The sequence below is a fragment of the Marinobacter zhejiangensis genome, assembly GCF_900114775.1.
In the GTDB taxonomy this organism is placed as follows: Bacteria; Pseudomonadota; Gammaproteobacteria; order Pseudomonadales; family Oleiphilaceae; genus Marinobacter; species Marinobacter zhejiangensis.
Window position 1 is genome coordinate 113587 of the sequence record NZ_FOUE01000002.1, and the last position, 56680, is coordinate 170266.

Annotated in this window: 52 protein-coding genes (2 of these 52 running past the window's edge); 33 read left to right on the forward strand and 19 right to left on the reverse strand. The window is 58.3% G+C overall.

Annotation, left to right across the window (positions count from 1 at the left end; translation table 11 throughout):
- Positions 1 to 516, forward strand: the 3' portion of a protein-coding gene (gene mazG, locus BMZ67_RS06015; protein ID WP_092021054.1) for a nucleoside triphosphate pyrophosphohydrolase. 336 nt of this gene lie to the left of the window's left edge; only the last 516 of its 852 coding nucleotides appear in the window; the start codon falls outside the window, past its left edge; the stop codon is at positions 514 to 516.
- A 174-nt stretch (positions 517 to 690) separates the two neighbouring features.
- A complete protein-coding gene (locus BMZ67_RS06020) occupies positions 691 to 1035 on the forward strand; it encodes a pilin assembly protein (protein ID WP_092021055.1) in 345 nt (114 codons plus the stop codon).
- A 107-nt stretch (positions 1036 to 1142) separates the two neighbouring features.
- On the opposite strand, the gene BMZ67_RS06025 is transcribed toward BMZ67_RS06020, so the two are convergent.
- Entirely contained in the window at positions 1143 to 1376 is a 234-nt protein-coding gene (locus BMZ67_RS06025) for a hypothetical protein (RefSeq protein ID WP_092021056.1), read from the reverse strand.
- Positions 1377 to 1459: 83 nt separating this feature from the next.
- Here BMZ67_RS06025 and ppc point away from each other — a divergent pair, with 83 nt between their 5' ends.
- The 7 genes from ppc (at position 1460) to BMZ67_RS06060 (ending at position 9217) form a co-directional block, all read left to right on the forward strand.
- A complete protein-coding gene (gene ppc, locus BMZ67_RS06030; protein WP_092021057.1) occupies positions 1460 to 4105 on the forward strand; it encodes a phosphoenolpyruvate carboxylase in 2646 nt (881 codons plus the stop codon).
- Between the two features lie 81 nt (positions 4106 to 4186).
- Complete coding sequence (locus BMZ67_RS06035; protein ID WP_092021058.1) at positions 4187 to 5557, forward strand: aminoacyl-tRNA deacylase and HDOD domain-containing protein; 1371 nt, start codon at positions 4187 to 4189, stop codon at positions 5555 to 5557.
- 185 nt (positions 5558 to 5742) lie between these two features.
- The gene (gene adk / locus BMZ67_RS06040; protein ID WP_092021059.1) at positions 5743 to 6396 is read left to right on the forward strand and encodes an adenylate kinase; all 654 of its coding nucleotides are present in this window, start codon (positions 5743 to 5745) and stop codon (positions 6394 to 6396) included.
- A gap of 29 nt (positions 6397 to 6425) precedes the next feature.
- Complete coding sequence (tsaB, locus tag BMZ67_RS06045; RefSeq protein WP_092021060.1) at positions 6426 to 7121, forward strand: tRNA (adenosine(37)-N6)-threonylcarbamoyltransferase complex dimerization subunit type 1 TsaB; 696 nt, start codon at positions 6426 to 6428, stop codon at positions 7119 to 7121.
- A 32-nt stretch (positions 7122 to 7153) separates the two neighbouring features.
- A complete protein-coding gene (locus BMZ67_RS06050; RefSeq protein WP_092021061.1) occupies positions 7154 to 7951 on the forward strand; it encodes an undecaprenyl-diphosphate phosphatase in 798 nt (265 codons plus the stop codon).
- A gap of 76 nt (positions 7952 to 8027) precedes the next feature.
- Positions 8028 to 8390 (forward strand): hypothetical protein, encoded by a 363-nt coding sequence (locus tag BMZ67_RS06055; protein WP_092021062.1) that lies wholly within the window; start codon positions 8028 to 8030, stop codon positions 8388 to 8390.
- A gap of 23 nt (positions 8391 to 8413) precedes the next feature.
- On the forward strand, positions 8414 to 9217 hold the full coding sequence (locus BMZ67_RS06060) for a class I SAM-dependent methyltransferase (RefSeq protein ID WP_245749895.1): 804 nt from the start codon (positions 8414 to 8416) through the stop codon (positions 9215 to 9217).
- Between the two features lie 23 nt (positions 9218 to 9240).
- Here the strand turns inward: BMZ67_RS06060 and plsB are convergent, their stop codons facing one another.
- Entirely contained in the window at positions 9241 to 11706 is a 2466-nt protein-coding gene (gene plsB / locus BMZ67_RS06065) for a glycerol-3-phosphate 1-O-acyltransferase PlsB (protein WP_092021064.1), read from the reverse strand.
- Between the two features lie 133 nt (positions 11707 to 11839).
- Here plsB and nudC point away from each other — a divergent pair, with 133 nt between their 5' ends.
- Both nudC and murI read left to right on the forward strand, forming a co-directional pair.
- Positions 11840 to 12646, forward strand: a complete 807-nt coding sequence (gene nudC / locus BMZ67_RS06070) for an NAD(+) diphosphatase (RefSeq protein ID WP_092021065.1) — start codon at positions 11840 to 11842, stop codon at positions 12644 to 12646.
- The gene (gene murI / locus BMZ67_RS06075) at positions 12643 to 13485 is read left to right on the forward strand and encodes a glutamate racemase (protein ID WP_092021066.1); all 843 of its coding nucleotides are present in this window, start codon (positions 12643 to 12645) and stop codon (positions 13483 to 13485) included. Before nudC ends, murI begins: the two co-directional genes overlap by 4 nt.
- Here murI and BMZ67_RS06080 read toward each other — a convergent pair.
- Positions 13463 to 14470 carry a DUF2156 domain-containing protein gene (locus BMZ67_RS06080; RefSeq protein ID WP_092021067.1) on the reverse strand — a complete coding sequence of 336 codons (1008 nt, stop codon included), beginning with the start codon at positions 14468 to 14470 and terminating at the stop codon, positions 13463 to 13465. The genes murI and BMZ67_RS06080 overlap by 23 nt on opposite strands.
- Positions 14471 to 14519: 49 nt before the next feature.
- Positions 14520 to 15173 (reverse strand): class I SAM-dependent methyltransferase, encoded by a 654-nt coding sequence (locus BMZ67_RS06085; protein ID WP_092021068.1) that lies wholly within the window; start codon positions 15171 to 15173, stop codon positions 14520 to 14522.
- Positions 15174 to 15537: 364 nt separating this feature from the next.
- Between BMZ67_RS06085 and BMZ67_RS06090 the strand changes: the two genes are divergently transcribed.
- Positions 15538 to 16368: a substrate-binding periplasmic protein gene (locus tag BMZ67_RS06090; RefSeq protein WP_092021069.1), complete on the forward strand. Its 831-nt coding sequence runs from the start codon at positions 15538 to 15540 to the stop codon at positions 16366 to 16368.
- A gap of 15 nt (positions 16369 to 16383) precedes the next feature.
- On the opposite strand, the gene BMZ67_RS06095 is transcribed toward BMZ67_RS06090, so the two are convergent.
- Both BMZ67_RS06095 and BMZ67_RS06100 read right to left on the reverse strand, forming a co-directional pair.
- Entirely contained in the window at positions 16384 to 18558 is a 2175-nt protein-coding gene (locus BMZ67_RS06095; RefSeq protein WP_092021070.1) for a putative bifunctional diguanylate cyclase/phosphodiesterase, read from the reverse strand.
- A 22-nt stretch (positions 18559 to 18580) separates the two neighbouring features.
- Entirely contained in the window at positions 18581 to 20566 is a 1986-nt protein-coding gene (locus tag BMZ67_RS06100) for an HDOD domain-containing protein (RefSeq protein WP_092021071.1), read from the reverse strand.
- 355 nt (positions 20567 to 20921) lie between these two features.
- Here BMZ67_RS06100 and BMZ67_RS06105 point away from each other — a divergent pair, with 355 nt between their 5' ends.
- From BMZ67_RS06105 to BMZ67_RS06125, 5 genes are all read left to right on the forward strand, one after another.
- A complete protein-coding gene (locus tag BMZ67_RS06105) occupies positions 20922 to 22280 on the forward strand; it encodes a MinD/ParA family protein (RefSeq protein WP_092021072.1) in 1359 nt (452 codons plus the stop codon).
- 254 nt (positions 22281 to 22534) lie between these two features.
- The gene (locus BMZ67_RS06110; RefSeq protein ID WP_092021073.1) at positions 22535 to 24073 is read left to right on the forward strand and encodes a fatty acyl-CoA reductase; all 1539 of its coding nucleotides are present in this window, start codon (positions 22535 to 22537) and stop codon (positions 24071 to 24073) included.
- 307 nt (positions 24074 to 24380) lie between these two features.
- Entirely contained in the window at positions 24381 to 26327 is a 1947-nt protein-coding gene (gene acs / locus BMZ67_RS06115) for an acetate--CoA ligase (protein ID WP_092021074.1), read from the forward strand.
- Between the two features lie 39 nt (positions 26328 to 26366).
- Positions 26367 to 27032 carry a LuxR C-terminal-related transcriptional regulator gene (locus tag BMZ67_RS06120; RefSeq protein WP_092021075.1) on the forward strand — a complete coding sequence of 222 codons (666 nt, stop codon included), beginning with the start codon at positions 26367 to 26369 and terminating at the stop codon, positions 27030 to 27032.
- Between the two features lie 311 nt (positions 27033 to 27343).
- Positions 27344 to 28438 (forward strand): fatty acid desaturase family protein, encoded by a 1095-nt coding sequence (locus tag BMZ67_RS06125; RefSeq protein ID WP_092021076.1) that lies wholly within the window; start codon positions 27344 to 27346, stop codon positions 28436 to 28438.
- Positions 28439 to 28511: 73 nt separating this feature from the next.
- Here BMZ67_RS06125 and BMZ67_RS06130 read toward each other — a convergent pair whose 3' ends face one another.
- The 3 genes from BMZ67_RS06130 to BMZ67_RS06140 form a co-directional block, all read right to left on the reverse strand.
- Complete coding sequence (locus BMZ67_RS06130) at positions 28512 to 29066, reverse strand: YceB family lipoprotein (RefSeq protein WP_092021077.1); 555 nt, start codon at positions 29064 to 29066, stop codon at positions 28512 to 28514.
- Positions 29067 to 29220: 154 nt separating this feature from the next.
- Positions 29221 to 31929, reverse strand: a complete 2709-nt coding sequence (locus BMZ67_RS06135; protein ID WP_092021078.1) for an ImpA family metalloprotease — start codon at positions 31927 to 31929, stop codon at positions 29221 to 29223.
- A gap of 113 nt (positions 31930 to 32042) precedes the next feature.
- Positions 32043 to 32234, reverse strand: coding sequence for a CPXCG motif-containing cysteine-rich protein (locus BMZ67_RS06140; RefSeq protein ID WP_092021079.1), 192 nt, complete (start codon positions 32232 to 32234; stop codon positions 32043 to 32045).
- 185 nt (positions 32235 to 32419) lie between these two features.
- On the opposite strand from BMZ67_RS06140, the gene BMZ67_RS06145 reads away from it, so the two are divergent.
- On the forward strand, positions 32420 to 32776 hold the full coding sequence (locus tag BMZ67_RS06145) for a hypothetical protein (RefSeq protein WP_175481850.1): 357 nt from the start codon (positions 32420 to 32422) through the stop codon (positions 32774 to 32776).
- Between the two features lie 11 nt (positions 32777 to 32787).
- On the opposite strand, the gene BMZ67_RS06150 is transcribed toward BMZ67_RS06145, so the two are convergent.
- On the reverse strand, positions 32788 to 33681 hold the full coding sequence (locus BMZ67_RS06150; protein WP_092021080.1) for a LysR family transcriptional regulator: 894 nt from the start codon (positions 33679 to 33681) through the stop codon (positions 32788 to 32790).
- Between the two features lie 134 nt (positions 33682 to 33815).
- Between BMZ67_RS06150 and BMZ67_RS06155 the strand changes: the two genes are divergently transcribed.
- From BMZ67_RS06155 to BMZ67_RS06175, 5 genes are read left to right on the forward strand one after another with little or no spacing between them, the layout of a single operon-like run.
- The gene (locus tag BMZ67_RS06155) at positions 33816 to 35024 is read left to right on the forward strand and encodes an acyl-CoA dehydrogenase family protein (RefSeq protein ID WP_092021081.1); all 1209 of its coding nucleotides are present in this window, start codon (positions 33816 to 33818) and stop codon (positions 35022 to 35024) included.
- Positions 35025 to 35038: 14 nt separating this feature from the next.
- On the forward strand, positions 35039 to 35863 hold the full coding sequence (locus BMZ67_RS06160; protein WP_092021082.1) for an SDR family oxidoreductase: 825 nt from the start codon (positions 35039 to 35041) through the stop codon (positions 35861 to 35863).
- A gap of 28 nt (positions 35864 to 35891) precedes the next feature.
- A complete protein-coding gene (locus tag BMZ67_RS06165) occupies positions 35892 to 36956 on the forward strand; it encodes a phosphotransferase family protein (RefSeq protein WP_092021083.1) in 1065 nt (354 codons plus the stop codon).
- Entirely contained in the window at positions 36956 to 37645 is a 690-nt protein-coding gene (locus BMZ67_RS06170; RefSeq protein WP_092021084.1) for a histidine phosphatase family protein, read from the forward strand. Before BMZ67_RS06165 ends, BMZ67_RS06170 begins: the two co-directional genes overlap by 1 nt.
- Before the next feature lie 12 nt (positions 37646 to 37657).
- Positions 37658 to 38428, forward strand: a complete 771-nt coding sequence (locus tag BMZ67_RS06175; protein WP_092021085.1) for an SDR family oxidoreductase — start codon at positions 37658 to 37660, stop codon at positions 38426 to 38428.
- 105 nt (positions 38429 to 38533) lie between these two features.
- Here BMZ67_RS06175 and dacB read toward each other — a convergent pair whose 3' ends face one another.
- The gene (gene dacB / locus BMZ67_RS06180; RefSeq protein WP_245749926.1) at positions 38534 to 39982 is read right to left on the reverse strand and encodes a D-alanyl-D-alanine carboxypeptidase/D-alanyl-D-alanine endopeptidase; all 1449 of its coding nucleotides are present in this window, start codon (positions 39980 to 39982) and stop codon (positions 38534 to 38536) included.
- 371 nt (positions 39983 to 40353) lie between these two features.
- On the opposite strand from dacB, the gene BMZ67_RS06185 reads away from it, so the two are divergent.
- Positions 40354 to 41124: a glutathione S-transferase N-terminal domain-containing protein gene (locus BMZ67_RS06185; protein WP_092021087.1), complete on the forward strand. Its 771-nt coding sequence runs from the start codon at positions 40354 to 40356 to the stop codon at positions 41122 to 41124.
- A 22-nt stretch (positions 41125 to 41146) separates the two neighbouring features.
- On the opposite strand, the gene dkgB is transcribed toward BMZ67_RS06185, so the two are convergent.
- Positions 41147 to 41959, reverse strand: coding sequence for a 2,5-didehydrogluconate reductase DkgB (gene dkgB, locus BMZ67_RS06190; protein ID WP_092021088.1), 813 nt, complete (start codon positions 41957 to 41959; stop codon positions 41147 to 41149).
- 157 nt (positions 41960 to 42116) lie between these two features.
- Between dkgB and BMZ67_RS06195 the strand changes: the two genes are divergently transcribed.
- Positions 42117 to 42530: a GFA family protein gene (locus BMZ67_RS06195; protein ID WP_092021089.1), complete on the forward strand. Its 414-nt coding sequence runs from the start codon at positions 42117 to 42119 to the stop codon at positions 42528 to 42530.
- A 37-nt stretch (positions 42531 to 42567) separates the two neighbouring features.
- Here BMZ67_RS06195 and BMZ67_RS06200 read toward each other — a convergent pair whose 3' ends face one another.
- From BMZ67_RS06200 to BMZ67_RS06210, 3 genes are all read right to left on the reverse strand, one after another.
- A complete protein-coding gene (locus BMZ67_RS06200) occupies positions 42568 to 43689 on the reverse strand; it encodes a PQQ-dependent sugar dehydrogenase (RefSeq protein ID WP_092021090.1) in 1122 nt (373 codons plus the stop codon).
- A 93-nt stretch (positions 43690 to 43782) separates the two neighbouring features.
- Positions 43783 to 45591 carry an ABC transporter ATP-binding protein gene (locus BMZ67_RS06205; RefSeq protein ID WP_092021091.1) on the reverse strand — a complete coding sequence of 603 codons (1809 nt, stop codon included), beginning with the start codon at positions 45589 to 45591 and terminating at the stop codon, positions 43783 to 43785.
- 98 nt (positions 45592 to 45689) lie between these two features.
- Entirely contained in the window at positions 45690 to 46148 is a 459-nt protein-coding gene (locus tag BMZ67_RS06210) for a YaiI/YqxD family protein (RefSeq protein ID WP_092021092.1), read from the reverse strand.
- Between the two features lie 228 nt (positions 46149 to 46376).
- On the opposite strand from BMZ67_RS06210, the gene pdhA reads away from it, so the two are divergent.
- The 5 genes from pdhA (at position 46377) to BMZ67_RS06235 (ending at position 50627) form a co-directional block, all read left to right on the forward strand.
- Complete coding sequence (pdhA, locus tag BMZ67_RS06215) at positions 46377 to 47453, forward strand: pyruvate dehydrogenase (acetyl-transferring) E1 component subunit alpha (RefSeq protein ID WP_092021093.1); 1077 nt, start codon at positions 46377 to 46379, stop codon at positions 47451 to 47453.
- Positions 47450 to 48427, forward strand: coding sequence for an alpha-ketoacid dehydrogenase subunit beta (locus tag BMZ67_RS06220; RefSeq protein WP_092021094.1), 978 nt, complete (start codon positions 47450 to 47452; stop codon positions 48425 to 48427). The genes pdhA and BMZ67_RS06220 overlap by 4 nt, the downstream gene beginning before the upstream one ends.
- Positions 48424 to 49533: a dihydrolipoamide acetyltransferase family protein gene (locus tag BMZ67_RS06225; protein ID WP_092021095.1), complete on the forward strand. Its 1110-nt coding sequence runs from the start codon at positions 48424 to 48426 to the stop codon at positions 49531 to 49533. Before BMZ67_RS06220 ends, BMZ67_RS06225 begins: the two co-directional genes overlap by 4 nt.
- 39 nt (positions 49534 to 49572) lie before the next feature.
- Positions 49573 to 50226 (forward strand): class I SAM-dependent methyltransferase, encoded by a 654-nt coding sequence (locus tag BMZ67_RS06230; protein ID WP_092021096.1) that lies wholly within the window; start codon positions 49573 to 49575, stop codon positions 50224 to 50226.
- 68 nt (positions 50227 to 50294) lie between these two features.
- Positions 50295 to 50627 (forward strand): TfoX/Sxy family protein, encoded by a 333-nt coding sequence (locus BMZ67_RS06235; RefSeq protein ID WP_092021097.1) that lies wholly within the window; start codon positions 50295 to 50297, stop codon positions 50625 to 50627.
- On the opposite strand, the gene BMZ67_RS06240 is transcribed toward BMZ67_RS06235, so the two are convergent.
- From BMZ67_RS06240 to BMZ67_RS06250, 3 genes are read right to left on the reverse strand one after another with little or no spacing between them, the layout of a single operon-like run.
- On the reverse strand, positions 50614 to 51561 hold the full coding sequence (locus BMZ67_RS06240; RefSeq protein WP_092021098.1) for a patatin-like phospholipase family protein: 948 nt from the start codon (positions 51559 to 51561) through the stop codon (positions 50614 to 50616). The genes BMZ67_RS06235 and BMZ67_RS06240 overlap by 14 nt on opposite strands.
- Positions 51558 to 53054, reverse strand: coding sequence for a flavin-containing monooxygenase (locus BMZ67_RS06245; RefSeq protein ID WP_092021099.1), 1497 nt, complete (start codon positions 53052 to 53054; stop codon positions 51558 to 51560). Before BMZ67_RS06245 ends, BMZ67_RS06240 begins: the two co-directional genes overlap by 4 nt.
- Position 53055: 1 nt before the next feature.
- Positions 53056 to 53679 (reverse strand): TetR/AcrR family transcriptional regulator, encoded by a 624-nt coding sequence (locus BMZ67_RS06250; protein ID WP_092021100.1) that lies wholly within the window; start codon positions 53677 to 53679, stop codon positions 53056 to 53058.
- Positions 53680 to 53846: 167 nt separating this feature from the next.
- Between BMZ67_RS06250 and BMZ67_RS06255 the strand changes: the two genes are divergently transcribed.
- From BMZ67_RS06255 to BMZ67_RS06265, 3 genes are all read left to right on the forward strand, one after another.
- A complete protein-coding gene (locus tag BMZ67_RS06255; RefSeq protein ID WP_092021101.1) occupies positions 53847 to 54236 on the forward strand; it encodes a DUF2784 domain-containing protein in 390 nt (129 codons plus the stop codon).
- Between the two features lie 43 nt (positions 54237 to 54279).
- Positions 54280 to 55410, forward strand: a complete 1131-nt coding sequence (locus BMZ67_RS06260) for a patatin-like phospholipase family protein (protein ID WP_092021102.1) — start codon at positions 54280 to 54282, stop codon at positions 55408 to 55410.
- Positions 55411 to 55601: 191 nt separating this feature from the next.
- Entirely contained in the window at positions 55602 to 55943 is a 342-nt protein-coding gene (locus tag BMZ67_RS06265; protein WP_092021103.1) for a zinc ribbon domain-containing protein YjdM, read from the forward strand.
- A gap of 28 nt (positions 55944 to 55971) precedes the next feature.
- On the opposite strand, the gene BMZ67_RS18480 is transcribed toward BMZ67_RS06265, so the two are convergent.
- A protein-coding gene (locus BMZ67_RS18480) for a UTRA domain-containing protein (RefSeq protein ID WP_175481851.1) crosses the window boundary here: on the reverse strand, positions 55972 to 56680 show its 3' portion. The gene runs 5 nt beyond the window's last position; 709 of the gene's 714 nt are visible here — the last part of the coding sequence; its start codon lies off the right edge, out of view — the gene reads right to left on this strand; the stop codon is at positions 55972 to 55974.

Sequence of the window (56680 nt, forward strand, 5' to 3'; positions counted from 1 at the left end):
GACAATCGCCCCGGGGACGATGAGATTCGAGCCAGCTGGGACAGAATCAAGGCCGAGGAACGGGCGCTTGCGCCAAATAAAGGCAAGGAGGCTCTCTCAGCAAGCCGCCTTGATGGCATCGCCCGAACCCTGCCCGCCATGGCGCGGGCGGAAAAACTTCAGCGGCGGGCGGCGAACCATGGCTTCGATTGGCCGGATATCGAGCCGGTATTCGACAAGCTTCATGAGGAGATCGACGAGCTGAAAGAGGCCTGGCGCAACAGTTTGAGTGGCGAGGGCCCGGCGGACGCGGTTGAGGATGAGCTGGGGGATCTGCTGTTTGTTTGCGTCAACCTGGCACGGTTTATGAAAGTTGTACCAGAGAAGGCCCTTAACCGAACCAACCACAAGTTTGAGGCCCGTTTCCGTGCGATTGAGTCTCACCTGGAGCAGCAGGGGCGTGATATGGACTCGGAAACTTTGGAGGCGCTCGATCAGATCTGGCAGGCGGTAAAGGGTGTTGAGAAACGCCGCTAATTCGCACGTGGGTATGGGGCTGGGTAACATGGCGCAACACAACTCGCCCCGATAGGTACAATCCGTAATCATTTACCCGCGCTGTAAGTAACGGCTTCGTCTACACTTTGGCTATTGGGTGCACTGTTTCGGAGCAGGGCTCCCGAACCAAAAGGAAGCTGGAGTTACCGAATTATGAAAATAAAAGATCTGGTCAAATACTGGGACAAGCACGCTCGGGGACGATTGACCCGGGATGCTTATTTCCTGGGGCTTTCGGATCAACACCACAGACAACTGGAAAAACTCGCGACTCTGTATCCGATGAAGTCTCCTCAGGATCTGCTGCGGGATCTGATTTCTGCATCCCTGGATGAGCTTGAAACCAGTTTCCCCTACGTACAGGGGGCCAAGGTCGTGGCATTTGATGAAGACGGCTTTGAAATCTATGAAGACCAGGGACTGACACCGAAGTTTGTCAGCCTCAGTCAAAAGCACATTCAGCGCCTGAAGGCGCGGCAGCTCGAATCGGTGGCCTGAACTCCCAGGCGGCATATCAAGCCAGCTGACCGGACGGGACTGAGAGCCCGCCGGTTAGCGCCAGTCGGGAGCGTCGCTCCCGGCTCAGCATTATTCCCTTCTGTTTATCACTTATCCTTGTTGGCAAGCTTGTCCTTGAGTGGGGTCTGACGCACCAGGTCATCCAGTGCGGCAGAGATCATGTCGTTGAGGATGTCTGACTCGCTTCGATCCGGGTAGAGCTCTGCCAACGCTGCAACCCGTGCGGCGTCTTCCAGCGGCAGGCGAAGATTATAATCGTGCGCCCGCTCAACCGGCTCAGGCTTTGATTCCCAGTGTTTGGGCAGTTCAGTTACTTTCATGAATACTCCTTGCGACCACTGTCGTTAACCGTTATTAGTATCGGTACAACCAGAAGGCCCCGTCAATTTAAAAGGATGTCACTGTGACCGAGCTGCACCCGGACCTGAGAGAAAACGTCCGTCTATTGGGCGATTTGTTGGGCGAGAGTATTCGCCAGCACCCCGGCCAGGAAGTCTATGAACTGATTGAATCCATTCGCGCAGCCGCCAAGGCGGACCGGCGTCAGGAGAGTGGATCGGGCCAGCGGTTGATCCGCTTGCTCAGCGACCTGGACGACGATCAGCTCCTGCCGGTAACCCGAGCCTTTAACCAGTTTCTCAACCTTGCCAACCTGGCCGAGCAGTACCATGGCATCCGGCGGAATCGGGGCCATTATTCCGACCTGACGGTCGAGTCTCTGGGCGAGGTGTTTGAACGCCTCAAGCACCAGGGCGTCGCGCCGGAAGAGTTGCACCGGCGGGTGGCGGACCTTCGTATTGAATTTGTGCTGACTGCGCACCCCACCGAGGTTGCCCGACGCACCCTGATCATGAAGTACGACGAAATTTCAGACTGCCTCGGTCGGTTGGACCATACCGACCTGTTGCCCAGCGAACGTGATGACATTGTTGACCGTCTTCGCCAGCTGGTGGCGGAAGCATGGAACACCGATGAAATCCGGCATGATCGACCGACCGCAGTTGATGAGGCCAAATGGGGATTTGCTGTCATTGAAAACAGCCTGTGGGAAGCCCTGCCCAGATTCCTGCGCAACCTGGACCGTTCACTGGTTGCAGCCACAGGGCAGGGGCTGCCGTTGGATGCCAGCCCGGTTCGCATAGCCTCATGGATGGGCGGTGACCGCGACGGCAACCCGAATGTCACCCATCAGGTGACCGAACAGGTTTTCCTCCTGGGACGCTGGATGGCGGCAGACCTTTACCTGCGGGACATCAAGGCACTGCGGGCAGAGCTCTCCATGGGAGACGCCAGTGATGAGCTTCGGGCCCAGGTCGGCGATAGCCGGGAGCCTTACCGCCAGGTGCTCGCGGAGCTGCGTGACCGCCTCAAGAAAACCCGCGACTGGGCGGAAGCCCGGATCCATGGTCAGGCGGCCGACGCGGATGGCATCCTCTTCGAGAACGAAGACCTGTCCAACCCTCTGGAGCTTTGCTACCGGTCGTTGTTGGCCTGTGGCTTGGACACCATTGCCAATGGCCCGTTGCTGGACACCATCCGGCGTGCCCACACCCTGGGGCTGCCGCTGGTTCGTCTGGACATTCGCCAGGAGGCCGGTCGCCATGCCGAGGCTGTCGCGGAAATGGTGGACTACCTGGGGTTGGGTGACTATTTGACCTGGAGCGAGGAAGAGCGTCAGGCTTTCCTGGTGCGAGAGCTTCAGGGGCGTCGGCCGCTGGTGCCGCGGAACTGGCAGCCATCGGCGGCCGTTCGGGAAGTGCTGGATACCTGTGCCGTGGTCGCGCAACAGACACCGCAGGCTCTGGGGTCCTACGTCATTTCCATGGCGAGCACGCCATCCGATGTCTTGAGTGTCATCCTGCTGCTCCGCGAAGCCGGCATGGCCGACCCAATGCGGGTGGTGCCGTTGTTTGAGACCCTGGATGACCTCAGTGGCGCGCCCGCGAGTATGTCAGCGCTGTTCGCCATCGACTGGTACCGGGATTATTGTCAGGGCCGCCAGGAGGTAATGATTGGCTATTCCGACTCTGCCAAGGATGCCGGTCAGATGATGGCCGCCTGGGCTCAATACCAGGCGCAAGAGCGGCTGACTGAGGTGGCTGCCCAGCATGGCGTTCACCTGACCCTGTTCCACGGCCGTGGTGGTACGGTTGGCCGTGGTGGTGGTCCTGCCAACCGGGCAATCCTGTCCCAGCCGCCAGGCTCGGTGAATGGTAGCTTCCGGATAACCGAGCAGGGCGAAATGATCCGCTTCAAATTTGGTCTGCCGCGACTGGCCGAGCAAAGCCTGACCCTCTATACCACGGCAGTGGTAGAGGCGACTCTGGCACCGCCGCCAAAGGCGAAGCCCGAGTGGCGTGAAACGATGGACTGGCTGACCAGTCGCTCGTTGAAGGTTTACCGTAATGTGGTGCGCGAGAATCCCGATTTTGTCCCTTATTTTCGTCAGGCCACGCCGGAGCAGGCGTTGGGCAAGCTTGCGCTGGGGAGCCGGCCTGCACGGCGAAAAGCGTCGGGCGGCGTGGAAAGCCTGCGGGCGATCCCATGGATTTTTGCCTGGACCCAAATGCGCCTGATGCTACCGAGTTGGCTGGGTAGTGATGTGGCGCTGGCTGAAGCGGCCGAATCCGGCTACCTGCCTCGATTGCGGGAGATGATGGCGGACTGGCCGTTCTTCAAAACCTACATTGATATGCTGGAAATGGTGCTGGCCAAGGCCGACTTGCGGATTGCCACATACTACGAACAGACCCTGGTGGAGGAGCCGCTCAGGGTGCTGGGAGCAGACCTCCGCCAGCGACTGGAAACCTGCATTGAACAGGTCAAGGCGCTCAAGCAGGAAGACGAGCTGTTGGCCGGTGCGCCGGTGTTTGCGCAATCAATGAAAGTGCGCAACCCCTATACGGACCCTCTGCATTACCTGCAGGCCGAACTGTTGCGGCGCGATCGGGAAACCGAGGCACGCGGAGCCTCTGTTTCTGACACTGTGGAGCAGGCCCTGAAAGTCACCATGGCCGGGATTGCCGCCGGAATGAGAAACACTGGCTAGACAGGGGCTGCTGCACTGGTACCATCCGGTGATCAGCCCTCAGTTCAACGCCCCAGTGGTTTTATAGACAGGAGAACGCCCTTGGCACTGGCTCCAAGATTGCAGCAGTTTTTCAATCACAAGGGAATTGCCTATACGGAATTGCCCCTGGAACCGGTTTCCAGCTTTGACGCTGCCGTCACCGGTTGTGGCGAGCCTCAGGAGCTGGTGCTTCAGGCTACGTTGCTGATTGATGTGCAGGGGGCGTTGATGGCCGTGCACGCCTACAACACCACGCTGGATCTTGATGCAGTTAACCAATTGTTGGGGCGCCGGCTGCAACCGTTGACGGCTCGTCAGGCCGACCGCCTCTTTGGTGACTGTGATCCGGGGTTCCGTCCCGCGATCGGCGGTGCCTATGATGTATCGGTCCTTGCCGACAGTGCCCTGGACTCCATGGAACGCGCCCTTATTGCCGGCGGCTCCAACAATAGCCTTGTGGTTCTTGATGGCCGCAGCCTGCGGCTCGCGCTGGCGGGTTCCCGCAAAGGGCATATCGTGATCAGGGGGCCGGCGGTCGGTGACCGCTCGGCCTTGACTCTGGAGCACGTAGCCGAGCAGTTGCAGAAGCTGTACCGGTTGCCGCCAATGCCGGCATTGGCGTTGCGCATTCTGCGCCTCACCGCCAACCCGGACGCCACCGCCCGTGAACTGGCGGAACTGATCGAGTTTGACCCCAGCCTTACCGCACAAATCATGCGATACGCCCGATCCGCCCTGTTCAACTATCAGGGCCAGATCCAGTCGGTCCAGGAAGCGGTTACCCGCGTATTGGGGTTCGATCGGGTGGCTCACGTTGCACTGGGGATTGCCTCGGTTCGGGCATTTGAGGTGCCGCGGAAAGGCCCCCTCGGAATGGATGAATTCTGGCGGCACTCCCTGTACACCGCCTTCCTGTGTCAGAACCTGGCGGCCATGACGGGCGGCGACAAAGGGCTGGCGTACTTGTGCGGACTGCTCCATAACTTCGGCCTGTTGCTGATTGGCCACCTGTTTCCTGAGGAATTTGAAGAGCTGAATAACCTGAGGGACGCAAACCCGGAAGTCAGTATGCGTTCACTGGAACAGCAGGTGTTTGGCGGTGATCAGGGGCACGAGGTGCTGGCGGTAGGCCATGGCGCGATTGGTGGAATCCTGCACCGGCTTTGGCAGTTACCGGACGCCGTGGTGAAGTCTGCGGGTGTCCACCAACAGCTGGATTACCGAGGCGAGCACGAAAATTATGTGCTGATGGTTCAGTTGGCCAACGCCCTGCTGAAGGAAAAAGGCGTCGGCGATGAATTTAACCCCGATGACATCGATACCCTGGCGCAACGTCTGGGGCTGTCGGCTGATAAGGTGGAACAGCTGAAAGAGCAGATGGCGCGAGTGGCCAACGACATCGACGATCTCGCCCATTCGCTGTCGAATTAACGCGTTACCACCATACCACCCCATGCGCAAGACCGGCATGCTACGGACGTGTACTTTCTCTCGTCCCGCTGACTTCGTATAATGCCCGCTCGATTTTTGCGAGTGACCGCCAAGAGGCTGTCGCAAAGCGTCTTCGTTTTGCAACAGCTTTTTCAATATAATCATAGAAATGGGAGCACAACGTTATGCGAGTGATCATGTTAGGCGCACCCGGCGCCGGTAAGGGTACACAAGCCCAGTTCATTACCGAGCGCTTCGGAATTCCCCAGATTTCTACAGGCGACATGCTGCGTGCAGCGGTCAAGGCTGAAAGCGAGCTGGGTCTCCAGGTCAAGGAAATCATGGCGACTGGTGGTCTGGTCTCTGATGACATCATCATTGGCCTGATCGAAGAGCGTGTGAAGCAGGATGACTGCGAGAACGGCTTCCTGCTGGACGGCTTCCCCCGCACCATTCCTCAGGCAGAGGCCCTGAAAGATCAGGGCATCGGCATCGACTACGTTGTTGAAATTGCCGTTGATGATGAAGAAATCGTTGGCCGTCTGTCTGGACGTCGCGTTCACGAGGCCAGTGGCCGGACCTACCACGTCAAGTATGATCCACCCAAAGTTGAGGGTAAGGACGACGAAACTGGCGAACCGCTGATCCAGCGGGAAGACGACCAGGAAGCGACGATCCGTAACCGTCTTGATATCTACCATAAGCAGACTGCACCGCTGGTTGGCTATTATCAGGATTGGGCTGCCAAGGATGCTGAAGCCGCACCGCGCTACCTGCGGGTTGAGGGTGTTGGTTCCCTGGAAGACATCCGTAACCAGATTTTTGAACAGCTGAAGTAATCCTGGTGACTACCCCGGCGACCACTCCGGTGACACTGTTGGCGTTGGACACCTCCTCAGAGGGGTGTTCTGCCGCTTTGCTGGTCAACGGCCAGGTGTACGAGCGTTTCGAGCTTGCGCCCCGAGGCCATACCCGTCTGCTGATGCCCATGGTTCGGGAGTTGCTGGCGGAGCAGGGCTTGGCCCCCTCAGACCTGGATGCCCTGGCCTTTGCCTGTGGCCCTGGCTCGTTCACCGGGTTGCGCATAGCGACCGGTGTGGTTCAGGGACTGGCGTTTGGCCTGGAAGTACCTGTGGTACCGGTCTCGTCCCTGGCAGCTGTGGCGGCGGAGGTCTGTGACGCTCAGCATTGCAGTGAGGGTGACGGTGTCGCCGTCGCCTTTGATGCCCGCATGGGAGAGGTGTACTGGGGGTGCTTCAGGAATAACCACGGGCGCCCGGTTGCTCTTGCGGAAGAGCGCGTCTGTGCGCCGGAAATGGTCACCCTGGCGGAAGGTCCTGCTCGCTGGCATGGGGTAGGGTCTGGCTGGGGCTATCAGGAACAGATCCCTGGTGGCGTCACTGCCGCCGTTGAGGGTGTTGATACGGCCCTGGTACCTCGGGCCCGTTACGTTGCGCTTCTGGCCGCATCGGATTTCCTTGATGGCAAGGGTGTGCCAGCCGCCAAAGCCCAACCCGTCTACCTTCGTAATACGGTCGCCTGGCAAAAACTGCCGGGTCGCTGACAACTCTCCATCCAGCTGCGGAACCCGTCGCCATGGACTTGTGGCACATCATTGTCTTGTCGATCATTCAGGGGCTGACCGAGTTCCTGCCGATCAGTAGCTCTGCTCACCTGATTCTTCCTTCCCAATTGCTGGGCTGGCCCGACCAGGGGTTGGCGTTCGATGTGGCGGTTCATGTCGGAACCCTTGCCGCGGTGGTCTGGTATTTCCGGAAGGAAGTCTGGCAGCTGGGGTCGGCCTGGGTAGGGGATACAGCTCACTGCCGCCTCGGCCCTGACAGCCAGCTGGCCTGGGCGATTATCGCAGCCACCATACCTGCGGGTGTTGCAGGGTTGTTGCTCGATGACTTGATCGAGACCCACTTGCGTTCGGGATTGGTGATTGCGGCCTCCACCATCGGTTTTGGTCTGGTGTTGTGGTGGTCCGACGCTGTGGGGCGGCAACAGCGAGGGTTACCCGGCCTGACGATGAAGGACGCACTAGTGATTGGTATTGCCCAGGCGCTGGCGTTGATTCCGGGCACGTCCCGGTCCGGCATTACCATGACGGCGGCGCTATTTCTTGGCTTTGGCCGGGAAGCTGCGGCCCGCTTCTCGTTCCTGCTATCGATACCGCTTATTACCGCAGCGGGCATGCTGAAAACCCTGGACCTGATTGAGCAGGGTGAAGCGGCGGACTGGCGCTCGATCATTCTCGGGACGAGCCTTTCCTTTATCTGTGCATTGCTGTGTATTCATTTGTTCCTGAAGTTTCTGGAACGCATCGGCCTGATGCCCTACGTCATCTATCGCTTGCTCCTGGGGGGGCTGCTGGTGGTTATGTTGTGGTAATTGGGTAGCGTTTGGCCCTGAAACCGGTAGTATTCCAAGGGTATTTGCTCCTTGTGCAGCGATTGGGACGACGGTGATGATTAACGGTATTGGCTCCAACAGTTTCCCTTTGCAGGGGCGCACTCAGGTTGCCCGGGAACGTTCTGACACCGACCGAAACCCGGCCACAAGCCCTGAAAAAGCACCGGCAGATGCCTGGGATAGCCTGACCGAACGCCGGGTTTCTGGCTCCCCATCTCCTTCAGACACCCTTATTGAAGAACGGCTGGTGCAGCACCGGGTGGAGGCCCGACAAGCTGCGGCGGATGCTCGGCTGCAGCGCTTCGATGCCGATGAACTGCCGCTTGCCACGGTTCGTGCCCTATCCACTTTCTCGGCGATCGCCGCCAGCTCTGCTGATCAGGACGCAGGGCTTGCAGGCATCGATATTCATATCTGATGACATTATCCGGTTCCCCCACTATGCCAGGCGCTGTGCCGTCGCTGGCAGTTGCCAGCAGCGCACTCGGTGACCGTGCAGGTGCAGCAGCCTTGGCCGAACGGCTGGCGTTGCCATTCCTTGGGGTGGTCAAGCCTCGTCAGGTAAGTGAGTTTGACCTGCTGCTGTTTGCGGACGATCACGGCTTGGCTTTGCAGGCCACGGGTAAAGGCGCTCCAGGCCCGGTTCGTGTCGACTTTGCGGGTGGAAAGGCAGGCTATCGCCGTGAGCACGGCGGCGGAACCGGGCAACTGGTGGCACGGGCGGTTGGACTACAGAAAACCCGGGCAAGACTGCATGTTCTGGATGCGACGGCGGGGCTGGGCCAGGATGCCTTTGTACTGGCGGGGTTGGGTTGCCAAATGACGCTGTTCGAGCGTTCGCCCATTATTCATGCGCTACTGGCCGATGGCTTGGCGCGGGGGCTGCTGAACCCGACCACTTCGGACATTGTTGCCCGGATGACCTTGCATGAAGGGAGCAGTATCGACTGGTTGATGGCCGCTGGTGGGGAGGTAGCGGATGTTATTTACCTCGACCCGATGTTCCCGCACCGGGACAAGTCCGCTGCGGTCAAAAAGGAAATGCAGTTATTCCGGCCTGTGGTGGGGGACGATGACGATGCCCCGGCCCTGCTGGCGGCTGCATTGGCCGCAGCGACTTACCGGGTGGTCGTCAAGCGCCCCCGTAAGGCCCCCAGCATCGAAGGCCCGGAACCGGCTACCCGCCTCGAAGGCAAGAGCAGCCGTTACGATATCTATTCGATCAAGGCCCTGCCTCAAGGGTAGGGCCTATCACTGACCGCCGGCGCTCAGGCGCCGAGCATGGTCACCTGTTGCAGCGCCTGCCGTTTCTCGACATTCAGCACCAGCCTGGCATCCTCAGCCACTTCTTCCAAAGCCTCGGTATAGCAGAGCTGGCCGTGCTCGTCGGCGCTCAGTACACCGTTCTTCTGCAGGTTGGCGATGAAATTCCGGAACAGACTCTTGTCGAAGAACTCTGGCGCATTGAGGCCAAACAGGATCGACATGCGCTCCGCCATCATGGTGCTCTGTTCTTCCAGCTCTGCGGCGCTGATCTTTCCAGAGCCGTTTTTGCGAAGAATGGCCAGGGCAATGTGGTATCGCTCCAGGGTCTGAATGATAAACCGTGACAGGCTGCGTAGCCTCACGGTGGCATCGGTCCCTTCGGCTGGGCGGCAGATGCGGTCGCCGTCGGCTCGCAGCATGCCGTTCTCCACGAGAACATCAATCCAGCGGTCGATGATGGACTCTGCCTCATCGGCCGGGTACTGAAGGAACAGTTCCGACTGGATATAAGGATAGGCAACGCTACACAGGAAAATCGCCTTGTCCCGCTTCAGGGATTCGTTGTTCTCGAACAGACTGGCCACCAGTGCCGGAATGGCGAAGAGGTGCTGGACGTTGTTACGGTAGTAGGTCATCAGGATGGCATTGCTGCCTTCCAGGCCGATGATGTCACCCAGCTTCTGGGGCTGGCGGGTAACCAGTCCCATGTTTTCACAATAAGCCAACCAGTCCTTGCCGCTGCCTTCAGGCATGGTCATGGTGTTGGAGTAGGGCATGGCTTTAAGCAGCGAAGCGAACTGATCCATCATGCTGACCAGCTGACGCTCATCCATAGCCAGTCGTTCGGTGCTCAGCAGGACAGTGGCTGTCATGTTGATCGGGTTCACCGCAACTGAACCATTGATGCGCGTTGCGACTTTTGATGCCAGGTCTTCAACCGCCGTGCCCAACCACGCTGGCCGGTATTCGCTGTCATAGGCTTCCTGACGCCAGCTTGGATGGCATTCGTCGAGGATATTGGAAAGGTGGATGGCTTCGCCAAAGTTGACCGAAACGCGGCCAAAGGACTTGCTTAGCTTACGGACAGTCTTGGCCAGCCCAAACACACTTTCTTTCTGCTTCTTCTTACCGCGGAGTTCGCCAAGGTAGGAGCGTCCTTCCATAACCTTCTCGTAGCCGATGTACACCGGTACAAAGACGATCGGCTTGCGATGGTCTCGCAGGAAGCTCCGTACGGTCATGGCGAGCATGCCAGGGCGAGGCTGGAGGGTACGCCCGGTACGGCTGCGACCGCCTTCAACGAAGTATTCGACGGAGTAGCCACGAGTGAACATTACGTGCATGTACTCGTTGAACACCGTACTGTAGAGCGGGTTGTCGCGGAAGCTGCGGCGCATGAAGAAGGCCCCTCCACGGCGAAGGATCGGGCCGACCACCGGCATGTTCAGGTTGATGCCTGCGGCAATGTGGGGGGGGACCAGTCCATTCCGGTAAAGCACGTAGGACAGCAGCAGATAATCAATGTGGGAGCGGTGACAGGGGACATACACCACGGCGTTGTCCTGGGCGACGTCCTTCACCACCTGGATGTTGTTGATGGCAATACCGTTATAGATCCGGTTCCACAGCCAGCCCAGAACCACCTCAAGGAAGCGGATGGTGACGATGGACATGCTGGCGGCGATCTCATCGGCGTACTTGCGGGCTTTGGCGCGTACTTTTTCCGGAGGCAGGTCATCTTTACGAGCGGCTTCCCGTATCGCCTCCTTGACCGCCTGGGTTCTGACTAGGCCTTGTACGAGGGTGCGGCGGTGAGAAAGATCCGGTCCAAGAACCGCCTGGCGTACCCGCCGGAAATGGGTTCTCAGGATACGCGCCAGCTTGCGAATGGCACGTTCTTCGTTAGTGCGATACTCCGCTACTACCTGTTGCAGTGACAGCGGCTTGTTGAACTGGACATAGGTGTTGCGGCCATGAACCAGGATGATGAGCAGCTTCTGAAGTCTGCCTGCCACCGACCAGGTGTCCGAGAGCAACAGCTTGACCAGCGATTTCTCTTTGTCCGGCGACCGCCCCCAGAATAGCGAGACCGGCACGATCTGCACATCCTGGTTCTCGTGTTCGATACCGTACTGTGTGATGTCCTGAACAAGAGGCGTCAGGCGAGGGGTGTGGCGGCGGCTGAACAGCCCGCCGACCCGGCGATAGAGGAAAAAGAACGATTGTCCGGGGCCGCCGTCGACAGGAAGCGGTGCCTCGGCCCCTGGCAAACCTGCCCGGCGTACTTCTTGCTCAAGAACCAGTCGGCTGGACAGGGAGCTGTATTGGAGTACGTAGCAAACCGGTTTGTCCGGGTCCAGGCCAAGCTCTTCCCGGGTGGCGCCACTGACATCGGTCCGGACCCAGAGGAACAGAATTTTCCGAAATAATGTCAGAAACAGGCCCCAAAAATTAGGGAAAAGTTGCATATGTGGACACTCCGGTTCGTAAAAGTGTCGCTAAGTGTACTTGCTGTATGCGCGATCGCAAAGGGCGCCGACGGCTTATGGCCTGGGAGGGTGGTGTGGTACATTTTCAGTCCAGACAGATAAGGAGTGAGCGATGCAACGATGGCTTCCTGGCTGGGCAGACACCTCCCCGCAACCGGGCGATGGTGTTTTGGCCATGTCCAATGGTGTTATTCAGAAACCGGCCGATGGCTGGTTGATGGAGTGGTCCGATGTGAACGCTTTGCTGGGCGCTGAGGAAGAGCCTGTTTTCGTAGGGCGGCTGGATGATCGGGCGGTGTATGTTTGCGGCCTGGACGCGGACAGGGCTCCTGGTGAGCTGGAGGCATTAACCCTTCGTGATGCCTTGCTTTCTGGTGAACGGGTGCCGGCAGAGATGCTTGGGCTGGCCCATCAGGTGCAGCAATGGTGGTTTGACCATCGCTTTTGCGGGCGTTGCGGTGCTCACACATCTCTTCACCCTGTTGAGCGAGCCCGTCGGTGCGAGCCCTGCGGGGTTTCCTGGTATCCCCGGTTGTCACCCTGTGTGATCGTAATGATTCGTCGTCAGGACCGCCTGTTGCTGGCCAGGTCATCGCGGGTAAAGCGTAACTTCTTTAGTTTGATCGCGGGATTCGTGGAGGCAGGTGAGACCTTGGAGGAAGCGGTCAGACGGGAGGTCAAGGAAGAGACAGGGCTGGATGTGGCGAATATTCGTTATCACGCCTCCCAATCCTGGCCATTTCCGAGCCAGCTGATGTTGGGCTTTTTTGCCGACTATGCCGGTGGCGAGCTAGTTCTGCAGGAAGATGAAATTGCAGAGGCGGACTGGTTCCTTCCGGACGAGCTGCCGCCGGTACCACCAACGACAACGATCGCAGGCCGCTTGATTGGTGCCATGCAGCGGGAGATAAAGGGTTGACGGCACCGGGGGTTCTGATTTTTGACTCCGGAGTGGGGGGGCTGAGCGTGTCGCGGTGCATTCATCACGCGCTGCCCTCGGTTAGGCAGGTTTACCTCGCTGACAATGCCTGCTTCCCTTACGGCGACCAGCCGGAATCGGTGGTTGTTGAGCGGTGCTGTACGCTGATTGAGACGGCGTTGGCGGATTATCCGGTCGATGTGATTGTTGTTGCCTGCAATACTGCCAGCACCGTGGTGTTGCCGCAGCTGAGGTCGATAACCGATATTCCCGTTGTTGGCGTGGTGCCTGCGGTTAAGCCAGCAGCAGGCCTGTCACAAAACCGGCGGATTGGGTTGCTGGCGACTCCTGCAACGGTGCGGAGACCGTACCTGCAGCAATTGGTGGATGATTTCGCTTCCGATTGCACCCTCAGTCGGATCGGTCACCCGAAGCTGGTGCGCTGGATTGAGGATTGGGTGGCGGGGCAGTCACTGCCGTTGGCGGAACTGGATGATGCACTGGAGCCATTCCGCGTTGATGGCGTGGATACCGTTGTCTTGGGGTGCACCCACTACCCATTGATCGTTGATGCGCTCAAGGCATTGTTGCCGGATGTTCGTTACTGGGTCGATTCCGGTGAAGCCATCGCCCGTCGTACCGCCTTCCTGTTGCAGCAGGGCGGGCATCCGTTGGGTTTGGGAGAGCCGGGCGCTCAGGTGATGGACGCGGTGATGTTCAGTGGCGCTGTACCTGCCGGTATTGACGTTTTCCTGCAAAAATGGGGAATGGCACCATCCCGTCTATCAGGGGGATGGCCCTCATCCCAAACCGCGGTTACAGCAACCGCGTCAGCTTGAACATGGCGAGGAACTCCAGTACCGGCAGACTGCGGCGGTGACAACAGTACGTCTTGAACCCCTGTCCACGGAAGCGTGACTTGGTGAATTCCAGGCCCTTGAAGTTGTACAGGAAGTTCCCGTGCTCATAGAGCTTGTGCATCAGACCCTTAAGCATGCGGCCCTCTTGCGGTTCCAGAGCTTTGTCCAGAGAGAGAGGAATCAGGCCCAGGTCCAGGTAGGGAACGCCCTCTTCCTTGAACACCTCCATGGCGTGCGCCATTAATGTATAGAAGATGCCCTGTCGGAAATTGGCGTTGGCGCGGGAAATGTTGGGGACGTAAGAGATGATCTTGTTGTTGTGGTAGATGGGGTCAAAATAGATAAACCCGACGGCTTTACCATCCTGGTAGGCGTAGAAGTGCCGTTCATTCTCCCGGTAGTCCATCTGCATCGGGCGAATCAGGAAGCGAATTTCATTGCTCTTGCACTTACGGGTACGAATCCAGGCTTCGGAAATCTCCCGGGTGTGATCGTCGCTGAACCGTTCCTTGACCGTGATACCGCTCTTCTCTGCCTGGTTCAGCGCCGTGCGTAGAATTTGCTTTTTCTTACCGCTCAAGGACCAGTTGCCCAGATCAATGCGGGACTCGCTGCCGAACTGGGTGCCAAACAGGCCAAAGCGGCGGTGCAGGAAATCAACCACCGGCTTCGACACCTGGATGTAACAGGCATTCGGGTGTTGCAGGTGAAAACGTTCCAGAATCAGTTCAAAGTTTTCCGGGGCGGCGACAGGGTCAGACAACACAAAGGTCATTCCCCACTTCTTCATGTAGCCGATGTAGCCCACGCCTGGCAGGTCAAAGTAGTCCATCCCCGGTTGCAGGGTGGAAAACGACTGTGAATGGACACCGAACTTCTTCAGGTAATCCACCCGCTCAGAGAAGTCGAAAGCGCCTTTGGTGATGGTGTCCAGGCGATTGAGTGCAATGCTCTGATTCGTCATTTTTCCTGCTCCCCATTTATCAATTGTTGTTAGGGCTTGCTGGGGCTATTTACGCCTGTTTTTGGCCGAGAATGGACCAGTAGCAGTTCATGTTAAGTAGCTTGAAATGCTTCTTCTCGGTGACCTTGAGGCCCAGGCGCTGCATATGTTCGGGATAGTTGTAGATCTTGTGGAACGCGTTGTTCGCAAACAGCCAGAAAATAAAAACGGCGACGTACCAATAGGCCTTTTTGAACATCCGGGCAACGAGGTTGCCGTTGGGGTAGGAGAAATCGCCGACCACTACCTTGGCATCTGCCTTGCCGAGACGAATCAGGTGCTCCAGCACATTGACCATCATGTCTTCGTCAAAGACGTTCAGGAAAAAGTTGGCAACCACCATGTCGTACTGTTCGAACTCATCGACCTTCATGATGTCGCTGTGGACCTGTCGGATGGTCAGGTGAGGGGCTTCTTTTTCCAGGGCGTCAGAGAATTTGCGCAGCATGGTTTCAGACAGGTCGACGACGGTGACATCGGCGCCCAGTTCCGCAGCACGAATGGCATCGCGGCCGTGGCCTACGCCGGCAAACAGGATGCGGTCGCCAGCTTTGACGGTCTCAACATCCAGCATGGCCGTCTTACAGCGATGGATGCTCTTGCCGCTGTAGAGGTTGCTCAGAAAATCATATACGGGGCCAATGTACTTATATTTATCGCGCATGATCTCTTACCGCCTATCAGAATCTGCCTGGCCCGCCGTCACTGTTGTCATTGTTAGCCGGAGCGGTTGAAGGCGCTCCCGACGGCAGGGGATAGATTGAGCTTAGAGAAGAGGGCGCAGGAAATATGTGCAGTAGGCCGCATTTCCAGATACATAACGTAACGTTCCGCTACGCTTTGCAAACTAGATCAATAAATGGAATCCAAGTGTCAGACAATCCATTTATCGGTTTTTTAATTGTCAGGGATTGCGTCGGGAATTTTGAGCCAAGTCATGTTTTTTTTGCCCCGCGACAGAGTTCGATAGTGATGCCAGCCTTATACTGGCAAAAAGGAAAGTTAATGCCAGGAAGAGTGAGAATGTAATGGCTGGAAAGTTGTGGGCTCTGAAAGTGGTGGTGGCATCACTTTGTTTTCTGACATCGCCCCACGCTGTTCCGAATGAGCAGGGTGACGAGTTGCACATAAGCTACCTCGTGGTGGATGCGAAGGTTGGACCCTTCCAGGTCATCCACGAAGGGGTCAGTGATGGCGGCATCATTTCAGACATAGTCGATGAAATTTTTCGCGGTTCCGTGTATTCGGTCCACCATCTGGTACTGCCTGTCAATCGGATGACCCAGCAGGTAGCGGAGCATGAATACGCCAACTGGATCGCTTTTGATGCCCCGGTCTGGCGTTCCTTTGGGGATGAGGGTGAATTCACCGACCTTCCATTGTTTGAAACCCGGCACGTCATGCTGACCTGCAGAGGTGATATGCCGGTCCCGGTTCGAAGCATTGATGATCTTGAAGGGCTTTCCATTGCGACCTTGCGCGGCTTCAATTATCTCCAGCTTGATGAGGCTGAGGACGAGGGGGTGGTTCGCCTGGTTCCTGTGGACAACTTTAATGCGGGGTTGAATCTGGTTGCGCTGGGCCGGGTGGATGGCTTTATCGAGATGCAATCGAGGTTGCGCTTCCACCTCGGTGGGTTTGCGGGAGACACACGCTGCATGCAGGAGCTGGATGTCAGCTCGGTCATACCGAATTATGGGATCCACCTGGCGATGGACCGGGGATTACCCGACGAGGCCAAGCAACTGATCAACGAGCGGCTTGGTATATTGCATCGCTCTGGCGAACTGGAACGGATATGGCGCACGTACGTTCCGGACATGGTGTTGGTGGATAGCCCTGAGGAATCCGATCGCTGACAGGCTTCCTCTTGTCTAAACCGCGGCCACCTTCAACTCGGTTTGCTGCAAGGCAAGGTAGATCGCTTCAGAGGGACGTGGCGGACTGTAGAAGAACCCCTGTACCTGATGACAGCCCAGTTTGCGGAGGTAATGCAGCTGAGCATCGGTTTCCACCCCTTCGGCCACAATTTCCAGTTTCAGGCCATGAGCCATGGCGACGATGGCGTTGACGATGCAGGCGCCGTCATCGCTATTACGGATATCCCGCACGAAACTTTGGTCGACCTTGAGGGTGTGAATGGGCAGTCGGTGCAGGTAGTTCAGGGATGAGTAGCCGGTACCAAAGTCGTCGATGGCGATGCGAATGCCATAGTCAGCCAATTCCCGCAGTTTCTGACTGATCTGGTCGAGGTCGTTCATGATGACGTTTTCGGTAATCTCGATTTCCAGATTGCCAGCGGGGAAGTCAAAGGCTTCCAGCTGCTGGATGAGTCGCTCGACAAAGCGGGGGTGCTCCACCTGCAGTGGCGAAAGGTTAACGGCAAGCCTGAGGTCAGTATGACCACCGCGTATCCATTGGCCGACCTGTTCACAGGCCTTGGCCAGCACCCGCTCGCTCAGTTCGTCAATCAGCCGGGTTTCTTCGGCGAGGGGGAGGAATTCACCAGGGTAGAGCAGTCCCCGTTCCGGGTGTTGCCAGCGGACCAGGGCTTCAACGCCAATGATGCGGCCACTCTGGGCGCATACCTGTGGCTGGTAGTACACCCTCAGCTCATCACGCTCCAGGGCCAGGCGAAGATCCCGTTCCAGGCTGAGGCGGTTGGCTGAGTCGATGCTCATGTTTTCGGTAAAGAAACGATAATCGCCTTTGCCTTTGTCTTTGACATGGTACATCGCGATGTCGGCGTTCTGGATCAGCTGATCCATGGAGTCACCAGCCTCGGGAAACACCGAAATGCCGATGCTGATGCCCACGAAGACTTCATGCTCACCCAGTTTGAAGGGGGCATTGAGCGCATCAATCAGCTTTTGGGCGATCTGCTTCGCATCATCCTCACAGTGGATTGCAGGCAGAAGCAGGGTGAACTCGTCGCCACCAAAGCGAGACAGGGTATCTCCTTTGCGCAGGCAGCCCTCCAGACGGCGGGTAACCGCCTGGAGCAGGCGGTCGCCCATGGCATGCCCAAGTGTGTCATTGACGACCTTAAAGCGGTCCAGGTCGAGGAACATGACCGCGAGCTTCTGATCGTTTCGGCGTGCGTGGGTGATGGCCAGGTTCAGCCGGTCCTTGAACAGGGCCCGGTTGGGGAGTCGCGTCAACAGGTCGTGATAGGCCTGGAAATTGATGAAGGCTTCGGCTTCCTTGCGCTCGGTCACGTCTCGGGCAGTGCCGTAAAAGCGGGCTTTTTGGCTGGCCGCACGGTCGTCGATGCCCGTATTGTGGTGCCAGGTATCGGGATCGATCGGAAATGCGGTGACCTCAAAGTGCCGGTTGGCTTTGCGGCTGCCGCGGGTCTTCATTCTCACTTCCAGTGTGCGTGGGTTTTCAGATGATACGCTGGTGTCCTGAATGGCGTAGGTACCGCGGGCCACATCCTGTTCGTCCAGCATAATGCTGAAGTGCTGACCAATCAGCTCTGAGGGCATATACCCGAGGAGCGCGTTGACCTTGTTGTTGATGAAGCAGATGCGGCCATCCTGGTCCAGCATGAATACGATGTCTGGTGAACTGTTGACAATATAGCGGTGCAGCGCTTCCGACTTTTTCAATCTGGATTGGACGTCGGCATGATCCCTCAGCAGGGACTGCTGGCCGAGTACGTTTCTTACGGTCTCGAGGAGTTCCTCTGGATCAAAGGGCTTTTTGATGTAATCCAGGGCACCTCTCCGGAGTGCGCGGCTGACCGCGGTAAAAGCGCTTTCACCACTGACGACGATGACCCCGCAGTCAGGCCGGACGGAGGCGGCGTAGGCCATCACGTCGAACCCATCGATACCCGGCATACGCAGGTCCAGCATGGCAAGGTCGAACGTTCGTTCTTTGAGGACCTGGCAGGCGGCATGTCCACCCAGGGCTTCCGTGATTTCATAGCCGGCCTGCTTAAGCAGTGTCGCCAGGCTGGTTAACAGGCGTTGATCGTCGTCCACAACCAGTATTTCTGCTGGACGGCCGGTCTGGGGAAGCAGGGGCTTGCAGTCCGTAGTCATCGTTGTACGCCCGTTCCTGAATCTATCGGTGAGTGTCTGTGTCGTCGTCGGCTGTCATGGGGAACAATATCCGGAATAGTGTCCCTGTATCCCCTGTATGACAGCTGATGATGCCCTCCATGCCATCAATAAGCTGTTTAACAATACTCAGGCCAAGACCGCTGTGGTGCGAGCCCTTGGTGGTCTCTACGGGCCTGAATAGCTGATGCTGTACGTTGGCCGGTAATCCCGGCCCGGAATCCTGAATCACCAGTTCTACCCACTGGCTACCGCTCTGAATCACTGGCGCTGTCGTGCGCAGGGTGACGTCTCCCCCTGCGGGCATGGCCTCTACCGCGTTCTTTACAAGGTTGATCACCAGCTGCCGAATGCTGCCCCGCGAACCGGAAATCCAGGTCGGTGTGCGGCACAGGTTCAGGTTCAGACTGGTATGTCCATTGGCGAACAGGGTTTCCTCAAACAGGTCTGCAAGCGGCTTGAGCTCATCGTTCAGCAAAATCCGGTCGAACTCCTGGTCTTCCGGCGAATGACGTCCAACCTGCAGGAGAAGGTTGGTTGCTCGCTCAAGCTCTTCCCGGATCACGTCCAGATCGCCCTGGACCCCGGGGTCTTCCATCTTATTGCGCAGCTGGTAAATGTACTGACGGACGATCGTCAGCGGGTTACTGACCTCATGCAGCTGGCGGCGCAGTTCGTTGTGCTCGGTGGACCTTTCCAGGTCGCTGTCCTGGTGTTCTCTGAGCGCCCGGGACACGTTCTGGGAAAGCTGCCGGGCATACATATCGGCCAGGTCTCTGGATGGGTCTTCGTTTGAGTTGGTTCCAAGCACCAGTACCCCAACGGCATCTGATCCAGCCTGCACCGGCAGGGCGCAAAAAGATGGAGTTCCCAGCAAGTTTAGCAGTTGCCGGTCCAATACGGTTGGGGCATCGTCCTCCAGTGTAACCGGCCCTGAACCGGCAAACGCTTTGGTGAGTACGCTGTGCGCGGGGGTGCTGGCCACAACCATCGATGCCAAATCGCCCTGGCTGGTGGCCATTAGGGTGAGACCGTCATCGCCTGCACCAAAGCTCAGGCATGGCATGCCCGTCAGTAATGTCAGGCCGCTAACGGCGTGTGCAAGGATCGAAGGTATGTCCGGTTGCTGTGCAAGGGACAGCGCCTCATTGGTCAGAGCCTGGCTGATCAGCGAATGACGCAGGCGTTGTTGGCCGGGCTCCGCATCATAGTGTTCTCTTAATGGGATGCTGAGCGTCTGCGCGAGTGCTTCAACTTCCCGGTCAATACGCAACCGGATCTCGTGGGTGAGCTCTTCACTCAGGTCGAAAACCCGGATTGCTGCGGCAATCCCGGCGGCATCGGACAAGGCCAGGCGCGTTGACAGGTTAATCAGTTTGACCAGATGGCTGGCATCCTGAATGTCTGCAGGGGAAGCCTGCTGATAGCGCATGGCATCGGCTGCCATGGGGCCCAGCCCCCATGATTCGGTCAGGTTGGCGCCGATCTCTGCCTGCTGATCCAGGTACTGTTGCTTTAAATGTTCATCCTCGGTCTTTAGCGCGATCAGCTCACCAATGTTGTGAAGCATGCCGAGCAAGAAGGCTTCATCGGGGTCGTTGTATCTTGTCAGGGTCGCCAGGGCGCGTGCGGTGAGCGCTGTGGTCAGGGAGTGGCGCCAGAAGTCGCGTAGCTGACCCCATTGGTCGGCTCCCAGGTTAAACAGCAACTGGCGCAGGGCGACGGTAAGGATCAGGCTGTGAACACAATCGGTGCCCAGTCGGAGCAAAGCCTGCTCAACGGAGCGGATTTCGCCAGGGCGACCATAAAGCGCAGAATTAGCTAACGCCAGGACACGAGCGGCCATGGCGGTATCGGAAGCAACAATTTCGCCGATCTGGCGATAGCTTTGTTCTCCCCTGCAAGCTTCAAGCGCCCGCAATGTGAGTTCCGGCAAGCTGGGTAGCTGAAGGTCCGGAGATGGGCTTTGCTGGTGTCTGGTCACGGTCATCGTAGCCTGGTCATAAAAAAGCGCTTTGATCGAACTCGATCAAATCTTATGAGGCCATGTTCAGTTATTGTTATATGGTGCTGAGCATAGACAATAAATTACATTTATTAAATGTTTATTACTCATGTTTTGGCCTGATATCCGGTTGTTTTGTGAACAAAGTTCGATTTGATAACCGTAAAATCTCGTCAAACATTATCATTTAGGGCCATCGAAAGACCTTTGATGCCTACCGGCCCTGGTTCCGTTCACGCTAAACTCCAGGCAATCAGGGTCCGGTTAGCGGGCTCCCGGGCGACTGACCCGCTTCTGCCTTACCGTTATGGAAGACGACAACCCTCTGTACTGGGCTAAGATGGATCAGAACAATAATTCCAATAACACACGCGATCTGACGAAGCACGATTCGGACCATGATTCGGGCGTTGACAGTCAGCAGCCTCGCATTCTTGCAATCTCCAGTGGCAAAGGGGGGGTTGGTAAGACCTCGATTTCACTGAACCTGGCGTTGACCCTGGCGAGGGAAGGCCATCGTGTGCTGTTGCTCGATGGCGATACGGACCTGGCCAACGTCGCCGTTATGTTAGGGAAGTACCCGGAGCGAACCCTTGCCGATGTGCTGGACGGTGGGTGTGATGTATCCGATGTCATCATGACTGCACCCTACGGTCTGGACATTGTGCCTGGGGCGTCCGGTGTTCAGGAGTGTATGAACCTGGGCAGCGCTGAGAGTATGGTGCTGCTTAAATCCCTGGCCAGGCTTGAGCAGCGTTATGACTACATTCTGATTGATACCGCGGCGGGCCTCCAGTCTGTAGGGCTGCATATGATCGCGGCAGCAGCCATGGCGTGTGTGGTTGTGACGCCTGACCCTACCTCGTTGACCGATGCCTTTTCCCTGATCAAGGTGCTTAAGCGGCGAGGTTATCGCCGTACACCCAGTGTGGTGGTCAATATGGCCCGGGGGGCGAGCCAGGCCCAATCTGTGTTCCAGCGGTTGGATGGCGCGTCTCAGCGCCATCTCGGGTTGCGCTTGCATTACCTGGGCGCCATCTGGCGTGACGAAACGCTCCAGCAGTCGATCCTTGCCCAGCGCCCAGTTGCGCTGATGCCTGAAACCGATCCCTCCTGTCGGCAGTTCCAGACCCTGGCAGACATGCTGGGGGTCCGGTTTGGCCAGCTCCCGGAACGAAAAGCCGGTATTGCTGCGTATTGGCACCGGGTTTCCGTACGTGCCAGAGAAAAGGCTTCGGAGTCGGCTGCTGGTGAGGCTTCGCAGCCGGAGATCCCGCAGCAGACGTGTCAGCGTCTGGTGGCGGAACTGGGGCAGACCCTGGAGCGCCACCAGGACTCAACCATGCTTCGCTATGAAGCGTTTAATGCCGTGTTTGCACTGTTGGGGCGCACGTTGGATGATGACGCTATTGAGATAGTCCAGACCGGATTGGCTTCCCTTGGTTGGGAATCCCTGTCGTCGTCACAACGCACCCACTTCGCCCGTCACCTTCGTCAGTTTGCCGACCAGCTTGAGGCGGACAGTCGCCCGGACCCCGTTGAGCAACCTCGCGCCGACAACGAGTCGGAGCCGCGTTACGATCGCATAAGTTTTGGAGAACAAAGCAGTCTTATCAGGGCGTTGCGTGAACAGCCCGATGACATCCCCCTTGATGAATTCCTCCGCAATCTTGCGTCCCGCAAGGGCCCTCAGTCCTGACAATCAGCCCAGAAAGCCCCTTCTTTTCTTTGTAATAAATTTAATTGTTTTTGTGACATTTCTTTGCTGCATGTCACCGACTTGTCATGCAGACTGTGCAAATATTGGCCTTTAATGACCTGGCTGGCCTGTTAAATGCAACGGGTTTTTTGACCGTGTATTGCGGCCAGTCGGTTTCGGTAGGGGGAACCCAAGGAACGCCGAACCATGACAATTGATCCGAGACTTGTAATCTAGAGAAGGAGTTCCAAGCGATGACAGAGCATCAGAAGATTGAATTTGGTGAGTCGCAGTCCAAGGTTGCTGCTCAGCTGAGTGGCAAGCGTGTGCTGATCACCGGAACCACGGGATTTCTGGGCAAGGTAGTGCTGGAAAAACTGATCCGTGCGGTGCCGGATATTGGCGGTATCTACCTGTTGATCCGGGGCAACAAACGGCACCCGGATGCCCGCGAACGTTTCCTCAACGAAATAGCCTGCTCTTCGGTGTTTGAGCGCCTGCGTAGCGAGAACGGAGAGGACTTCGACGAGTTCGTGGATGAGCGGGTGGTTTGTGTGACCGGAGAAGTCACGGAGACTCAGTTTGGGCTCTCGCCGGAGGCGTTTCAGGCCCTGGCTGGCAAAGTGGACGCCATCATCAACTCGGCCGCCAGCGTCAACTTCCGTGAAGAGCTGGACAAGGCTCTGGCCATCAACACCCTGAGCCTGAACAGCATTGTCGATTTTGCGGCGGCGGCGGGGGACATCCCGGTGATCCAGGTCTCCACTTGCTACGTTAATGGCATGAACTCAGGAATGGCCGAAGAAACGGTGGTTCAGCCGGCGGGTGCCGACATTCCCCGCAGTGAGCAGGGCTATTATGAAATCGACGAGCTGATTCGCTTGCTGGATGACAAGGTTGCGGATGTTCGCTCCCGCTACAGCGGCAAAGTGCTCGAGAAGAAGCTGGTTGACCTGGGAATACGGGAAGCCAACCATTACGGCTGGAGTGATACCTACACCTTTACCAAGTGGCTGGGTGAGCAATTGTTGCTGAAGTCCCTGGCTGGAAAGTCACTCACCATCCTCCGGCCCTCCATCATCGAAAGTGCACTGGAAGAACCAGCCCCCGGCTGGATCGAGGGTGTGAAGGTCGCTGATGCGATTATCCTGGCCTATGCGCGGGGCAAGGTAACGGTCTTCCCAGGCAAGCGCTCAGGCATCATCGATGTGATTCCGGTGGACCTGGTGGGCAACAGCATCATCCTGTCGCTGGCGGAGGCTCTGGCAGAACCCGCAGAGCATCGGATTTATCAATGCTGCAGCGGCTCCCGCAACCCGATTTCCCTGGGCGAGTTTATCGATCACCTGATGGAAGAGGCGCGGGTAAACTACGCAGCCTACGACCAGTTGTTCTATCGTAAGCCCAGTAAGCCGTTTATCGCCATTGATCGAACCCTGTTCAATACGCTTATCAGCGGTGCCCGTATGCCGCTGTCACTGGCCAGTCGCGCCCTGAAGCTGGTTGGGCAGACTCGGGAGCTGAAGCTGTTGAAGAACCTGGATACAACCCAGTCGCTGGCCACTATCTTCGGTTTCTATACGGCGCCGGATTACATTTTCCGGAATGATAAGTTGCTGGCACTGGCCGAACGCATGGGGGCGGTGGACGAGACCTTGTTCCCAGTCGACTCGGCCCTGATCGACTGGGAGAGGTATTTGCGTAAGACCCATCTGGCTGGTCTTAACAAATACGCCCTGAAAGAACGCAAGCTCTATAGCCTGAAATCTCGTAAAGCCCGCAAAGCGGCCTGATGGCCGATTGGCCCTGAATCGCTCTTTACTAAGTCGGTTCAGGGTCGTTTACTCTTCCTTGCTCAATCCTGTCTATGCTTACGGTGCGCCGGTGCCGGGGCGCACATCCACTGACTGAATTCAACGCGTCGCAGGAACCGGACCTGAAGTGTCACGACCTTAGTACATTCGTCTAATTCATTGCAGAACTGTTCACGTGTTGAACTATAGGGTAACCGTCTTCATGGCCGTTCGGGCCTGTATAAAGATCTGTTTTTACAATATTGATAATGACTTAACAGACTCACAATAAAATGAGGGGAGCAATATGACTGAGAAGCATGTATACCCGGTGAATCCGGATTTTGCCAAACAGGCACTGGTTAATCGGGAACAGTACGATGCCATGTACCGTCAGTCAGTTGAAAATCCAGATGCCTTTTGGGGCGAGCACGGCAAGCGGCTGGATTGGATCAAACCGTACACCAAGGTGAAAAACACCACGTACGACTACAACAACCTGTCGATCAAATGGTTTGAAGATGGCGAGCTCAACGCATCCGCCAACTGCCTGGACCGCCACCTGGACGCCCGGGGCGATCAGACCGCCATTATTTTTGAAGGCGATGACCCTTCAGAATCCCGCCACGTTACTTACCGCGAGCTGCACACCGAGACCTGTAAGTTCGCCAATGTGCTGAAGTCCCTGGGTGTCAGCAAAGGGGACGTGGTAACCATCTACATGCCAATGATCGTCGAAACGGCGGTGGCCATGCTGGCTTGTGCCCGTATCGGCGCCATCCACTCGGTGGTCTTCGGTGGCTTCTCTCCAGAAGCGCTGGCGGCTCGTATCGAGAACGGCAAGTCCCGCTTTGTCATCACTGCTGACGAAGGGCTTCGTGGTGGCCGTAAGGTGCCGCTGAAGAAGAACGTCGATGCAGCGCTTTCCGGTGCCCAGCTGGACAGCGTTGAGAAGGTGGTTGTGGTGAGCCGTACGAACGGCGATGTGCCCTGGAACGAAGGTCGTGACGTGCGCTACGAAGAGCTGGTGGCCAAGGCCTCGGCTGAGTGCCAGCCTGAGCCGATGAATGCCGAAGACCCGCTGTTCATGCTGTACACCTCCGGTTCCACCGGTGCGCCGAAAGGGGTTCTGCACACAACGGGTGGCTACCTGACTTATGCCTCCATGACCCATCAGTACATCTTTGACTATCACGAAGGTGATGTTTACTGGTGTACGGCTGACTTTGGCTGGGTCACCGGTCACAGCTATATCCTGTACGGCCCGTTGGCGAACGGCGCCATTACCTTGCTGTTTGAAGGTGTTCCCAACTACCCTGACAGCTCCCGCATGGGCCAGGTAGTGGACAAGCACAAGGTTAATATCCTCTACACAGCACCGACCGCGATTCGTGCCCTGATGGCCGAAGGTGAGTCCTGCATGGCCGGCACAACCCGTGAAAGCCTGCGACTACTGGGCTCGGTGGGTGAGCCGATCAACCCCGAAGCCTGGGAGTGGTACCACCGGGTGATCGGTAATGACAATTGCCCGATCGTGGACACCTGGTGGCAGACCGAGACCGGTGGCATCCTGATCAGCCCGCTGCCGGGCGCGTTCGATCTGAAGCCGGGTTCTGCAACCTTACCGTTTTTCGGGGTTCAGCCTGCTCTGGTGGACAACGATGGCAACGTCCTGGACGGCGCTACGGAAGGCAACCTGGTGATCCTGGACAGCTGGCCAGGACAGATGCGCACAATTTACGGCGATCACGAGCGCTTTGTACAGACGTACTTCAGCACCTACAAGGGAATGTATTTCACTGGTGATGGTGCCCGTCGCGATGAGGACGGTTACTACTGGATCACTGGTCGTGTGGACGATGTCCTGAACGTCTCCGGTCACCGCCTTGGTACCGCCGAGGTTGAAAGCGCACTGGTTGCCCATGAGTTGGTGGCAGAGGCGGCAGTCGTTGGTTATCCTCATGACATCAAGGGGCAGGGCATCTATGTCTATGTCACCCTGGTGCAAGGCGAAACGCCAACGGACGAGCTGAAGAAAGAGCTGGTTCAGTGGGTTCGCAAGGAAATCGGCCCGATTGCGTCACCGGATGTCATCCAGTGGGCGCCTGGTTTGCCAAAAACTCGTTCGGGCAAGATTATGCGGAGAATTTTGCGTAAGATTGCTGCTAACGAGCACGATCAATTGGGCGATACCTCCACCCTGGCGGACCCCAGTGTTGTTGATGAACTCATCAGTCATCGTGCATTCCAGTAAGGTCGGGGCCTGGGCCCAACATCTGTAAGGACTTGTTGAATGACACAACAAATCATCATCGCTGATGACCATCCGCTGTTTCGGGCAGCATTGAAACAGGCGGTCACCCAGGCGGTCCCTGATGTGGAAACGGTTGAAGTTGAAAGCATCAAGGCGCTTCAGGCAGCGGTGGAGTCCCATCCGGATGCGGATCTGGTATTGCTGGATTTGAACATGCCGGGGGCCCATGGCTTCTCCGGACTGGTGTTCATGCGAGGCCAGTACCCCGGATTGCCCGTGGTGGTTGTGTCAGGCTCTGAGGAATTGCAGGTGATGCGCCGCTCCATCGACTACGGGGCGTCCGGTTTCATTCCGAAATCGGCTCCCCTGCCGACCATAACCGAAGCGATCCAGGCGGTGTTGGAAGGTGATGTCTGGTTGCCGCCGGGTGTTGCCGACAAGATCGAGCGTATGCATGCGGATACCACCGATTTTTCCGAGAAGCTGGCGTCACTGACACCTCAGCAGTTTCGGGTGTTGGGTATGCTGGCAGAAGGTTTGCTGAACAAGCAGATCGCTTATGATCTCGATGTATCCGAGGCGACGGTAAAGGCGCACATCACGGCGGTTTTCAGAAAGCTGGGCGTGCGCAACCGGACCCAGGCGGTCATTGCCATCCAGCAAATGGAAATCGATCCGTCGGATACGTCGCTGTCTGGCAGCTAGTCAGGCCGTTAGGCCAGATAAAAAAAGGATCCCAGTGCGGGTCCTTTTTTTATGCTTAGGGTTTTCCATCGTCTATTTTGAACTTCATCAGTAGGTACAGGTGTTCTGTATTGTCGATTTTTTTGATTGGTGTCAATTTTCGTGGGTGGCTACGAGCAAAAAAATAACCTATTGATAGTTAAGCTGTATATTCATTTTAGTTGTGATTTTTCAGGAAGTGTCACCAAAATTTTATAAATATGCCATTGCCATGTAACGGGCGTTTATGTAAATTCAGCTTACAAATGTACGCTGAAATTTATAGGTGAGTGATGAACGCTGCTGTGCAACCAGAAGCTCTCAAGAACGGTGGTTTCGGACAGCCCGATGAACGTGAGCTGCGGGATCAGATGCGCAAAGATTTGCCCGCTGACACGTTTAAGCCACAGACCTGGCGGGTGATTTGGTTCCTGCCTCTTCAGATGATTATCTGGGGCGGGATCGCAACCATCCTGCTGGCAGGGCTGCCGTGGTACGCCAACCTCCTGCTGGGTCTTGTGGTGGGACACACGATTGGATCCCAGGCACTGCTGGCCCATGAGGTCCTGCACGGAGCTCTGGGTATGAGCAAACGTTGGCAGAATTTCTTTGGCTGGTTGGGGTTCGGTCCGCTGATCGTTCCGCCTGAGTTCTGGCGTCGCTGGCACAACGTGGTTCACCATGGCAATACCAATATTGGGGATGTTGATCCCGACAGCTTTGGTACCCTGCGTCGCTACCGCGCTGATCCGAAGCAGAAGAAATTCACCAAGCTGGCTCCGGGTTCCGGCAAGTGGTACAGCTACTTCTTCCTGACCTACTCGTTCACTATGCATGCCCAGCTGGTGCTGTGGGGGCAGGCCAAGCGACGCAAGCAGTTCAAGGGTTTTGACCGTAAATCTGCGATTCGCCAGACTTATTACTGCATTGCTGCGTGGGCGGTGCTGGCGGTGATTTCCGGGCCGATGGCGCTGTTCACTGTGTTGATTCCATTCATGGTGGCGAACGCGTTGGGGCAGGGCTACATCCTGACCAACCACTTCTTGCGCCCTCAGACGGTGTCCAACAACCCGCTGGATAACTCCATGAGCCTGCGATCAAACCCGATTCTGGACCGCCTGCACTACCGGTTCAGCCATCACGTCGAACATCACTTCTTCCCGAAGATGCCTTCGACCATGGCACCTCGTCTACGCAAGTGGTTGGAAGAGAATCACGGTGACCGTTACATGGCGATGCCCCATTCAACTGCCATCAAGTACCTGTACACCACACCTCGGGTATACAAGTCGGCGACCGAACTGGTGGATCCTATTCGCCCGGAACGGACGTTTGACCTGATGCCCCTGCAACGTCAGTACGCGGCCAGCAATTACGGCAAAGCCTGACGGTAGCGCAGGCACAAAAAACAAAAGGCACGCTTGGCGTGCCTTTTGTCGTTTCGGGGGGGGAGCTGGCCCGTCAGTCGTCGGCCATCACAAATTCCAGCCGCCCCGGGGCAACCCGGATGTCCATCGGCACGAGGCCAAACATCCGCTGGGTGGGGTCGGTTTCATCAAGCCGGTAGACCGGGAACGTCTCCAGCAGCTGAGAGACCGAGCGCATGATGTTCTCGGTGATGGGGGTCAGGTCCTGATTATAGAGACTGGATTCGACCCGGCTGTCGAGCAGCTGTAAGCGGCGGATGTAAACGGCCTTCTCCTCATGGTCATAAACCGGAGACCCTTCCAGCTTGAGACTGACATTCACTGGTAACCGTGCCATCAGGATGTTCAGTGCCACTTCACCATCCACATCAATAACCGCAACGTCACGGCCGTCGGGGCCGAGCGTGATGTCGGCATCTTTCAGGTTGACGCTTAGCGGCGAGCCGGATTGAAGCTGTTGGCGATCGAAGTCAGCAATGGCGTCCCGCAGGTGATTTTCCAGGGTGTTTTCGCTGATGGTGTAAGGGGAAAGTCCCGCACACCCCGTCAGGGCGAGCGCCAACAGCAGCAGGGTGATCGTTCGGTACATAGATGTCTCCTTGACAGTAGGGTGAGCTTTGACGGATTCGCCGAAACGTACAGCATACGGCGATTCGAGGGGGGTTGGCTAACCCACGCTTCATTAATCATTGGTTAGCCAACCGCCAAGGAGTGTTGCCATCGCGAGCGTTCGCGACAGGGGATCAGGGCCAGGCGGTAGAGCCATCGGGCATGATGGCGGTGGGCACATCGTTACGGCAGACGGTATCGCTCTGGTAGAAGCCCGGGTTGAAGCTGCCCAGGTGGGCAACCAGACCCTGGGCGGTGGCGCTGGTTTCCACGCCCCACAGGCTGAAGTAGGCGGTCAGGTCACGGTTAAGGATGACCGAAGCGGACACCAGCATGAAGTCATTGCCGCTGAGGCCCGCTGCGTCGGTGTGGTTGATGCCGGCAAAGCCAAGCTGGTTCTGTTGACTGAGCCACTGGGTGTCATTACTTACAGCGAGACTGAACTGCCGCTCGTGCAGGTACATCAGGGTGAACAGGTCCCAGCCGCTGCCGAGCCCCAGGTCACGGGCAAGGAAGTGAAGCTGCTCATAGAACGCCAGCCGGACAAAGTTACCTCCGTTGATCCACAGGTTGGCTTTGGTTGCTGAGAGTGGGTCCCCCTGGTTCTGAGCTGAATTCAGTATGTTGTAGGCACTGCGGCTGTCGGTACGGGTGCACATAGCCAGCGCTTCGTTGGTGTTGTGATAGAACTGATACGCCTTGTAGAGCGGGAATATGTTGTTGGAAACCTCGCCGGAGACATCATAAATTTTCAGACGGCCACGCTGAAGGTTGTGGCCGATTTCATGGCTTTCACCCCAGCCAAGCGGGTTCAGGGGCCATGCCTGGTCGTAGGGGTTGCCTGAGCAGCCGTAGCCACAGTGGGCCCTATTGTCGCTGTTGACGTGCTGGATCGCAGGCTTGCGGTGCAGCTGGGCATTGTTGCAATCCCACCCCAAGGCCGTGCAGGTGGCAACGACAGAACTGTTAAGGGAAAGCCCTGGTCCGCTGAACCCGGCCAGATTGTAGGTTCCCTGGATCATATACTGCCAGACATGCTCCAGTGCCAGAGTAACGTCGCCCCTATAGCGGTCGTCATCCAGGAAGGACACCATGTGGTGCTTGATGCTGGTGACTTCGACAAAGTCGGTCTGGATCCCGGTCCAATTGAGTGGGGTGCTGCGCACCTGCTGAACAAACTCGGTGGCTTGGCTCAGGTCTGTCAGATGGGGGTAGGTGGTTGCCCCCGTCGTGGTTATCTTGATGTCTCCAGTGACAGCAGCGCCGGTCAGCGACAGGTAGACTGGACCTCCGTAGGCAGATGTTAGGGTAACCGGTTTGCCTGAAGGCAGTGGGATGACGGTGCTGGCAACGAACTTGGGCCGGGCGTATCCATTGGCTTCCCATTCCCGGGTGGTGCCGGAACGCAGGTGGTTGATCTTCACACCAACGTTCGTATCAAGGCTGTCGGTACGGGTAATGGTCACGGTTTGCCCGGGCAGCGCATACAAGCCAGTACTTGCCACGCTGTTCTGGGTGGTAGTGGCGACCTGGCGCTGGTAACTGGCAGTCTTGATGGCCGGCAAAGGGTCGCTGAAGTTGCCCAGGTCTGGCTGTGCCGGGTTCAGGGGGCGGCGAACCGGGTGAATGTGATCGGCAAAATAGGCCCTCAGGAAAGTGCTCTGGGCTGTATTGGCCCTATCCATCGGATAGTGGATGTCCTGACGGAGTAGGTCGGCCAGGAGCGTGGTCAGTTTCAGGAACCGGTTGTTGGTCTCGGTGAACAGGCTCCGCCCGTTTTGTTCAATGGAACGGATGGACGCCCGAAGGTCTTGAACCGGGCTGGTGAACTGAGTATCCATCCCCGGCGCGTTCAGGCAGTTGCCATCCGGGCAGTTTTGCCAGTCGATGTTGAACGTGCCGTCCCGCAGGCGGTGGAAAAATTCACGGTAGGTCTGATAGATCACCAGGTTTGCGGTCATGTTGGTGCCGCTGTCCCAGTCGGCGAGACCCGTTGAAAAATAGTTTCCCGCGTAGGGCATGCTGGTGCCCATCCACCCTGCAATGGCATCGGTGACCGCGGATTGGTTCCAGGCTCTCTGGTGACTGTAGAGCACACCGGTGCCGGATGCCCGGGCCTGGTCCAGGGCTGTGGTGATCAGGTTGGCGTGGCTGTCGGATGCCTGGTTGTCACCGATCACCACCAGGTCGCTGCCCGCGATACAGCTTGCCAGCGTTTGTGGGTCAGGGCAGCTGCTGATCAAGGCCCCCTCGATATTGGCTTGCAGCCAGTCCTGGTGCTTCTGTTCGTCCGAACCCAGCAATGCCAGCTTGATCGTGGGCTGGTTGCCGGCATTGCGTGGTGCGATCAGCCAGTTGATTAGCCGGGCAGTAGTTCCACCTAGGTCGCTGACTTCACTGTCGCCATTTTCGAGTCGGGTGAGCAGGTTGGTGCCAAAACCCGCATAGCGGGCATCACCGGATACGCCAGCTACGGCCAGTATCCGGTTGTTGTTGGAGGCCTGAACCAGCGGGAAGCTGTGGCTGATGTCATTGATCTGGAAAACCTGGCTCTGCTGGCCTGGCGCATAGCGGAAGGGCGAGTCACTCATTACCGTCAGGTAGGCTTGATCCGCGAACTCCTGGCGCTGCTTCAGCAATGTCAGGATGGCGCTGTAGAGGTCGTCGGTGGTAGGCACCAACAGGGCATTACCGGTTGCCAGCGCCTGTTCCACTGGGTTGACGGACGGTCGTTGTAGATTGCTGTCGGTGTCAGGGGCTGTCGGCTGGGAGTCGCCCCCGCCTCCGCAGGCAGCCAATGCCAAGGGAAGGAGTACTGCACACAATCCTTTCCGTAACCTCATGAAATTCGATCCTTAATCTGCGTTGAAGGCTGGTTAATCCGGATCGATGATAGGGGGGCGAGTGCTGGTGCTTTGTAACGAAGTGTATTGCTGAGAGCTGCCCCTCAGTTTCGCTAGTCATTCTCCCGGCTTGCGAGGACGGTGAGGGTGCCCTGAGCATCGAACGAGGCTGAGATCACGATGGGTTGGCAGCAAACCTGGCAGTCTTCAACATAGCGTTGCTCCACTTCGCTTGGGTCAACGGTGATCACGAAGCTTTCCCAGCAGTACGGGCACTGAATGGTTGTGGTCTCGAGTGCGGACACGGTCGCGGTCTCCTGAGTTGTTCCGCCTGAAGTTTAGTCGTCGCAGGCTGCCTTGCCAGCGGGGGACATTTACCGGGGCCCTGGTGGTGTCTATGATGTGCCCATTGGGCAGGGGCGTTCCTGGTATCGGGTAGCCGAAGACAAGCAGAGTTCCCTGCGTTATGGACTGAAGGAGACGTCGGATCGTGTTCTATCGGATTGTCACGCTGGTTGGCGGAGTGGTGTTTGTCGCGGTGCTGTTTGCGCTGCTGTGGTTCTTCTGCCGGAAGTTTCTTGAACGCCATGGCGTGACGGATATGGTGGCCGACCGTGCGACGGTTCTGGCGACCTGGACCTTTGCCGGTATCAGTGTCGGTCTGCTGTTTGCCGTTGTTGGAGCGTTTGTGCTTGGCCCCTGGGCCTTCTACCGAACCTTGCGGGGGCATGACGTACCCATTTCCGATGCGGCGGCGGTATGGTGGGGGCTGGCTATTGTGGTGGCCGCGATGGCGACCACCGGGGTGGGGTTTGCCGCATTTCTTTATGCAGTGGGTGCGCTCTAGCGCCTGCGCTTTCAGACAACCCGGTGCAGCTGCTCCTTCAGCCAGGTCAGCGCCGGCTCTTTCTCATAGGCTTTATGCCAATAAAGGTGCACATCAATGGGCGGCAGCTCCGTTGGTGGCTCCAGCAATTCGATGTCAGCCCGTTCTGCAATGATCTGCGCGTAGGTTGCCGGCATGGTCAGCACCAGCTCGCTGTTCTCCACCACCCGGCAGGCGGCGTAGTAATGTTGGCAGCGCAGACGGATTTTCCGCTGAACGCCAAGGCGGGATAGCTCAAAATCTTCGATCCCCGGGCCTTCGGGGCGCGACGACACCAGAATATGCCGGTGCTCCAGATACCGGTCCATAGTGATTTTCCCTTTCGTCAATGGGTGCCCCCTGCGGACAATGACGGTCAGCTGGTCTCGTCGCAGCAGTTCGTGGGCGGTCTGATCCGACACCGGTAACAGCACATCCACCGCAAAATCCAGTTTGCCCGCCGCCAGCTGGGTTTCCATTTCACGGCGGGGAATCCGCTGGCTGACAATTTCCAGTGCGGGGTAGGCTTCCAGGTTTTCCATCAGTTTTGGCAGGAAAGTGGACTCTAGGATATCCCGCAAAGCCAGGGAGTAGGTCTTACGCTGGCTGGCGGGATCAAAGGCATGGAACTGGTTAACCGCGCTTTGGATCTGGGTTAGGCCAGGGCGCATGGACTCCAGAAAGCGCCGAGCCAGTGGTGTGGGAACCATCTGGTTGCCCTGGCGGGTAAACAGGGCGTCGTCAAAGTGGTCTCGAAGCCTGGCCAGGGAGTGGCTGATAGCCGGCTGGGTCAGATGCAATGCCTGGGCTGCACGGGTCAGGCTGCCTTCTCTGTAAATGGTGTCGAAGACGTGCAGCAGGTTAAGGTCAAGGCGATTCAGGGCCATGCCTTGGGCTCCTTTTCTGGATAAGCTGTGCTTATGATAAGTGATTAATACAATTCAGTCGCGTAATACATTGGGCGAATCTAGACTGTTCTCAATGTCGAATTGCCTTCACTCCGTTTAGCGAGGAATGTGTTATGGATTTCACCATTTCAGAAAAGGGTCAGGATTATCTCAACCGCGTGAAAGCATTTATGCGCGACGAGATCTTTCCCATCGAAGAACAGTACCGTCTTGAGCTGGCGGCTCAGGAAAACCGTTGGGTTGTTCTGCCGATCATCAAGCAGCTTAAGGAAAAGGCCAAAGCCCAGGGGCTTTGGAACATGTTCTTTCCGGATGAAAAGCACGGTTGCGGTTTGCTGAACTCCGACTATGCCCTGATAGCAGAGGAAACGGGAAAGAGCTTCATTGCGCCGGAGGTCTTCAACTGTAATGCCCCTGACACCGGCAACATGGAAGTGCTGATCCATTACGGTTCCGAAGCGCAAAAGGCAGAGTGGCTGCCACGCCTGCTGAGTGGCGAGATTCGCTCTGCGTTCTGTATGACGGAGCCGGGTGTGGCGTCTTCTGATGCCACCAACATGGCCGCAACGGCGGTGGTTGAAGGTGATGAGGTGGTTCTCAACGGCCGTAAATGGTGGAGTACCGGCATTGGCCACCCCGATTGCAAGGTGGCGATTTTTATGGGGCTGACAGACCCCTCCGCAGACAAACACCGTCAGCACTCCATGGTATTGGTGCCGCTGGATACCCCGGGGGTAACCATCGAACGCATGCTGCCGGTGTTTGGTGAATACGACGAGCCTTACGGTCATGGCGAGGTGGTGTTCGACAACGTTCGCCTGCCCACCAGTGCCTTTATTGCCGGGCCTGGTCGTGGTTTTGAAATTGCTCAGGGCCGCTTGGGACCAGGGCGGGTTCACCACTGTATGCGTGCCATTGGCGCCGCGGAGCGGACGCTGGAACTGCTGATCAAGCGGGCCACCACCCGGGAGGCGTTCGGTCGCCCATTGGCGAAACTGGGCGGAAACCCTGACATCATCGCCAATGCCCGCATGTCTATTGAGCAGGCTCGCCTGCTGACCCTCAAATGTGCCTGGCTGCTGGACACCAAGGGAATCGGGGGCGCGCTGGCGGAAGTGGCCATGATCAAGGCCGTGATTCCGAGCATGCTGCAGACCATTGTCGATCAGGCGATTCAGATTCATGGTGGTGCGGGTGTCAGCGACGATGACTTCCCGTTGACCCAGTTGTTTGCCTACGCCCGTGTGTTGCGCCTGGCGGATGGTCCGGATGAAGTGCATCGTGCCACGGTGGCGCGTATGGAACTGAAAAAATACCGTTGAACGCAGGAGTCGTCATGACACAACGAGTTTTTATCACAGGTGGTGCCAGTGGGTTGGGTAAAGCACTGGCCCTGCGTTACGCGAAAGAAGGTGCCCGGGTCTGCATTGGTGATATCAATCCAGAGCAGGGGGCAGAGGTCGAACTGGAAATCCAGGCGGCTGGTGGCGAAGGCTACTACATTGATTGCGATGTCCGTCGTCTTTCTGACCTGGAGCGGGTCCGGGACGCCCTGGTGGAGAAATGGGGCGGCGTCGATGTCGTGGTCAATAACGCGGGCGTGGCCAGTGCCGGCACCATCGAAGACAGCTCGATCGGTGACTGGGAGTGGATTCTGGACATCAACGTTCTTGGGGTTGTCCGGGGCTGCAAGGCGTTTACCCCATTGTTCAAACAGCAGGGTCGTGGCGCCTTCGTAAATATTGCCTCTATGGCGGGGCTGATGCTGGCGCCGGTCATGAGCAGCTACAACGTGTCCAAGGCCGGAGTGATTGCCCTGTCGGAAACCCTGCATCAGGAACTGCGTGACTTTGGCATTCAGACCAGCTGTGTATGCCCGGCGTTTTTCCAGACCAACCTGGCTAGCTCCATGCGCTCAGACATTGCTGGAATGCAGCAGAACGTCAACAAGTTGATGAAGCGCTCCACCGTCACCGCAGAGGTGGTCGCGGACGATATCTATCGTGCGGTCTCGGCCGGTGAGTTCTGGGTGCTGCCCCATGCCAAGGAGCGTCGTTTGTGGCTTGTTAAACGCCATGCGCCCTGGGCGTTTGACTGGTTGATGCACCAAGAAAGCAAGCGTTGGATGAAGAAATTTGGCAGCCCGGCCGAGCAGGGCTGAGGGCCACCGCCCAAACAGGAGAGAGTGAATGACTCAGATTGATCAGGCCGGCGCCATTCGCGAAGGCGAAGAACTGGATGTCGCGGTCGTGGATCGCTTCATGAAAAACGCGATCCCGGGGTTGCAGGGTGAGATTCAGATCCACCAGTACCCGGGCGGTGCTTCAAACCTGACCTACCAGGTAGATTATGGCGACCGTTCCTTCGTGTTGCGGCGCCCGCCTTTTGGCAAGATCGCCAAGTCCGCCCATGACATGCTGAGGGAAGCTCGGGTCATGAAGGCGTTAAAGCCGGTTTACCCCTATGTCCCTGAGATTGTGGCGATCTGCGATGACCACGAGGTGCTGGGGTGCGACTTCTATGTGATGGAGCGCCTGAAAGGTGTCATCCTGAGGCAGGATTTCCCGAAAGGGCTAAACCTGGACGAAGCTGACACCCGCAAGCTGTGCCTGAGTGTGATTGACCGGCTGGTGGAGCTGCATCAGGTGGATGCCAAGTCTGCCGGGCTGGATTCCCTGGGTAAGGGCGCGGGGTACGTCCAGCGCCAGATCGGTGGCTGGAGCGATCGTTTCCGCAAGTCTCGCACGGAGGATGTGGGTGATTTCGAAGAAGTCATGACCTGGCTCCATGACAAAATGCCGGACGACGTCGCTCAATGCGTTATCCACAACGACTACCGTTTTGACAATGTGGTGCTGAACCCGGACAACCCGTTTGAGGTCATCGGCGTCCTCGATTGGGAAATGGCCACGATTGGTGACCCGTTGATGGATCTGGGCAACAGCCTGGCCTATTGGATTCAGGCAGACGATGAGCCCCAGATGCAGATCCTGCGACGCCAGCCCACCCACCAGCCCGGAATGCTGACCCGTCAGGAAGTGGTTGATTACTATCTCGAACGCTCCGGACTAAAAATCGCAAGCTTCGACTTCTATGAGGTCTATGGCTTGTTCCGCCTGGCGGTGATTATCCAGCAGATCTACTACCGTTATTTCCATGGTCAGACTAAAGATAAGCGCTTCGCCGGCTTTGGCATGGCAGCCAACTATCTGGAACAGCGTTGCCAGCGATTGATCAGGGAAAGCTCACTGTAATGGCGACCATCTACCTTATCCGTCATGGCCAGGCCAGTTTTGGCCAGGAAAACTATGACCAGCTGTCGCCTATTGGCTGGGAGCAAGGTCGGATTCTGGGGCGCTGGCTGGCTGGCAAGGTAACGCCGGGGGCTGTGGTAGGGGGGGGGCTGGAACGGCACCGGGAAACCGCCGAAGCAGTCGCAACCGGTTACGGCAGCGCCTTGCCGGACATGCAGGTGCTGGCAGGGCTCAACGAGTTTGATCACACCGAAGTGCTGACCCGGTTCCGCCCGGAGTGGGCAGAGCGTGCAGTGATGGCGCGGGATCTTGCGGCTTTCCCCAAACCGGCCAAGGCGTTTCAGGACGCATTTGTACAGGCCGTGGCGAGATGGGCCGGTGGCCAGCACGACCACGATTACGGTGAGGCCTGGCCAGCCTTCAAGGCACGCGTGCTTGTGGCGCTTGATGAACTGGTTGAGTTTGCTGATGGCACGGATGTCCTGGTGGCCACCTCTGGAGGGCCGATTTCGGTCATCGTGCAATCACTGTTGGGGCTGGACGATGAACGTGCCCTGAAGCTTAACGAAGTCATCGCCAACACCAGTGTTTCCCGAGTGCTCTATTCCGGATCACGGCGCAGCCTTTCCGTATTCAATAATTTCGCACACCTGGAGGCGGAAGACCCCGCCCTGGTGACGTTTCGATAATGAGGAACTGGAATGAATAAAACAGACCTGTTTGACCTGACGGGCAAAGTGGCCCTGGTCACCGGCGCGAGCCGCGGCATTGGTGAGAGTATTGCCCGTACCCTGGCGGCTTATGGTGCCCATGTGATTGTCAGCAGCCGAAAAATCGATACCTGTGAAGCGGTTGCCGCCAGCATCCGTGACAACGGTGGCAGTGCAGAAGCGTTTGCCTGTCACATCGGAGAGATGGATCAGATTGACGCTGTGTGGACCCATATCGAGCAGGCTCACGGCAAGCTCGATATTCTGGTTAACAACGCGGCGGCCAACCCGTACTACGGTCCCATTGAGGACACTGATCTGGGGGCTTTCCAGAAGACCATCGACGTCAATATTCGTGGTTACTTCTTCATGTGTGCCCGGGGCGCCCAGCTGATGAAGAAAGCCGGAGGTGGTGCCATCCTCAACGTCGCATCGGTGAATGGTGTGGCACCCGGACACTTCCAGGGGATCTATTCCATCACCAAGGCGGCGGTTATCTCGATGACCAAGTCGTTTGCCAAGGAGTTGGGGGCCGCCAACGTTCGTGTCAACGCGCTGTTGCCGGGGCTCACCGATACCAAGTTCGCCAGTGCCCTGACCACCAACGAGGCGGTCAAGAAGATGGCCCTGGCCCATATCCCGATGAACCGTGTGGCAGATCCGGACGAAATGGCCGGTACGGTTCTGTACCTGGTGTCCGGAGCCTCCAGCTACACCACCGGGGCCTGTGTCAACGTCGACGGTGGCTACCTGACGGTCTGACTGGTCGCTGGCTGAAGGCAACAAAAAAGCTGCATGGCGACCAACCATGCAGCTTTTTTTGTGTTGGGTGACGGGGCTCGGCGAGAGCCTGGATGAGGGCGCTCGCTAGGGTGCCCTAGACAATGTTGTGCCGACCGGTGGCCGGTGGTGCAGTGAGTACAGCACCCGGTCCAGAACGGCCTGACCATTCCAGGCGGGGTCGTCGTTGACCATGCCAACCACCACCCAGGTGGTGTTGTCCGCATCGCGGGTGAAACCGGCGATCGAGCGTACGTTTTCGAGGTAGCCGGTCTTGATGCGGCCTTCACCGTCCATGCCGGAGTTGCGCAGACGTCTAGCCATGGTTCCGTCCATGGCGATCAGTGGCATGGACGCCATCAGGTCGGCTGCAAACGGGCTGTTCCAGGCATTGAGCAGTATCTGGGCGCCTTGGCGAGCGGTAATCCGGCCGTGCCGGGTCAGGCCGGCACCGTTGTCAATTACCATGCCGTTGGTGTTGATGCCCTTGCCATCGAGCCAGTCGTAGATGGCCCGGATACCCGCTACGCGGTCATCCTCTTCGCCATCAATCCGGTTTTCGGCGCCAATGGTCAGTAGCAGCTGACGCGCCATCACGTTGCTGCTCCACTTGTTGATGTCCCGAATGGTGCTGACCAGATCCGGAGAGGTGATGCGGAGCATCAGCCGGGCATCCTCGGGGGTGGTCTCGAGGCGGTCAGTGCCTTGCAGCGTGACCCCGGTCTCTGCCAGCAACGAGCGGATCAACGCCGCGCTGTATTGTTCATGGGGCAGCAGGGACAGGTAGGCTGACGTGCGGCAGCCCTGGGGCAGGGAACCCGTAACCCGCACCGTCACCCGGTTGTCATTGTCGAACACCGGCTGCCACTCAAACTGACGCCGGGAGGGGCAGGGGCCTTCGGCGGTGGCGGTGACCCGGTTATCGATCACCACGGAATCAAGGGCTGGCGAGCTCCAGGCCTGAGTGCCCCGCTCATCGGCCCGGACCTGGAAGTGGAGCAGGTTCAGGTTGGCGAGGTAGCCGGAAGGTTCAACCAGAAATGGCGCATAGGGGTTGTTGCCATTGTCCTCAAACGACGGCAGGCCTTCGGGTAGCTGGAACACGTTGCCATCCAGAACCAGGTCCCCGGTGATGGTGTCGATGCCCATGCCGCGGAGCTCACGCAGGGTGCTCCACAAATCGTCGATGGTCAGTTTGGGATCGCCGCCGAACTTGACGTAAAAGTTGCCATCCAGGGTGCTGCCCCGGAGTTCGCCGTCGGTGTAGAAGTTGGTGTTCCAATGGTGAGTCGGGCCGAGGATCTCGAGGGCGGCGTAGGTCGTCACCAGCTTCATGATGGAGCCGGGGCTCATGGTCTGGTCGGCATTGATGTATTGCTCGATACCGGGGCCGTTCATTGGAATGGCGGCCACGCTGAGGGCATTGTCGTTGTTCAATGCCCGGTGCGCGTAGTCGTTGACCTGGGTGCTCCAGGCGCGGGCCGCCGGCTCGCCGGCACTCACGGCGGCAGCAGAAACCAGAAACCATGAGGCCATGACCGACGCCAGCCAGCGTTTGACCGGTTTGCGGGACGCATCGGGGCCAGAAATTACGGCCGGTTTGGAGCTTGAGGGTCCGGTAAGCAGCATAGTCATTTGCCAGAGGAAGTCGTGATTGTGAACTATCCCTAACCTTAGCCGAAAACTCCGGATCATACTATGTGGAAAACTTCTACATGACGTTAAAAAATGCCAGCAGTGTCATTGTTTCCATTGCATTTTTGTTTCTTGGTGTAACGGGCTTTTGAATCAGCGGGTTAGCGACCAAACCGTGGTTTGACCAGCTGTCGGGGATCCGCGAGCCAATGGAAAATCGCGAGCCAGCGTGATAATGGCGGTATAACGAATGACCCAGAACAGGAAACAGCATGCCGAACGTACTGACACACAATATTAATGTCCTGGCTTCCGTCACCACGTCCTCCCTGACCGCTTGGCGAGGCTGCATGGTGGTCAGCCAGGCAGAGCAGCCAGAAAAACCGTTGGTACTCTACGACATGGAAGCCTGCCCCTATTGCCGGCGGGTGAGGGAAGTCCTGACCGCGCTGCACCTGGATGCCGACATCCGCCCCTGCCCCAAAGGTGGCACCCGGTTCCGGGATGAGGCCAAGGCCATCGGTGGCAAGCTCCAGTTCCCGCTCTTGGTGGATGAAAACACCGGCAAAGTGCTCTACGAGTCCAGGGATATCGTGGAATACCTGTTCCGCCAATACGGTGGTCGCCCGGTACCACGGGTGTACCGGGCTCGCGCCTATCAGCCGGTATTGGGGTCGGTGGCATCTGCTGCTAGCGGGTTGCGTGGCATGCGGGCCAAGCCGGCCAAGGCACCGGAGCAACCGCTGCACCTGTGGAGCTTTGAGGGTAGCCCGTTTGCCCGACTGGTACGGGAAAGGCTGTGCGAGTACGAGATTCCCTACACCGTCCACAACATTGGCAAGGAACACTGGTCGGAGCTGGGGCCCGCCAAACAGCGGATCAAGCCCGGCACCTACCAGCCGCTGCCTGGCGGCAAACGGGAAATCTTCTTTGGCCGGCACCAGCGGGTACAGGTGCCGTACCTGGAAGACCCCAATACCGGTGCAGCGATGTTTGAGTCTGCCCAGATCCTCAAGTATCTGGACGACACCTACGGTTCCTAAGCCATCAGGTTCGAGGCCGTTTTCATTGATCCCAGGCAGGGGCAAACGGCGGGTTGGCCAGTCGCTCGCCCCGGTCCAGGCGGTCTATCACGTTCAGTTCTTCGGGCGTCAGCTGCAGGGTGAGGGCGTCCAGGTTGGCCTTCAGGTGCTCATCCCGTGTCGATGACGGAATGGGCACAACCCCCCTCGATACAACCCAGGCAATGGCCAGCTGCGCTGCTGAGACATTGCGCTTGCGCGCCAGTTCTGCCAACGCCTGGTTCTCCATCACCCGCCCGACGGCCAGTGGCATATAGCCAGTCACCTGGATGCCCAGGGTCTGGGCATGATCCACCAACTTGCGGTTGGCCAGGAACGGATGCACTTCAATCTGGTTGGTCAGGATAGGGTGTTCCCCAAGGATCTGCCTGGCCTCATCCATTTGTGCGATGGTGAAGTTTGACAGGCCGATGTGATCAGTCAGGCCTTCATGCTGGGCCCGAAGCAATGCCATCAGATAGTCGGCCATGGGCACTTCGTTATCTGGCGACGGCCAGTGAATCAGGGTCAGGTCCACATGATCGGTTTTCAGGCGTTGCAGGCTCTCTTTCAGGCTTGCCACCAACCGGTCAGGGTGTAGGTTGTCGTGCCAGATTTTTGTGGTTACAAAGATCTCCCGGCGGGGAATGCCGCTTGAGGTAATGCCGTCGCCGACTTCGGCTTCATTGTTGTAAGCCTGGGCCGTATCAATGTGCCGGTAGCCCAAAGACAACGCACGTTTGACCGTATCCCTGGCGGTATCACCGGTAAGACGGTAGGTGCCCAGCCCAATGGGGGGGAGCGCATCGAATGACATGACCAGGTCTCCTTGACGGTTGAGTGTAATCAGCGGGAGTGTCAGTTATACCGTGGACCCTGTGTGCTGGTTCTTCAAGGTGGGGAGGGGTATCATTTCGTCTGATTTCAGCCCCGCTTTGCTGGGGGCACTTTCACGTTTTAGCCTGAGGTAATTCATGGTCACCGGTCACTGCCTGTGCGAAGCGGTCAAATTCGAATACCAGGGGCCGTTGGGGCCCATCTCCCTATGCCATTGCAGTCAGTGTCGCCGAGCTCACGGCAGCGCGTTCTCAGCCAGCGCTCCGGCCCAGAAGGTGCATTTCCGGTTGCTGTCTGGAGAGGAACTGGTTCGCGAGTTTGAATCCCGTCCGGGCAAATTCCGGGCCTTTTGTGGCCAGTGTGGTAGCCCGATCTTCAGCCGGGTCGATGCTATTCCCGGTATCCTGCGGCTGTCGGTGGGATTGATGAACGAGCCATTGCCCAAGGCGGCGGAGTCACACGTGTATGTGGGCTCAAAGTGCAACTGGTTTGCCATTACCGATGACCTGCCCCAATACGAAAAGACACAGCGCGCAACCGATCCTCACTGACCTACTTTCCTCACTGGCCTACTTAAGGGTGGCGGCTCTACTCCGCCACCAGCCGCAGTACTTCCCCGTTGCTTTCGTCGGTCAGTAGCCAGATCCGGCCATCCGGCCCCATGCGCACGTCGCGGATGCGGCGGCCGAATTCGGTGATCAGATCTTCCTCCTCAACCACCTGGTTGCCTTCAATGCGTAGCCGTACCAGTTTCTGCATCTTGAGTGCGCCAACAAACAGGTCGCCCTGCCAGGCTTCCACATCTGTCCCGGTGTAGAAAGCCATCCCCGAGGGTGCAATGGACGGATCCCAGTAATGCAGGGGCTGCGCCATCCCCGGCAGTGCTGTGTTGTCGCTGATGGCAAAGCCGGAATAGCCGATGCCGTAGGTGATGGCTGGCCAGCCATAGTTGGTACCTGGCTCCAGGATGTTGATCTCGTCGCCTCCCCTGGGGCCATGTTCATGGGTCCAGATAGCTCCGCTGTGGGGGTGTCGTGTCATGCCCTGGATGTTGCGGTGGCCGTAGCTGAACAGGGTTGGGCGGTGGTTTGGGGTCTGCAGGAACGGATTGCCCGGTGCGGGAGCGCCATCAATGGTGATGCGGTGGACGGCACCGGCATCGTCATTGGTATCCTGAGCCCTGGGGCGGTCGCCCCGGTCGCCAACGGCGATATACAGCAAACCAGTCTGGTCAAACGCCATGCGCCCGGCGAAATGGTGGGAAGGGCTGGAGCGGGGAAGTGCCTCAAAGATAACCCGGACGTTGGTCAGGCGGCCATCCTCAAGCTGTGCCCGGCTGACTCGGGTGGTTTTGCCATCGGCATTCTCATGGGCGTAGCTCAGGAACAGCAGGTGGTTGTTCTCAAAGTCCGGGTGGAGCACGACATCGAGCAACCCGCCTTGGCCGGATACCACCAGGTCTGGCACGCCTTCAACAGGTTGTGCCTGTAATTCATTATTGCTGATCAGGCGCAAGCGGCCAGCCCGTTCGGTGACCAGCAGTGACCCATCCGGCAGGAACGCCAGGCTCCAGGGGTGCTCCAGCCCGGATGCCACACTTTCCAGGCGAAAGCTGGCTTTGTCGGAGTGATAGATGTCCGGGGCGGCGGTGCAGGCCGTCGCCACCGCCAGCAGGGTGGCGACGAGGGTCCATTTCAGGGTGTCGGGCATTGTGCGGTGTCTCCTGGCCATGACAAGGCATTCTGGTTGGGGCCTGTCAGTCACCATAGCACTGCCGCGTTACATCGTCAGTCCGTCAGGCCATCAGGCCGGTGTTGGACATTCGCTCTGGCCAGTCTGCACCCGCCACTGCGCGGCGTAAGGCCCGTTCTTGGCCAGCAGTTCCGTGTGGCTGCCCAGCTCCCGCACCTGGCCATCATCAATCACCGCGATGGCGTCCGCATCCACGATGGTGGACAGCCGGTGGGCAATGACAATGACCGTTCGATTATGACGGATGTGCCGTAGCGACCGCTGTATGGCGGCTTCGGTTTCGTTGTCTACTGCGCTGGTTGCCTCGTCCAGAATCAGGATGGCCGGGTCGGTCAGCAGTGCCCGGGCCAGGGAAAGCCGCTGGCGCTGGCCGCCTGACAGACGTACGCCGCGCTCGCCAACAGGGGTATCCAGACCATCAGGCAGTTGCTCGATAAATCCCCAGGCTTCCGCCTGACGGGCAGCGGCAATGATGTCATCAAGGCCGGCCTCCGGGCGGCCATAGGCGATGTTATCGCGGATGCTGCCCTCGAACAGGTAGACGTCCTGGCTCACCAGGCCGATGGCCTGACGCAGGGACTTCAGGCTGATGGTGGAGATGCCAATGTCGTCGATGGTGATGTTGCCCTGCTGAGGGTCGTAGAACCGCATCAGCAGTTTGATCAGGGTGGATTTTCCTGAGCCGGTGGTACCGACAAGGGCCAGGGTGTGACCGGCGGGAATGGCGAGGGAGATACCGTCCACGCCAGCGGTGCCATTGGGATAGTGGAAGCTCACATTATTGAAGGCAACGGCACCGGACACCGGGTGGGGCAGGGTATCGGACGCGGTGTCCGTTACCTTCACCGGCTCTGCCAGCAAGTCGAGAATTCGCCGGGTGCTTGCCATGGCCCGTTCAAACAGGTCCACCACGGTGGCCAGGCCGGTCAATGGCCACAACAGGCGTTGGGTCAGGAATACCAGCACCCCATAGGCACCGACATTCAGTGTGCCTTCCAGGGCCATCATGCCGCCCACGGTAAAGGTGGCCAGGAAGCCCGCCAGGATGGCCATCCGGATGACCGGGATAAAGGCAGAGCTGACCCGAATGGCCTGGCGGTTGGCGGTCACGTAGGCCTCGCTGCTGTTGCGCAGGCGCTCCGCTTCCCGTTCCTCGGCGGTAAAGCTCTTGATGGTCGCAATGCCACCGAGGTTGTTGGCTAGGCGGTTGGACAGGTCACCTACTTTTTCCCGTACATCCGCGTACAGGGGCCCCGCCTTGCGCTGGAAGTAAAACGCGCCCCAGATGATCAGGGGAATGGGGGTAAAGGCCAGCAACGCCACCAACGGCGACAGGATGAAGAACACCGCGCCGACTGCGATAACGGTGACCACAACCTGGATCATGGCGTTGGCGCCCCCGTCCAGGAAGCGTTCGAGCTGGTTGACATCGTCGTTCATGGTGGCCACCAACTGCCCGGAGCTGCGGCTCTCGAAGAAACTCATATCCAGACGCTGGACGTGTTCGTAGGCGTCCTGACGCAGATCCGCCTGAAGCCGCTGGGCGAGGTTTCGCCAGAGGATCTGGAACAGGTATTCAAACAGCGACTCTCCGGCCCAGACGAAGAAGGTCAGGGCGCCCAGCGCCAGAATCTGTGATTGGGCCGAATCAAAGCCGAGGGAGGCCACGAAGCTGGTTTCCTGGTTGACCACCACATCAATGGCAACGCCAATCAGGATCTCCGGGGCGATGTCAAAGAGCTTGTTGATGATGGAGCAGGTGGTGGCGGCCAGAATCTGGCGACGATAGCCGCGAGCATAGCGAAGCAGGCGCGCCAGGGCGGCAAAACTGCTGGTGGTCTGGCTGGCGGCGTTGGTCATGACGGTCTCCGTTAGAGGCGGAAAACCGGAAGGCTACTCGATTTCCTTATTTATTAAAAGAGAATCATTATCAATAAATTTGGTTCGACAGGCGCTTATCAAGACCGCTTCTTGATGTTCTTCTGCAGCCAGCGGTCGAGCTGGTCAGCAAATTCCTTGCGGTCGCTTTGGGAGAATGCCGAAGGGCCTCCGGTAACCTGACCGGCATTGCGCATCTCCTCCATGAAGTTCCGCATGGCCAGTCGCTGACGGATGTTTTCCCTGGTGAATGCCTGACCCCTGGGGTTAAACACATCGGCGCCTTTCTCGATGGCGTCTGCGGCCAGTGGAATGTCCTGGGTAATCACCAGGTCGCCGGCGCTGAGCTGTTCAACGATTTCATTGTCGGCCACATCAAATCCCTGCATTACCTGGCGGGTCTTGATAAACGGACTGGGTGGCACCCGGATCGCCTGGTTCGCAACGAAGGTGGTCTGGACCTTCCAGCGATCGGCAGCCCGGCAGAGTATTTCCTTGATCACGACAGGGCAGGCGTCGGCATCGACCCAGATAGACATGGTGCGGTTTCCTTGCAAATGAACAGCCCCTAAGCATACCCGGAGTTAACGGCCAGCGGAATTGAGGCGGGTTGAATATCTGCGGGGCTGCGACTAAACCTTTAACTGATAGCTCCAAAGAAAGTCCCAAGCAAGGCGTGTGATCCGCGCCTGACGATAACCATCCAACCGATGCTACGAACAGGTCCGCCACAAGCTGACGTCTGCCGTAGTGTGAGGGAGACTGGGATGAAAGAGCGCTACGAATTCCATGTGGATAGCCTGCGTTACCTCGATGAGCAGGGGTACGCCCTGGGCGATTTGCCTGAGGTTGCCGAAGATACTGACCGTTTGCTGTCTGCCTATGCCAACATGGTGTTGGCCCGCACCTTTGATACCAAGGTTATTGCCCTCCAGCGCACTGGCCAGTGCGGTACTTACCCCTCGGTTCTTGGCCATGAAGTCATAGGCACGGCCATTGGCCAGTCCATGGCAAAGGACGATGTGCTGGTGCCTTACTACCGGGACCAGGCTGCCCAGATTCTCCGCGGTGTCACCCTGACGGAACTGCTGCTCTACTGGGGCGGTGACGAACGGGGCAGCGCCTGGGCTCACTGCCCTCAGGATTTGCCCATTGCAGTGCCGATAGCCACCCAGTGCTGCCATGCCGTGGGGGTTGGAACCGCATTCCGTATTCGCGGGGAACACCGGGCCGTGGTGTGTTGCCTGGGGGACGGTGCCACCTCCAAGGGAGACTTCCTTGAGAGCGTGAACCTGGCCGGAGCCTGGCATCTGCCGGTGGTGTTTGTGGTTAATAACAACCAATGGGCGATCTCCACCCCCCGCAGTTTGCAGAGTGCCTGCGAGACTATTGCCCAGAAGGCCATCAGCGGCGGTTTGCCGGGGCATGTGGTTGATGGCAATGACTACTTTGCCGTCACCGAGGCACTGGAAACAGCCCTGGACCGGGCCCGCCATGGCAAGGGGGCGACGGTGATCGAAGCGGTCACCTACCGCCTTGGGGACCATACCACTGCGGACGATGCCACCCGCTATCGCAGCGCCGAAGAACTCAAGCATGCCTGGGAGCGCGACGGGGTGAAGCGGATGCAGAACTACCTGCACCGCGAAGGCTTCTGGGATGCGGAGCGGGAGCAAGCACTGCAGGCCGACTGCAAGGGTCTGGTGGAAACCGCGGTGAAGGCCTATCTGGCCACCCAGCCGGAACCGCCCACGGCGATTATCGATTACCTGTTCGAGACATTGCCGGCTGCCCTGCAGGCGCAACGGGATCGTTTGGTTGCCGGGGCGGGAGGTGAGCAATGACTGATGTCACCCTCATTGAAGCGGTCAATATGGCTCTCGCCTGGGAGATGGCCCACGACGAGACGGTGGTTGTACTTGGGGAAGATGTGGCCACCAATGGGGGTGTTTTCCGCGCCACAGTCGGGCTTCGGGAGCGGTTTGGCTACAAACGGGTGATGGACACGCCGTTGGCTGAGAACCTGATTGCTGGGACGGCGGTCGGCATGGCGGCCCAGGGTCTCAAACCCGTGGCGGAATTCCAGTTCATGGGGTTTATCTATGCCGGAATGGATCAGATGATCTGCCACGCCGCCCGTATGCGTAACCGCACCCGTGGCCGCTTGCACTGCCCGGCGGTCTTCCGTGCGCCCTTCGGCGGTGGCATCCATGCCCCGGAGCACCACTCTGAAAGCACCGAGGCGCTGTTTGCCCATATTCCCGGCTTGCGAGTCGTCATTCCCAGCTCTCCGCAACGGGCTTACGGCCTGCTGCTGGCCGCGATCCGCAATCCGGACCCGGTGGTGTTCCTTGAGCCCAAGCGAATCTACCGGGCGGTTACCCAGGCGGTGGAAGACAATGGCGAAGCCCTGCCCCTGGACACCTGCTTTACCCTGAGGGAAGGCGAGGACGTGACCCTGATCAGCTGGGGGGCGTCCCTGGTGGAAACCCTGGCTGCCGCCGATCAGCTGGCGGTTCAGGGGGTGTCTGCCGAGGTGATCGACGTGGCCACCATCAGTCCGCTGGACCGGGAGACCCTGCTGTGCTCAGTGGCCAAGACCGGGCGGGCGGTCATCGTCCATGAGGCCTGTCGCAACGGCGGCGTTGGCGCCGAGATTGCGGCTTCGCTGGCGGAGGGGGCCTTCCTCGATTTGCAGGCGCCGGTGGTGCGAGTCACCGGCTATGACACGGTAATGCCGTACTACCGTAACGAACAGGTATATCTGCCCCAGGTGGCGGATGTGGTCCAGGCCGTGGAGCAGGTGATTGCGCTATGAAACATTTCAGGTTGCCGGATCTGGGGGAAGGGTTGCCAGAGGCAGAAATTGTCGAGTGGCATGTCAAGGTCGGGGACTCAGTGGAGGTGGACCAGGTTCTGGTATCAGTGGAAACCGCCAAGGCCATCGTGGAGGTGCCATCCCCCATGGCCGGCGTGGTTGCCAAGCTGTTTGGCGAGCCCGGAGACATCATCCACACCGGTGAGCCCCTGCTCGGATTTGAAGGGCAGGGCGATGACAGCGGAACGGTGGTGGGAGAGCTCAAGCGCGCAGACGCAGGCTCCAGCGAGGATCAGTTCATCATCGGCGCGGCGGCCTCAAGCCGCCAGGCCCGTCACCATCGTGCTACGCCCGGAGTGCGGGCATTGGCGGAGCGTCTGGGGGTCAGTCTGGAGTCGATCAAGGGCAGCGGCCCCGGTGGCTTGATCACCAATGATGATGTCCATCGCCAGGCCAGTCACCAGAAGGCCCTTGGCGATGCCGAAGCGTTGCGTGGACCACGCCGGACCATGGCCAAGAACATGTCGTTGTCCCATGCCCAGGTGGTACCGGTATCGATTTTCGAAGATGTGGATATTGGTGATTGGAAGAACGGTACGGACATCACCATGCGCCTGGTCCAGGCCATTGCCAGGGGCTGCGAGTTGGTGCCGGAACTCAATGCCTGGTTTGATGGCGACAACCTCAGCCGCCGCTTACTCGATGAGGTTCATGTGGGGATTGCTGTCGATACGCCGGAGGGCCTGTTCGTGCCGGTGTTGCGGGACGTTAACCACCGAACCCAGAAAGATTTGCGCCAGGGGCTGGAGAACCTGCGCCAGGCCGTGGCAAACCGGAGTATTCCACCTCAGGAAATGCAGGGGGCGACGATTACCCTGTCCAATTTTGGGACCATGGCAGGGCAATACGCCAACCCCGTGGTCACTCCGCCCCAGGTCGCCATTGTCGGCGCCGGGCGCATCCGGGAAAAAGTGGTTCCCCATGAGGGAGCACCGGCCGTTCGGCGGGTGATGCCGCTGTCGCTAACGTTCGATCACCGGGCGGCGACCGGTGGCGAAGCTTCCCGGTTCATCGCCGCCATGCTGGAGACGCTGGCGAAACCGTGATCCTTGCGCTTGCGGGCGAGTCGGGTAAGACTAGGCGCCATGACGCCTCCCTCTTATTGTACCGTTTGCCATCAGCCAGGATTGCGGCCTTTTCTCACCGTGCGGGACGTGCCGTATTGGCGCTGTGAAGGCTGCGAAGCCACCCTGATGGACCCCGGCCACTGGCTCGACCCTGCCCGTGAGAAGGCGGTCTACGATCTTCACGACAACCACGCCGAAGACCCGGGCTATCTCCGTTTCCTGGGCAAGCTCAGCGAGCCATTAATGGAACGCCTGCCTCCTGGCGCCCAAGGCTTGGAGTTCGGGTGCGGTCCTGGCCCGGTGCTGGCGGGTATGCTGCGTGAGCGTGGGTTTGGAGTGACTCTCTATGACCCCTTTTTCCATCCGGATGCGTCCGCGTTGGGTCATACCTACGACTTCGTGACGTGCACGGAGGTTGTCGAGCACCTGCACGATCCCTGGGGAACCTTTGCCCAGCTTGATGCCCTGCTGAAACCCGGCGGCTGGCTGGGTGTGATGACCTGTTTCCAGACCGACGACGCCCGGTTTGCCAACTGGCATTACCGGCGTGACCCGACCCATGTGGTGTTCTATCGCGAGTCCACCCTGGCCCACGTTGGTGACCGGTTTGGCTGGACCCTGGAGGTGCCGGCCAAGGACGTGGCCCTGTTCCGGAAACCATCGTCGTCCTGATACCCGCGGGCTGGCCTGAAGGTTCGCCCCAATTACAGCCCCAAACGTTGCCCAAGGAGGGCTGATAGGTGAGCGAATATACCGACTACCTGCAGGAAGTGTTTGCGCAGTTTGGCCCGATCCGGGTCAAGCGTATGTTTGGTGGTTATGGTGTTTACCACGACGACCTGATGTTTGCGCTGGTGGCTGACGAGGTCCTGTACCTCAAGGCTGACGATCAGTGTCGGCCGGCATTCGAGCAGGCTGGGCTGCCCCAGTTCGAATACCCCAAGAACGGGAAGTTGGTGAAAATGTCGTATTACCAGGCCCCCGAGGACATGATGGAAGATCCCGAAGAGGCCGCGGAATGGGCGCGCCGGTCATTCGACGCGGCGCTGCGGGGACGGGTCAAACCCCGTTGATTGCATTGGCCACCGCTTCCGGGGCATTGAGCAAGGCGCGGGAGAGAACGCCATGGCGCCGCTCTGGGTCCATCATGTTGTAGCCAATCGCCGTCAGGTCCGTCGAGCCGGGCTCCAGGCGAATAACCCGCTTCCCGGCAGCCCGCAGTAGCCGTTCCTCCCGGTCAACGATTCTGGTCATGTACCGACGTACCTGTCTTTCCAGCACTTTTAAGGGTGATACCGGGCGATCGGGCTGGCGTGAGGCCATGGGGGCAAGAATGATGACCTCATCCACTGATTGGTTGGCCAACAGGTCGGCCGACGTAGGAGATGCGACGCCGCCGTCAATGTAGCGATGCCCATTGATGGTGACCGGTGGGCACCAAAGCGGAACGCCGTAGGAAGCGCACACTGCATCGCTGAGTGTCGCGAGCGGAGCCAGCGCCTTGCCAAACGCCACTCGCTCGCCACTGTTGGTATCCACAGCCATGATCCAGGTATTCGGGTGTTTGACCCACTCTCCTGCAGGGACAGCTCGGTCAATCAGCTCCCGGAATGGGGTCATGTCAGATTGACCGGTGGGCAGCAGTCCGCAGAGGGCGGTCAGAGCGGAGGTTTTACCCCGCAGCCCCCGGGTCAACAGCCGGCCACCGGTGAAGTGCGCCGCTGGCAGCGGCGGCAGGGCCCCGCCAGTATCGGTGTCGTGGTTCCACTGGCACTTCCTGGCGCTGCCGTGCTGGCAAGCCAGCAGGGTTGAGACCGGGGTTCCGGCGCCCAGCAGCGCCGCAATCACGGCGCCGGCTGAGGTACCGACGAGGACATCGGCGGTGCGGGCGTCCCAGTCCAGCTGCTTTTCCAGTTCCGCAAGCATGGCAATGGTCCAGGCGCCGCCGGCAACGCCCCCGCAACCCAGCACCAGTGCTCGTTTGGGGGTGGCTAGGGTAGTGTTCATGGCTGATCTCCGAAGACGGGTTGGCTGGCGGGTGTCAGGTGATAGTTGTCGGCATCGAAGGTCTTGAGCAACCGTTGCATTTTGAGGGTATTCCAGGGGAAGCCAACGCTGTTGAGCCCGTGTTTGTCCAGGTAATAGCTGGAGCATCCGCCGGTATTCCAGACCGTGCCCTGAAGGTCCTTCTGTACCTTACGGTTATAGCGGTCCTGGATCTCTCTGCGAATGTCGAATCGAGCCAGTTGGCGGTCTCGCAGGGTGGTGAGCGCGTCGACAATGTAGTTGAGTTGGGATTCGATCACGATGAAGGCGGAGTTGTGGCCGATCCCCAGGTTGGGACCCAGCACCATGAAGGCATTGGGCAATCCGCTGATGGTGGTTCCGCGATAGGCCTGCATACCGTTCTCCCAGAGTTGGGACAGGGACTCCCCGGCATTGTTGTAGATACGCTCAGCAATCGGTGGCTCGGTCACATGGAAGCCGGTACCGAGGATCACCGTATCGACCTCTCGCTCGGAACCATCCTGGCCCACCAGGGTTTTGCCTCGAACCTCCTTCAAGCCGGTCGCGAGTACCTCTACATTGGCCTGGTTCAGGGCTGGGTAATAGTTATTGCTGAGCAGGACCCGTTTGCAGCCGAGGGTGTAGTCCGGCGTTAGTCTGGCGCGAAGCTCCGGGTCCTTTATGGTGAACCGCAAGTGAGCGAGCCCCAGCTTCTGGGCCTGACGCAGCATGGCAGGGTGACGGAAGCCGACACCGAAGGTTTCGAAACCGGCATACAGCAGTTTGCGCCAGGCCTTGAGCGTCCCGGGTAGGCGGAAGAACGTCTCTTCCACTCTGGGGATCGGGTGGTCCGGCTTTGGCAGTATCCATTGGGGCGTGCGCTGGAACAGGGTCAGCTGTTCCACCACCGGTTGAATTTCCGGAACGAACTGGATGGCGGAAGCGCCCGTTCCAATCACCGCCACCCGCTCGCCGGTCAGGTTGTGGTCGTGGTCCCAGCGGGAGGAATGGAATACCTTGCCGGGAAAGTCCTGAAGCCCCGGAATGTTCGGTACGATGGGTTCGTGGAGGTAACCGGAACAGACGATGATCGTTCGTGCGAAGTAGATTTGACCAGATGTCTGGACCTCCCAAAGGCCTTGGGCTTCCCGCCACTGCGCTCGCTCTACCGCCTGGTTGAAGTGGATGTAGTCGCCGATACCATGGCGCTCGGACACGCCGCGCACGTAGTCCAGAATTTCCGCTTGGCCGGCAAAGGCCCGGGTCCAGTCCGGTTTCTGGGCGAAGGAATAGGAATAAAGGGCTGAAGGCACATCGCAGGCACACCCCGGATAAGTGTTGTCGCGCCAGGTTCCACCCAGATCGGCGGCTTTTTCCAGAATGGCGATGTTGTCGATTCCGGCCGCTAGCAGGCGGATTCCAGCACCAATTCCACTGACTCCGGCACCAATGATAATGACATCGTGGGTGAGGGGTGAGGTGTGCGCAGACATTTCAATCTCCTTGTTGTTCGCATGGTGGCTGGGATTGCAGGACTGTCCAGCAGGCGTCACAGGCGCACTGGAGGTCATCATCGGTCAATTTCAGGTAAGCCAGGCGTTCTGCCTTGAAGAGGCCTACGAATGCGCCCCAGAACAGCGCCATGGCGACTTCCGGGCGGAGGTGGCTGCCCAGAACGCCAGCCTGCTGTGCCAGTTCAATGAGTTGGCGTAACGGCATTAGCAGTTGGCGCTCCGAGGCCAGGCTGGCATCGTCCAAGTAGCTGTGGTGATCCTGCATTTCGAGGAAACGGAAGGCATTCGGTTGTTTGCGTGCAAAGGTGCATAACCGGTTCCATATTTCATTGAACAGGGCACGGCTGGGCTGCTGTATGGGAAGGTTTCCCAGCAGCTGCTCAGCCAGGAGCTGTTTGGTTTCCCGGAAAAGGGTGTTTACCAGGGCTTCCTTGCTGTCAAAGTAGCGGTAAAGGCTGCCAACACTGATGCCTGCTTCTCTGGCAATGGGCGGAACAGGGGTACCGTGGACGCCTCGGCTGGCGAACACTTTCAGGGCGGCATCGAGAATGCGCTGACGTTTGTCTGTAGCGGCGGGGGAGGCGCGGTCAGGGCTGGCGGTCATAACGATATCCGTTGGTATTCGGCAGTGAATGAATATTCATTCATATGATTCTTGAGGATGCCGGGGGTGCCTGGAATGTCTGTTAGGGCCAAAGGCCGAGCAGGTGGAAAACTGGCACCTACGGCAGGGTATGCGATGCTGTCATAAAGACTCCCGGGAATTGTGTGATGCTGTACCAATGGCTCGCAGACGGCGTATTGATTGTCCATGTTGCTGTGGTGTTGTTTGTGGTGCTGGGGCTCGTGTTGACCGTTGTGGGCGGGGCATGGGGCTGGCAATGGGTTCGGAATCGCTGGTTTCGTATTGGCCACCTGCTCACCATCGCCATTGTGGTGCTTCAGGCCTGGCTTGGCGTGCTGTGTCCCTTGACTACACTGGAGGTGTGGCTGAGGGGGCAGGCGGCTGGCGGCGGTTTCAGCGGGAGTTTTATCGGGTACTGGTTGCAACGACTGCTCTACTACCAGGCGCCTGAGTGGTTCTTTGTCCTGGCTTATACCGGGTTCGCGCTGCTGGTGATTCTGGTGTGGTGGCGCATTCCGCCTGACAGATGGCGGTAAGCGGCTATTGGATGGGGCGAGGAAGGATCTAAAGGGATCGTATATGGCTGATGTAGGCGTGGTACTGACCGGTGGCGGGGCCAGGGCTGCCTATCAGGTGGGAGTGTTGCGGGCGATATCCGATATGTACCCGGATATGGGGTTCCCGTTTCGGGTCATTGTTGGGACTTCCGCGGGGGCCATTAATGCTCTGGCACTGGCCAGTGGCGGCGATATTTTCCGCCACAGCGTGTCGCGGCTTGAATTGCTCTGGAGTGAGCTTGAGTCCGAACACGTCTATCGCAGCAACACCTACGACATTCTCCGAAACATGACATCGGTAGCCCGCAGGTTGCTGGCCGGTGACGACCATTCGTCGCCACTGTCGCTGTTGAACAATTCACCCTTGCAGGCCTTGCTGGAACGGGAAATCGACTTCGCGGAAGTGCGGCAACGCATTCGCGAGGGTCAGATATCCGCGGTCGGGGTCAATGCCTGCGGTTATTCAACCGGCCAGAACATCTGCTTCTTCGACGGGCGCGAGGACCTCAATGGCTGGACGGTGGGCCAACGGGCAGGTACGCGCACCGAGCTGGGGCTGGAACACGTGATGGCGTCGTCCGCGATACCAACGGTGTTCCCGCCAGTCCAGATCAATAGGGAGTACTTTGGTGACGGTGTGACCCGGCAGATGGCTCATATCAGCCCTGCACTCCGGCTGGGTGCGGAGCGGGTTATGGTGGTGGGGGTCAGTGCGAACAGCATGTGCCCGTCCCAACGGCCTGCCGAGCAGGAAGTGCCGGCGTTCGCCCAGATCATTGCCCATATGTTCAACGGTATGTTTCTGGACACGCTGGACTACGACATTGACCGTTTACGGCTGATCAACCAATTGGTGTCGCTGGTGCCAAAGAAAAAGATGGAAGCGGCAGGCCTGGATCTGAAACCCATAGAGTTGCTCGAAATTTCTCCCAGTGAACGCATTGATGAGATCGCAGCCCGTTACATGGATGGCATGCCGACGGTATTGCGAAACCTGGTGGGTGGCGCTGCCCCCCGTTCTCTAACCGGGGGCAGCCTGGCCAGTTACCTGCTGTTTGATCGACGGTTCTCGGCGGAGTTGATCAAGCTTGGTTACCGGGATGCCCAGAGTCACGCCAGGCAGATTGAACGCTTCTTTGATCAGAAAAACTGATTCAGTTTTAGCGGCATTTATGGCCTGAGATCGCCAGCCTCTTGGTCCAGGGAAGTGATTGGTGATGTGGCTAACCTGTTATGGGCGTGGCGTCTTGTTAAGTGCCACAAAAAATTTGGGGTATTTTCCCCTGGAAAGTCTCAATGTTGGTATGATAGGCGCCCGAAAAACATCCAGTTAAGGGGGCACCCATGTCCAATCTTCCTGCCTGCCCGCAGTGTGGTTCTGAATATACCTACGAAGACGGCACTATGCTGATCTGCCCGGAATGCGCCCACGAGTGGTCTGCCAACGACTCTGAATCGACGGAGTCCGAAGGCAAGGTTATTCGCGACGCCAACGGTAATGAACTCCAGGACGGTGATACGGTAACGGTTATCAAAGACCTCAAGGTGAAAGGGTCTTCCTCGGTGGTGAAGGTTGGTACCAAGGTGAAGAACATTCGCCTGGTGGACGGTGACCACGACATCGATTGCAAGATCGATGGCATCGGAGCCATGAAGCTAAAGTCTGAGTTCGTCAAGAAGGTTTAACGGCCTGCCTTGGACCGGGTAGGTCGTCCTACCCGGTAGTGCGCCCCCGCATGCGCATTTCGATGGCATCGTGCAGCCAGTGTTCCGCTTCTGCCACCACGCAACGTCCGTCAACAATCACGTCCCGCGATAACTTCAGTGATGGAGAGCCTTCCCGCACCCTTAACTGCTGGGCCTGAACCTGGTCGAGCGGCTTTGATGAAATACCGATATTCTGACGCCGGCGTTTAAAGCCATAGGTGTTTCGCACCAGTGCATTCAACGACGCGGTGAGGTCCTGATCCAGCAGGTTGGGGAAGTCGTCTTCCTGGTAGTAGCAGGATTCCAGCAAAACCCAGCGTCCATCGACGGCTCGTCGCCTCAGTACGTTAAGCACTTCCGTAGTGGCGGGGATTCCGAATTTACGGGCAATGGCGAGTGGTGCCGGTACTCGTGCGGCCTGTATCAGCTCGGTATCGAGCTTGCGATTCTGGGACTTCGCTTCATCAAGAAGGCTGTGGGTTCGGGTTGGGTCGTAGATGAACGGCGCTGGTGCGACGAACCAGCCAATCCGGTTGAGCCGATAGATTAACCCCTGTCCTTCCAGGAAGTGCATGGCGTCACGGGCGTTTACCCGGCTCACCCCCAGGCGTTCACACAAGCGGCGCTCTGACGGCAGCTTACTGCCAGGTGGCAACTCGCCTGACATAATCCAGGATTGCAGGTTGGCGGCGACGCTGTGGTAGGTGGAGGGTGGG

Bases quoted from the DNA above. Each gene is read 5' to 3' on its own strand.
- BMZ67_RS06020 (WP_092021055.1), top strand. From the start codon at position 691: ATGAAAATAAAAGATCTGGTCAAATACTGGGACAAGCACGCTCGGGGA.
- BMZ67_RS06025 (WP_092021056.1), bottom strand. From the start codon at position 1,376: ATGAAAGTAACTGAACTGCCCAAACACTGGGAATCAAAGCCTGAGCCG.
- adk (WP_092021059.1), top strand. From the start codon at position 5,743: ATGCGAGTGATCATGTTAGGCGCACCCGGCGCCGGTAAGGGTACACAA.
- BMZ67_RS06050 (WP_092021061.1), top strand. From the start codon at position 7,154: ATGGACTTGTGGCACATCATTGTCTTGTCGATCATTCAGGGGCTGACC.
- BMZ67_RS06055 (WP_092021062.1), top strand. From the start codon at position 8,028: ATGATTAACGGTATTGGCTCCAACAGTTTCCCTTTGCAGGGGCGCACT.
- BMZ67_RS06060 (WP_245749895.1), top strand. From the start codon at position 8,414: ATGCCAGGCGCTGTGCCGTCGCTGGCAGTTGCCAGCAGCGCACTCGGT.
- plsB (WP_092021064.1), bottom strand. From the start codon at position 11,706: ATGCAACTTTTCCCTAATTTTTGGGGCCTGTTTCTGACATTATTTCGG.
- nudC (WP_092021065.1), top strand. From the start codon at position 11,840: ATGCAACGATGGCTTCCTGGCTGGGCAGACACCTCCCCGCAACCGGGC.
- BMZ67_RS06080 (WP_092021067.1), bottom strand. From the start codon at position 14,470: ATGACGAATCAGAGCATTGCACTCAATCGCCTGGACACCATCACCAAA.
- BMZ67_RS06085 (WP_092021068.1), bottom strand. From the start codon at position 15,173: ATGCGCGATAAATATAAGTACATTGGCCCCGTATATGATTTTCTGAGC.
- BMZ67_RS06090 (WP_092021069.1), top strand. From the start codon at position 15,538: ATGGCTGGAAAGTTGTGGGCTCTGAAAGTGGTGGTGGCATCACTTTGT.
- BMZ67_RS06095 (WP_092021070.1), bottom strand. From the start codon at position 18,558: ATGACTACGGACTGCAAGCCCCTGCTTCCCCAGACCGGCCGTCCAGCA.
- BMZ67_RS06100 (WP_092021071.1), bottom strand. From the start codon at position 20,566: ATGACCGTGACCAGACACCAGCAAAGCCCATCTCCGGACCTTCAGCTA.
- BMZ67_RS06105 (WP_092021072.1), top strand. From the start codon at position 20,922: ATGGATCAGAACAATAATTCCAATAACACACGCGATCTGACGAAGCAC.
- BMZ67_RS06110 (WP_092021073.1), top strand. From the start codon at position 22,535: ATGACAGAGCATCAGAAGATTGAATTTGGTGAGTCGCAGTCCAAGGTT.
- acs (WP_092021074.1), top strand. From the start codon at position 24,381: ATGACTGAGAAGCATGTATACCCGGTGAATCCGGATTTTGCCAAACAG.
- BMZ67_RS06120 (WP_092021075.1), top strand. From the start codon at position 26,367: ATGACACAACAAATCATCATCGCTGATGACCATCCGCTGTTTCGGGCA.
- BMZ67_RS06125 (WP_092021076.1), top strand. From the start codon at position 27,344: ATGAACGCTGCTGTGCAACCAGAAGCTCTCAAGAACGGTGGTTTCGGA.
- BMZ67_RS06130 (WP_092021077.1), bottom strand. From the start codon at position 29,066: ATGTACCGAACGATCACCCTGCTGCTGTTGGCGCTCGCCCTGACGGGG.
- BMZ67_RS06135 (WP_092021078.1), bottom strand. From the start codon at position 31,929: ATGAGGTTACGGAAAGGATTGTGTGCAGTACTCCTTCCCTTGGCATTG.
- BMZ67_RS06150 (WP_092021080.1), bottom strand. From the start codon at position 33,681: ATGGCCCTGAATCGCCTTGACCTTAACCTGCTGCACGTCTTCGACACC.
- BMZ67_RS06155 (WP_092021081.1), top strand. From the start codon at position 33,816: ATGGATTTCACCATTTCAGAAAAGGGTCAGGATTATCTCAACCGCGTG.
- BMZ67_RS06160 (WP_092021082.1), top strand. From the start codon at position 35,039: ATGACACAACGAGTTTTTATCACAGGTGGTGCCAGTGGGTTGGGTAAA.
- BMZ67_RS06165 (WP_092021083.1), top strand. From the start codon at position 35,892: ATGACTCAGATTGATCAGGCCGGCGCCATTCGCGAAGGCGAAGAACTG.
- BMZ67_RS06170 (WP_092021084.1), top strand. From the start codon at position 36,956: ATGGCGACCATCTACCTTATCCGTCATGGCCAGGCCAGTTTTGGCCAG.
- BMZ67_RS06175 (WP_092021085.1), top strand. From the start codon at position 37,658: ATGAATAAAACAGACCTGTTTGACCTGACGGGCAAAGTGGCCCTGGTC.
- dacB (WP_245749926.1), bottom strand. From the start codon at position 39,982: ATGGCCTCATGGTTTCTGGTTTCTGCTGCCGCCGTGAGTGCCGGCGAG.
- BMZ67_RS06185 (WP_092021087.1), top strand. From the start codon at position 40,354: ATGCCGAACGTACTGACACACAATATTAATGTCCTGGCTTCCGTCACC.
- dkgB (WP_092021088.1), bottom strand. From the start codon at position 41,959: ATGTCATTCGATGCGCTCCCCCCCATTGGGCTGGGCACCTACCGTCTT.
- BMZ67_RS06195 (WP_092021089.1), top strand. From the start codon at position 42,117: ATGGTCACCGGTCACTGCCTGTGCGAAGCGGTCAAATTCGAATACCAG.
- BMZ67_RS06200 (WP_092021090.1), bottom strand. From the start codon at position 43,689: ATGCCCGACACCCTGAAATGGACCCTCGTCGCCACCCTGCTGGCGGTG.
- BMZ67_RS06205 (WP_092021091.1), bottom strand. From the start codon at position 45,591: ATGACCAACGCCGCCAGCCAGACCACCAGCAGTTTTGCCGCCCTGGCG.
- BMZ67_RS06210 (WP_092021092.1), bottom strand. From the start codon at position 46,148: ATGTCTATCTGGGTCGATGCCGACGCCTGCCCTGTCGTGATCAAGGAA.
- pdhA (WP_092021093.1), top strand. From the start codon at position 46,377: ATGAAAGAGCGCTACGAATTCCATGTGGATAGCCTGCGTTACCTCGAT.
- BMZ67_RS06220 (WP_092021094.1), top strand. From the start codon at position 47,450: ATGACTGATGTCACCCTCATTGAAGCGGTCAATATGGCTCTCGCCTGG.
- BMZ67_RS06225 (WP_092021095.1), top strand. From the start codon at position 48,424: ATGAAACATTTCAGGTTGCCGGATCTGGGGGAAGGGTTGCCAGAGGCA.
- BMZ67_RS06230 (WP_092021096.1), top strand. From the start codon at position 49,573: ATGACGCCTCCCTCTTATTGTACCGTTTGCCATCAGCCAGGATTGCGG.
- BMZ67_RS06240 (WP_092021098.1), bottom strand. From the start codon at position 51,561: ATGAACACTACCCTAGCCACCCCCAAACGAGCACTGGTGCTGGGTTGC.
- BMZ67_RS06245 (WP_092021099.1), bottom strand. From the start codon at position 53,054: ATGTCTGCGCACACCTCACCCCTCACCCACGATGTCATTATCATTGGT.
- BMZ67_RS06250 (WP_092021100.1), bottom strand. From the start codon at position 53,679: ATGACCGCCAGCCCTGACCGCGCCTCCCCCGCCGCTACAGACAAACGT.
- BMZ67_RS06255 (WP_092021101.1), top strand. From the start codon at position 53,847: ATGCTGTACCAATGGCTCGCAGACGGCGTATTGATTGTCCATGTTGCT.
- BMZ67_RS06260 (WP_092021102.1), top strand. From the start codon at position 54,280: ATGGCTGATGTAGGCGTGGTACTGACCGGTGGCGGGGCCAGGGCTGCC.
- BMZ67_RS06265 (WP_092021103.1), top strand. From the start codon at position 55,602: ATGTCCAATCTTCCTGCCTGCCCGCAGTGTGGTTCTGAATATACCTAC.